General features: G+C 36.6%; 48 protein-coding genes (2 of these 48 cut by a window edge). 20 read left to right on the top strand and 28 right to left on the bottom strand.

Annotation, left to right across the window (positions count from 1 at the left end; translation table 11 throughout):
- The 3 genes from CA834_RS00550 to CA834_RS00560 form a co-directional block, all read left to right on the top strand.
- Positions 1–369: the end of an exodeoxyribonuclease III gene (locus CA834_RS00550; protein ID WP_094966714.1), read on the top strand. The gene continues 393 nt to the left of window position 1, outside the view; 369 of the gene's 762 nt are visible here — the last part of the coding sequence; its start codon lies beyond the left edge, outside the window; its stop codon occupies positions 367–369.
- A gap of 53 nt (positions 370–422) precedes the next feature.
- Positions 423–1,382 (top strand): OmpA/MotB family protein, encoded by a 960-nt coding sequence (locus tag CA834_RS00555; protein WP_094966715.1) that lies wholly within the window; start codon positions 423–425, stop codon positions 1,380–1,382.
- A 199-nt stretch (positions 1,383–1,581) separates the two neighbouring features.
- Positions 1,582–2,619, top strand: coding sequence for an aldo/keto reductase (locus CA834_RS00560; protein ID WP_094966716.1), 1,038 nt, complete (start codon positions 1,582–1,584; stop codon positions 2,617–2,619).
- A 55-nt stretch (positions 2,620–2,674) separates the two neighbouring features.
- Here the strand turns inward: CA834_RS00560 and CA834_RS00565 are convergent, their stop codons facing one another.
- Both CA834_RS00565 and CA834_RS00570 read right to left on the bottom strand, forming a co-directional pair.
- On the bottom strand, positions 2,675–4,219 hold the full coding sequence (locus CA834_RS00565) for an Rne/Rng family ribonuclease (protein WP_094966717.1): 1,545 nt from the start codon (positions 4,217–4,219) through the stop codon (positions 2,675–2,677).
- Positions 4,220–4,528: 309 nt separating this feature from the next.
- The gene (locus CA834_RS00570) at positions 4,529–4,819 is read right to left on the bottom strand and encodes an HU family DNA-binding protein (RefSeq protein WP_094967224.1); all 291 of its coding nucleotides are present in this window, start codon (positions 4,817–4,819) and stop codon (positions 4,529–4,531) included.
- Positions 4,820–4,952: 133 nt separating this feature from the next.
- On the opposite strand from CA834_RS00570, the gene mutY reads away from it, so the two are divergent.
- The 4 genes from mutY (at position 4,953) to gldD (ending at position 8,432) form a co-directional block, all read left to right on the top strand.
- Entirely contained in the window at positions 4,953–6,002 is a 1,050-nt protein-coding gene (gene mutY / locus CA834_RS00575; protein ID WP_094966718.1) for an A/G-specific adenine glycosylase, read from the top strand.
- Positions 6,003–6,073: 71 nt separating this feature from the next.
- Positions 6,074–6,526 (top strand): single-stranded DNA-binding protein, encoded by a 453-nt coding sequence (locus CA834_RS00580; protein WP_094966719.1) that lies wholly within the window; start codon positions 6,074–6,076, stop codon positions 6,524–6,526.
- Between the two features lie 20 nt (positions 6,527–6,546).
- Positions 6,547–7,866 (top strand): gliding motility-associated protein GldE, encoded by a 1,320-nt coding sequence (locus CA834_RS00585; protein ID WP_094966720.1) that lies wholly within the window; start codon positions 6,547–6,549, stop codon positions 7,864–7,866.
- Positions 7,863–8,432: a gliding motility lipoprotein GldD gene (gene gldD, locus CA834_RS00590; protein ID WP_094966721.1), complete on the top strand. Its 570-nt coding sequence runs from the start codon at positions 7,863–7,865 to the stop codon at positions 8,430–8,432. Before CA834_RS00585 ends, gldD begins: the two co-directional genes overlap by 4 nt.
- 73 nt (positions 8,433–8,505) lie before the next feature.
- Here the strand turns inward: gldD and CA834_RS00595 are convergent, their stop codons facing one another.
- From CA834_RS00595 to uvrC, 9 genes are all read right to left on the bottom strand, one after another.
- Positions 8,506–11,106 (bottom strand): TonB-dependent receptor, encoded by a 2,601-nt coding sequence (locus CA834_RS00595; RefSeq protein WP_094966722.1) that lies wholly within the window; start codon positions 11,104–11,106, stop codon positions 8,506–8,508.
- Between the two features lie 163 nt (positions 11,107–11,269).
- Positions 11,270–12,916: a glucose-6-phosphate isomerase gene (gene pgi / locus CA834_RS00600; protein ID WP_094966723.1), complete on the bottom strand. Its 1,647-nt coding sequence runs from the start codon at positions 12,914–12,916 to the stop codon at positions 11,270–11,272.
- Between the two features lie 7 nt (positions 12,917–12,923).
- Entirely contained in the window at positions 12,924–14,219 is a 1,296-nt protein-coding gene (locus CA834_RS00605; protein ID WP_094966724.1) for a M23 family metallopeptidase, read from the bottom strand.
- Positions 14,220–14,233: 14 nt separating this feature from the next.
- On the bottom strand, positions 14,234–15,166 hold the full coding sequence (locus tag CA834_RS00610) for a tryptophan 2,3-dioxygenase family protein (RefSeq protein ID WP_094966725.1): 933 nt from the start codon (positions 15,164–15,166) through the stop codon (positions 14,234–14,236).
- Between the two features lie 3 nt (positions 15,167–15,169).
- Positions 15,170–15,946, bottom strand: coding sequence for a DUF3108 domain-containing protein (locus CA834_RS00615; RefSeq protein ID WP_094966726.1), 777 nt, complete (start codon positions 15,944–15,946; stop codon positions 15,170–15,172).
- Positions 15,947–16,224: 278 nt separating this feature from the next.
- A complete protein-coding gene (gene hppD, locus CA834_RS00620; protein WP_094966727.1) occupies positions 16,225–17,385 on the bottom strand; it encodes a 4-hydroxyphenylpyruvate dioxygenase in 1,161 nt (386 codons plus the stop codon).
- A 55-nt stretch (positions 17,386–17,440) separates the two neighbouring features.
- Positions 17,441–18,598 (bottom strand): homogentisate 1,2-dioxygenase, encoded by a 1,158-nt coding sequence (locus CA834_RS00625; protein WP_094966728.1) that lies wholly within the window; start codon positions 18,596–18,598, stop codon positions 17,441–17,443.
- 235 nt (positions 18,599–18,833) lie between these two features.
- Complete coding sequence (locus tag CA834_RS00630; RefSeq protein ID WP_317042061.1) at positions 18,834–21,098, bottom strand: patatin-like phospholipase family protein; 2,265 nt, start codon at positions 21,096–21,098, stop codon at positions 18,834–18,836.
- 1 nt (position 21,099) lies between these two features.
- The gene (uvrC, locus tag CA834_RS00635) at positions 21,100–22,893 is read right to left on the bottom strand and encodes an excinuclease ABC subunit UvrC (RefSeq protein ID WP_094966729.1); all 1,794 of its coding nucleotides are present in this window, start codon (positions 22,891–22,893) and stop codon (positions 21,100–21,102) included.
- An 89-nt stretch (positions 22,894–22,982) separates the two neighbouring features.
- Here uvrC and CA834_RS00640 point away from each other — a divergent pair, with 89 nt between their 5' ends.
- The 4 genes from CA834_RS00640 to CA834_RS00655 are packed head-to-tail and all read left to right on the top strand — an operon-like array spanning position 22,983 to position 25,808.
- Entirely contained in the window at positions 22,983–23,426 is a 444-nt protein-coding gene (locus tag CA834_RS00640; protein WP_094966730.1) for an ATP-dependent zinc protease family protein, read from the top strand.
- A complete protein-coding gene (rimK, locus tag CA834_RS00645; RefSeq protein ID WP_094966731.1) occupies positions 23,401–24,276 on the top strand; it encodes a 30S ribosomal protein S6--L-glutamate ligase in 876 nt (291 codons plus the stop codon). The genes CA834_RS00640 and rimK overlap by 26 nt, the downstream gene beginning before the upstream one ends.
- Positions 24,277–25,245: a succinylglutamate desuccinylase/aspartoacylase family protein gene (locus CA834_RS00650; protein ID WP_094966732.1), complete on the top strand. Its 969-nt coding sequence runs from the start codon at positions 24,277–24,279 to the stop codon at positions 25,243–25,245.
- Positions 25,242–25,808, top strand: coding sequence for a 5-formyltetrahydrofolate cyclo-ligase (locus tag CA834_RS00655; protein ID WP_094966733.1), 567 nt, complete (start codon positions 25,242–25,244; stop codon positions 25,806–25,808). The genes CA834_RS00650 and CA834_RS00655 overlap by 4 nt, the downstream gene beginning before the upstream one ends.
- Positions 25,809–25,812: 4 nt before the next feature.
- Here CA834_RS00655 and CA834_RS00660 read toward each other — a convergent pair whose 3' ends face one another.
- The 15 genes from CA834_RS00660 to panC all read right to left on the bottom strand — a co-directional run bounded on the left by CA834_RS00660 (position 25,813) and on the right by panC (position 41,389).
- A complete protein-coding gene (locus tag CA834_RS00660; protein ID WP_165764731.1) occupies positions 25,813–26,412 on the bottom strand; it encodes a response regulator transcription factor in 600 nt (199 codons plus the stop codon).
- Positions 26,413–26,425: 13 nt separating this feature from the next.
- On the bottom strand, positions 26,426–28,387 hold the full coding sequence (locus CA834_RS00665; protein WP_094966735.1) for a tetratricopeptide repeat-containing sensor histidine kinase: 1,962 nt from the start codon (positions 28,385–28,387) through the stop codon (positions 26,426–26,428).
- 18 nt (positions 28,388–28,405) lie between these two features.
- Entirely contained in the window at positions 28,406–28,594 is a 189-nt protein-coding gene (locus CA834_RS00670; RefSeq protein WP_094966736.1) for a hypothetical protein, read from the bottom strand.
- 52 nt (positions 28,595–28,646) lie between these two features.
- A complete protein-coding gene (locus CA834_RS00675) occupies positions 28,647–28,955 on the bottom strand; it encodes a hypothetical protein (RefSeq protein ID WP_094966737.1) in 309 nt (102 codons plus the stop codon).
- A 137-nt stretch (positions 28,956–29,092) separates the two neighbouring features.
- A complete protein-coding gene (locus CA834_RS00680) occupies positions 29,093–29,707 on the bottom strand; it encodes a lipoprotein signal peptidase (protein ID WP_094966738.1) in 615 nt (204 codons plus the stop codon).
- A 27-nt stretch (positions 29,708–29,734) separates the two neighbouring features.
- Entirely contained in the window at positions 29,735–30,403 is a 669-nt protein-coding gene (locus tag CA834_RS00685; protein WP_094966739.1) for a DUF4097 family beta strand repeat-containing protein, read from the bottom strand.
- A gap of 92 nt (positions 30,404–30,495) precedes the next feature.
- Entirely contained in the window at positions 30,496–30,879 is a 384-nt protein-coding gene (locus tag CA834_RS00690) for a TraR/DksA family transcriptional regulator (RefSeq protein ID WP_094966740.1), read from the bottom strand.
- A gap of 4 nt (positions 30,880–30,883) precedes the next feature.
- Positions 30,884–34,288, bottom strand: coding sequence for an isoleucine--tRNA ligase (gene ileS, locus CA834_RS00695; protein ID WP_094966741.1), 3,405 nt, complete (start codon positions 34,286–34,288; stop codon positions 30,884–30,886).
- A gap of 196 nt (positions 34,289–34,484) precedes the next feature.
- Positions 34,485–35,057, bottom strand: coding sequence for a Crp/Fnr family transcriptional regulator (locus CA834_RS00700; protein WP_094966742.1), 573 nt, complete (start codon positions 35,055–35,057; stop codon positions 34,485–34,487).
- A gap of 148 nt (positions 35,058–35,205) precedes the next feature.
- A complete protein-coding gene (gene radA, locus CA834_RS00705; protein WP_094966743.1) occupies positions 35,206–36,564 on the bottom strand; it encodes a DNA repair protein RadA in 1,359 nt (452 codons plus the stop codon).
- A gap of 190 nt (positions 36,565–36,754) precedes the next feature.
- On the bottom strand, positions 36,755–37,939 hold the full coding sequence (locus CA834_RS00710; RefSeq protein WP_110476915.1) for an alpha/beta hydrolase: 1,185 nt from the start codon (positions 37,937–37,939) through the stop codon (positions 36,755–36,757).
- Between the two features lie 78 nt (positions 37,940–38,017).
- Positions 38,018–39,166: an alpha/beta hydrolase gene (locus tag CA834_RS00715; protein ID WP_094966745.1), complete on the bottom strand. Its 1,149-nt coding sequence runs from the start codon at positions 39,164–39,166 to the stop codon at positions 38,018–38,020.
- Positions 39,167–39,209: 43 nt separating this feature from the next.
- Positions 39,210–40,169, bottom strand: coding sequence for a lysylphosphatidylglycerol synthase transmembrane domain-containing protein (locus CA834_RS00720; RefSeq protein WP_094966746.1), 960 nt, complete (start codon positions 40,167–40,169; stop codon positions 39,210–39,212).
- A gap of 4 nt (positions 40,170–40,173) precedes the next feature.
- Positions 40,174–40,524 carry an aspartate 1-decarboxylase gene (panD, locus tag CA834_RS00725; RefSeq protein ID WP_094966747.1) on the bottom strand — a complete coding sequence of 117 codons (351 nt, stop codon included), beginning with the start codon at positions 40,522–40,524 and terminating at the stop codon, positions 40,174–40,176.
- 13 nt (positions 40,525–40,537) lie between these two features.
- Positions 40,538–41,389: a pantoate--beta-alanine ligase gene (gene panC / locus CA834_RS00730; protein ID WP_094967226.1), complete on the bottom strand. Its 852-nt coding sequence runs from the start codon at positions 41,387–41,389 to the stop codon at positions 40,538–40,540.
- A 107-nt stretch (positions 41,390–41,496) separates the two neighbouring features.
- Here panC and CA834_RS00735 point away from each other — a divergent pair, with 107 nt between their 5' ends.
- From CA834_RS00735 to CA834_RS00765, 7 genes are all read left to right on the top strand, one after another.
- Positions 41,497–42,309 carry a glycogen/starch synthase gene (locus CA834_RS00735; protein ID WP_094967227.1) on the top strand — a complete coding sequence of 271 codons (813 nt, stop codon included), beginning with the start codon at positions 41,497–41,499 and terminating at the stop codon, positions 42,307–42,309.
- Between the two features lie 7 nt (positions 42,310–42,316).
- A complete protein-coding gene (locus tag CA834_RS00740) occupies positions 42,317–44,017 on the top strand; it encodes a DUF4270 domain-containing protein (protein ID WP_094966748.1) in 1,701 nt (566 codons plus the stop codon).
- A 26-nt stretch (positions 44,018–44,043) separates the two neighbouring features.
- Positions 44,044–45,891, top strand: a complete 1,848-nt coding sequence (glmS, locus tag CA834_RS00745; RefSeq protein ID WP_094966749.1) for a glutamine--fructose-6-phosphate transaminase (isomerizing) — start codon at positions 44,044–44,046, stop codon at positions 45,889–45,891.
- Between the two features lie 169 nt (positions 45,892–46,060).
- Positions 46,061–48,889: a TonB-dependent receptor gene (locus tag CA834_RS00750; protein ID WP_094966750.1), complete on the top strand. Its 2,829-nt coding sequence runs from the start codon at positions 46,061–46,063 to the stop codon at positions 48,887–48,889.
- Positions 48,890–48,912: 23 nt separating this feature from the next.
- Positions 48,913–50,559 carry an SGNH/GDSL hydrolase family protein gene (locus CA834_RS00755; RefSeq protein ID WP_094966751.1) on the top strand — a complete coding sequence of 549 codons (1,647 nt, stop codon included), beginning with the start codon at positions 48,913–48,915 and terminating at the stop codon, positions 50,557–50,559.
- A gap of 167 nt (positions 50,560–50,726) precedes the next feature.
- Positions 50,727–52,235: a F0F1 ATP synthase subunit beta gene (atpD, locus tag CA834_RS00760; protein ID WP_094966752.1), complete on the top strand. Its 1,509-nt coding sequence runs from the start codon at positions 50,727–50,729 to the stop codon at positions 52,233–52,235.
- A 77-nt stretch (positions 52,236–52,312) separates the two neighbouring features.
- Positions 52,313–52,588 (top strand): F0F1 ATP synthase subunit epsilon, encoded by a 276-nt coding sequence (locus CA834_RS00765; RefSeq protein ID WP_094966753.1) that lies wholly within the window; start codon positions 52,313–52,315, stop codon positions 52,586–52,588.
- A 59-nt stretch (positions 52,589–52,647) separates the two neighbouring features.
- On the opposite strand, the gene CA834_RS14595 is transcribed toward CA834_RS00765, so the two are convergent.
- Positions 52,648–52,824: a hypothetical protein gene (locus CA834_RS14595; protein WP_165764732.1), complete on the bottom strand. Its 177-nt coding sequence runs from the start codon at positions 52,822–52,824 to the stop codon at positions 52,648–52,650.
- Between the two features lie 95 nt (positions 52,825–52,919).
- Positions 52,920–53,687 (bottom strand): XRE family transcriptional regulator, encoded by a 768-nt coding sequence (locus CA834_RS00770; protein ID WP_094966754.1) that lies wholly within the window; start codon positions 53,685–53,687, stop codon positions 52,920–52,922.
- A 77-nt stretch (positions 53,688–53,764) separates the two neighbouring features.
- On the opposite strand from CA834_RS00770, the gene CA834_RS00775 reads away from it, so the two are divergent.
- Positions 53,765–56,737, top strand: a complete 2,973-nt coding sequence (locus tag CA834_RS00775; RefSeq protein ID WP_094966755.1) for a DNA polymerase III subunit alpha — start codon at positions 53,765–53,767, stop codon at positions 56,735–56,737.
- On the top strand, positions 56,734–57,671 hold the 5' portion of the coding sequence (gene dinB / locus CA834_RS00780) for a DNA polymerase IV (protein WP_094966756.1). The gene runs 280 nt beyond the window's last position; 938 of the gene's 1,218 nt are visible here — the first part of the coding sequence; the start codon lies at positions 56,734–56,736; its stop codon lies off the right edge, out of view. Before CA834_RS00775 ends, dinB begins: the two co-directional genes overlap by 4 nt.

Consider the following 57,671-nt stretch of genomic DNA (forward strand, 5'->3'; position numbering starts at 1 on the left):
TATTTAACCAAACTTCAGAGGAAAATACCAAATTTAGTAGTCTGTGGTGACTATAATATATGCCATGAGGAAATCGATATACACAACCCTAAAATGAAAGGTGTTTCAGGATTTTTACCCGAAGAGCGTGAGTGGCTTGGCAACTTTATTGACAGTGGTTTTATTGACAGCTTTAGATATTTACATCCTGAGCGACAAGAGTATTCATGGTGGAGTTACCGCGCAAATGCGAGAGCTAATAACAAAGGTTGGCGAATAGATTATGCCATGGCAAGCAAACCTTTACAAGAAAAAATAAAACGCAGCGTTATACTAACTGAAGCTGTTCATAGTGATCACTGTCCAATTTTACTTGAATTGGATTTGTAAGCTTTGAATTGAAGCCATATCAATAAAAAACAAACATTAAATTAACGACTTACATGGTAAAACGAATTTCATTAATCACCCTATCGCTAGTTTTATTTTCATCTTGTGTATCTAAAAAAATATATACAGAACTTGAAGATAAGTACGGCAATCTTAAAAAGGAAAATAGAAGTTTGTTAGAGGAGGTCGAGTCCCTTTCTACGGAAAATACCAAACTCTCTAACCAATTGGACCAACTACAATCAGCATATGACGATGCCGCTTCAGAACGTGACAGGTTACGTGCAGACTACACATCGGCTAAAACTAATCTTGAAAATCTGAAAGCCTCCTATGAAGCCCTAGAAAAGAACAGTTCTGCCGAAATAGCTAAAAATTCCCAAAAAAACAGGGAATTATTAGCACAACTTGAAGCTAAGGAACAAGCACTTGTTGCAGAGAGCGAGCGCCTAAACAACTTAAAAAAAGAATTGGAAAATCGCTCAAAACGAGTCGCGGAATTAGAAAATGTTATTGCAGCTAAAGACGCTAATATGCGCGCTTTAAAAGATGCCATCTCCAAAGCCTTGACTAATTTTGAAGGAAAAGGCTTAACCGTAGAGCAACGCGATGGTAAAGTATACATTTCCATGGAGAATAAATTATTATTCCAATCTGGAAGCTGGTCTGTAGGCACTGAGGGGCGCAGAGCAGTTCAGCAATTGGGAAGTGTGTTAGCTGAAAATCCAGATATAGCAATCTTAATAGAAGGTCATACAGATAATGTCCCTTATAAAGGCAGTGCTCAATTAAGCGGTAATTGGGACCTATCTACCAAACGTGCCACGGCTATTGTAAATATTTTAAGGGAAAACAATGCCATCAATCCAGAAAACCTTACAGCCGCCGGACGTGGTGAATATGCCCCAATAGCAACTAATGATACCGCAGAAGGCAAAGCAAAAAACAGACGAATTGAAGTGATTTTAACCCCTAAGCTCGATGAGATTTCTAAGTTGTTGAATGAAATCTGATGGCATCCACGTTAAAAGGTTTAAATCATTTAAAATACTAAAAGCCTAAACCTTAACATTCTTTTAGACCTTTCAGGTTATTATAACCTGAAGGGTCTTTTTATCTTTGACAATCTCATCTAAACTATGGGATTGGCGAATAAATTTCAAAGTTACATACTAGGTTTAATTTAAAGATACCCGATTTACGGGTCATATTATGAAATACACAACACTGCCCAACACCGGAATTAAGGTGAGTAAAATTTGCCTTGGCACCATGACCTGGGGAAACCAAAACACCCAAGAAGAAGGATTTGCCCAAATGGATTTAGCCCTAGATCATGGTGTTAATTTTTTTGACTGCGCAGAGCTTTATCCAGTGCCAGCAACAGCAGAGCGGTACGCAGATACCGAAAAAATTATTGGGAATTGGTTTAAAAAAACAGGTCATAGAGATAAAGTAATCTTAGCTACTAAGATTGCAGGGCCTGGTGATTATACAGCCCACATCAGAACGACTGGTTTTAGCAAAAAAGCCCTTAATGAGGCTGTGGATAATAGCTTAAAGCGATTACAAACCGACTATATTGATTTATATCAATTGCACTGGCCAGAACGTCAAACCAATACTTTCGGGATAAGAGACTATCAGCATAACCCTAAAGATTCATGGGAAGACAATTTCAATGCTATTCTCCACAGTTTGGATGAGATAATGAAGTCAGGTAAAATAAGACACGTAGGTATTTCCAATGAAAAAGCTTGGGGAACCATGCGCTATCTGGAAGAATCTAGACGACAAAATTTACCTAGAATGATTACAATTCAAAACGCCTATTCCTTACTGAATAGAACTTTTGAAGGGGATTTGGCAGAAATATCACTCAGGGAAAATATTGGATTATTAGCCTATTCACCAATGGCCTTTGGGGTACTCTCAGGAAAATATATTAAAGGGACAGCCGGTGATAATGCCCGATTAAAATTATTCCCCAGATTTGCGCGGTATAGTGGTATACAAGCTACAGAAGCCACAAAGCACTATTTGAAAATCGCTGAGGATAATGGAATGACGCTTGCCCAAATGTCCTTGGCCTTTGTTAATGAAAGACCTTTTGTAACCAGTAATATTATTGGTGCAACCAACCTAAGACAATTGGAAGAGAATATTAGCAGTATTAATGTCTCATTATCCAAGGATATTATGAATGCCATTGACAAAGTACATGCAGAAATTCCAAATCCTGCACCTTAATTATAGAATAAAAAAAAGCCCTTCCAAGTTTGGAAGGGCTTTTTGCTAATAGATATTATTTGATTTTGTTACCATTTTTGTCAAAAAAATGATATTCAAGATAAGTGTAAGCATCTCTAGGTAAAACTTTTACCCATTTTTTGTGTTCAAAAAACCACTTTGAACGTACCGATGGGAACCCTTTGGTTAGAAAGGCTGCTATAAAAGGATGCGCATTTAAGGTCACCTTGGTATAGTCTTTTTTGAAAATCCGTTCTAGGTCTTGGTTAATACGTTCCACCACTTTAATTGGTGCCTCGATTTCGTCTCCTCCTATAAAATTAGGGTTTTCTTCTTTTGTTTTAATATTGCGTTCTGGCCTTACGCGCTGTCTGGTTATTTGCACTAATCCAAACTTACTCGGCGGCAATATTTTGTGTTTTGCTTTGTCGTCTTTCATCTCATCTCTAAGATGATTGTATAGTTTCTTTCTGTTCTCTGCTCTTCCCATATCGATAAAATCGATAACAATAATACCACCCATATCGCGCAATCTCAATTGTCGTGCGATTTCGGTTGCAGATATAAGATTAACTTCCAGAGCCGTATCTTCTTGGTTTTTTTCCTTGTTAGAACGATTTCCGCTATTGACATCAATAACATGCATCGCTTCAGTATGTTCAATAACCAAATAAGCTCCTCTTGCCATAGAAACAGTTCTTCCAAATGATGTCTTTATTTGACGTTCAATACCAAATTTTTCAAAAACTGGCACACCATTCTTATAAAACTTTACAATAGACTCTTTTTTCGGTGCAATTTGTTGCACGTAGTCTTTCACCTGTATGTACAATTCTTCATCATCTACAACAATACCAGAAAATGAATCATCAAATATATCTCTCAAAATAGAGGACGCTTTATTCATTTCTCCCAGTACTTTCGTAGGGTGATGGGCTTTGTACAATTTTTTACACATTGCTGTCCATCGCGTCAGCAAATTCTGTAAATCACTGTCGAGCTCGGCAACTTTCTTGCCTTCAGCTACAGTACGAATAATAACGCCAAATCCTTTGGGGGCTATACTTCTTACAAGTCTTTTTAGTCGGTCTTTTTCTTCTTGCGATTCAATTTTCTGTGAAATTGAAATACGGTTAGAAAACGGCACCAAGACAATGTAACGACCCGCAATAGACAATTCTGAACTAATGCGAGGCCCTTTAGTGGAAATGGGCTCTTTTACTACTTGTACTAAAATGGATTGGTTAGATTTAATGGCATCTGCAATTTTGCCATGTTTGTCTAAATCCTTTTCAAATGGAAAGTCTTTGAGTTTGTAATCTCTTAATTTCCCTGTGCTTACACGTTTAATGAATTTTAAAAGCGAAGGTAATTGCGGCCCAAGATCATGATAGTGTAAAAATCCATCTTTCTCGTACCCTACGTTAACAAACGCAGCGTTTAGACCAGGCATAACCTTACGTATTTTGGCAATAAAAATATCACCAACCGCAAAGTTATTATCCTCTTCATCTTTATGTAATTCAATAAGTTTTCCATCTTTTAATAAGGCAAAATCAACAATATCTGAACTCGATCTTACGATTAATTCCTTGTTCATAATGTTAATTTATATCTAGCTCATAATTGAGTTAGATGGATTTTACTAAATTATTTGACACAGGATGTAATATCCCAACAAACTTAAGAGCACTCTATTAATGCCACTTAAATTCTATATCAAAGAACGTTTTTCGTTAAAACTGAAAAAAGTAGTTGTACAACTACTTTTTGCAATTTATTTCTTTTTGTGACGATTAGCGCGTCTACGTTTTTTACGCTTATGCGTCGCTACCTTGTGTCTTTTTCTCTTTTTACCACTTGGCATAATTAATAATGCTTTTTAATTAATATTTTTTGTTTAATGTTTTTAGTTGACCTCAACATTTGATTTTACTCCCTCTAAAAATACTTTAGCAGGTTTAAAAGCAGGTATGTTGTGTGCTGGTATTTTAATCGTGGTATTTTTAGAAATGTTACGACCGGTTTTCTCAGCTCTTGTTTTAATTATAAAACTTCCGAAACCTCTTAAATATACGTTATCTCCACCTTCTAAAGATGCTTTTACTTCTTCCATAAAGGTTTCTACTGTAGCTTGCACATCTCCTTTTTCCATGCCTAACTTATCAGATATTTTAGCTACTAAATCGGCTTTTGTCATTGTTATTAGTTTTAGGGTTACTATTAATTCTAAGGGATGCAAATATAGGTAATTTAATTTCAATATTTCAAGCGTAATTAATTAAAATTTAACACTATAAAGATTTAAATTTGCCAATCTTTCAGAAAGGCATATGAATTTTACAAAGGAAATAATTAACTGGTATTCAATCCATAAGCGCAATTTGCCCTGGAGGACGTCGAAGAATCCCTATTTTATTTGGCTCTCTGAAATCATTTTGCAGCAAACACAGGTTAAACAAGGATTGCCTTATTATGATGCGTTTGTTAAACAATTTCCTACCGTTTTTGACCTTGCCAATGCCTCCGAAGAAACCGTGTTAAAATTGTGGCAAGGCCTAGGTTATTATTCACGCGCAAGGAATCTTCACGCTGCGGCTAGGTATATTGTCTTTGAATTGAAAGGAGAATTCCCCGACAATTACAAAGACCTTATTCAATTAAAGGGAGTAGGCGACTACACAGCAAGCGCAATCGCATCAATAGCATTTGACGAGGCCACTGCTGTAGTAGATGGTAACGTTTACCGTTTACTGTCGCGATACTTCGGTATTGAAACGCCAATCAATTCCACAAAAGGTATTAAGGAGTTTAAACAGCTCGCTTCTGTTTTATTAGATAAGGATAAACCCGGAAATTATAACCAGGCGGTTATGGAATTTGGAGCTCTTCAGTGCAGACCTAAAAATCCAAATTGCAATGGCTGTCGGCTAAAAGAAAGCTGTGTAGCCTTGCAAAAAAATTGTGTAGACAATCTTCCTGTAAAACTGAGGAAAACAAAAGTTAGCACTAAATATTTTAATTATCTCGTTTGCTTAGACACTAAGAAAAGAACTGTTTTTGAAAAGCGAACCGGAAAAGGTATTTGGCGCAACTTATACCAATTCCCATTGATCGAAACTGAAAAGAGCCTTTCTATTGATGAGTTTGCCTTGCTTAATTTAAATGACACCTTCCTCAAGGATATGCCTTTTGATTATACGCTATATAACGAGGTTGATAAAGTGCACAAATTGTCCCATCAGCACTTACATACCAAATTTTGGATTATTGAGGTAAAGGATTCCCTGAATAATGCAACACCTCTGCACAAACTTAAAAAATATCCAACGCCTGTTCTTATTACCGATTTTATAAATGAATTCAATTTTGAGGTCCTATAGGAATGACAAATTTTTATTACTTTTAATCATGTGAATTAAAAGACTATTTTTAACAACTAAAACAACAAATTATGTCAGGAACGTTAAACAAAGTAATGCTTATTGGGCATTTGGGAGATGAAGTGAAAATGCATTATTTCGACGATAAAAATTGCGTCGGTCGTTTCCCATTGGCAACAAACGAAACTTACACCAATAAATCTACCAATGAACGTGTAACCAATACCGAATGGCACAATATTGTAGTTCGGAATAAGGCCGCAGAAATTTGTGAAAAATACCTTACAAAAGGAGACAAGGTCTATATTGAAGGCCGTATAAAAACTAGAAAATGGACAGATGATAAAGGTATGGAAAGGTATTCTACTGAAATACAGTGTACAGACTTTACATTTTTAACTAATAAAAATGAACAGCCACAAGAAGCCCAGACAACACCTAAACCGAATACTGTTTCACAGCCAAAACAAGCAACATCGAACAGTGTTGTGCCAGATGGGGATGATGATGATTTACCATTCTAGTTAACTAAAAAAAACGCATTTTGGACCCAGAACCCGCGGTTTTACTTTTAAATCTTTTACTTACTGATACGTCCTTTATAACGAGTATTGTTTTGCTTGTGGTGTTACTTGTATGTTCAGGGTTAATCTCCGGTGCTGAAGTCGCAGTTTTTTCCTTGAGCAAATCTAATATAGATGAAGGCTTAGAACATAAATCGGCCGCAATGCAGATTATTGCGTCGCTATTGGAAAGGCCCAAAAAGTTGTTAGCCACCATCTTGGTTGCCAATAATTTTATCAATATCGCTATTGTTCTGTTATTCGCTTTTATTGGTGAGACCTTATTTATAAGTGTTAGTAATACTATAGCGAGGTTTCTGGTGGAAGTAGTCACGGCCACTTTTTTAATATTGCTTTTTGGTGAGATTATCCCAAAAATCTACGCAAGCCGCAATAGCGTTAAATTTTCTACGTTTATGGCACGGCCTTTAAAGGTATTAGATGTTGTCTTCTCTCCCATAAGTCTACCCATGCGCTATTTTACGCTTAAGATTCAAGATACCCTAGGTAAAAAACGGTCTAATTTGAGCGTTGACCAATTATCACAAGCCTTAGAACTCACTAATCAGGAATATACCACTAAAGAAGAACAAAAACTATTAAAAGGAATTGTATCCTTTGGAAATACCGACACTAAACAAGTTATGCGTCCACGTATGGATTTGTTTGCCTTGAATATTGACACACCCTTTAAAACTATTATTGAAGATATTATTGATAATGGTTACTCGAGAATTCCAGTTTTTGAAGAAAATATCGATTCCATTAAAGGCGTATTATATGTGAAAGATCTATTACCCCACCTAAATAAAAAAGAATTTGATTGGACGACACTGTTGCGCGAACCTTTTTTCGTTCCAGAGAACAAAAAATTAGACGATTTAATGGTAGAATTTCAAGATAAAAAAGTACACTTAGCAGTAGTTGTTGACGAATATGGCGGTACTTCTGGATTGGTTTCCCTTGAAGATATCATTGAAGAAATCGTTGGCGATATCAGTGATGAATACGATGATGAAGATTTGATTTTTACAAAGATTGACAATAACAATTATAGTTTTGAAGGTAAAACACCGTTAAAAGATGTTTATAAAATAGTTGGTCTTGATGAGGACGTTGAAGATTTTGAGTCTAAAAAAGGTGAAGCCGAAACCCTCGCCGGATTTGTTTTGGAAATCTCAGGAGGCTTTCCTAGAATTGGCAGTAAAATAAATTTTAAGAATTACGTTTTTACTATTGAAGCTTTAGAACGAAAACGTATAAAACAAATTAAACTAACTTTACTTAATTCAACTGAATGAAATATGTAAGCCTTGTTGCTTTAGCCCTACTTATATGTAGCTGCGGAGATGATCCAATACCAAAGCCTAAAGCGTTTTTAAGGTTAGAGTATCCTAATCCGGTTTATGAAAAGGTTAATAGCCCTTTACCCTTTACCTTTGAGAAAAACAAGATTGCTGCTCCGATAGACTCTATCAAAATTGCAGGTGACCTCAAAGGTATAGATGTTAAGTATCCCTCATTAAAAGCTACCATATATCTAACCTATAAATCGGTTACAGAGGATAATCTCGAATCTTTATTAAGGGATGCTCAAAACCTAACACAAAAACACACTATAAAAGCTGATGAAATAAGTAGTGTTGTTTTTGAAAACAAAGATGCAAATGTCTTTGGAATGTTGTACGACATTGGTGGTGATGCCGCCTCCCAATCTCAGTTTTATGCTACCGATAGTACGCGTCACTTCTTAAGTGGTTCCTTATATTTTTATGCTAAACCTAATTACGACTCTATATACCCGGCCGCAGAATATTTAAAAAAGGACATTAGACACCTCATGGAGTCTATTCGATGGAAGAATTAAAATAATATAATTTTGAGATAAAAAAAAGCAGCCAGAGTTGGCTGCTTTTTTATCTTTTATTTATTATTTACAACTAGAAGTTGTAACGTAAACTTGCATTAAATGTTCTTCCAATACCTAAGAAGGTACCGAAATTGTCTGTTTGGTTAATGTAAGCTGTGTTAAATAAGTTATTTACGTTAGCTCTAAATGTTAATGGATTATCTCCTAAAGAAAATCTATAGGTTAATCCAGCATCCGCTAAAGTATAGGCAGGTAGTTTTTGAGATTCGTAAACTCGTCCTGCAAGCGCATCCGCTACAGCTTCTTCTACATCTACAAATTCATATAAATCCGTATAGATATTATAATCCATATCTACTGATAATCCTTGGGTGATGTCAAGAACAAATCCTACACCAAAAGAGGTTTGAGGTGCATTACCTACTTTAACATCAGTTAAATTAACTTCTCCAGCTTCATCATCCAGGAACTCACCAGTATCGTCATTTTGTAAGGTAAATGGTGTAGTACCTTCATATTTCCAATTTCCTAAAGAACCATAACCTCTTAAAGAGAATTTACCGCCAAGTGGTCTGTATTCAAAATCAAATTCAACACCTTGGTGTACTTGTGTAACATCGGTAAATCTGTAAATTCCGAATTCTTCGTTCTCTAATTCAGTGCCAAAACTTAAGAACCTATTACCCCATTCAGTTCTGTAAACATCTACATTTAATCTAAACACATCATTTTTAAAACGATAACCCGCTTCAAGACCAACAATTTCTTCATTATCAATTTCTGGTTCAACCAAATCATTAGAGTTTCTAATGTCTCTGAAGATGTTATCCAAGAAAGGTTGTCTTGAGAAGGTACCCACATTTGCAAAAACAGAGTGACTCTCATCTAAATTATATGATGCACCACCTTTTACTTGGTATCCCACTTTATTAACTTTTTCAGACTTTCCTAAACCATTACCTGTACCAACAAAACGTCCCGTTCTTTGAAAGGATTGAGTTGATAAAGCACCCTGTACAAATACAGAGAATTTTTCAGTAGCATATTCAGCTTGACCAAAACCACCGATATAGTTGATATTCTCTGAATAATCAAATTGTGTTCTTTGATCTTCGTCGGCAAAGTCAAATAATGCCGACCATGGATTAGCTTCAAATGTTTCTGTAAACACATAGTCATCTGGCCTGTCAGTTCTAAAGTTATCTACAAAACCATTTAGCCCCATCAAATCATTGATTTGTCTCCAGTGGTCACCTTTGTATAAACGTCCATCGAAACCAACATTAAATGTCCAGTTTTCACCAGACTCTATATTTAAGTTAGATAAAAGACCATACCAGTTATGATTGTTAACAGAAGATCTTCTAACAAAACCATCACTAAAGCCGGCAAAACCATTAGAGTCTGCAGCAGCGATGTTGTTCTGCACAATTTGATCAAAATCAATTTCACCATTTGATTCTAACCTTACTCTGTTACCACTGCTACCTAACATTCCTGTTCCACCACCACGGCCCCAAGAGGCGTACAACACAGTAGAGAGGTCTAATTTTTCATTGATATCAAAATCCCAGTTTAAGTTAGCTACTGGTTTGTGATAATAGTTTCGTCGTTCTGTAAAACGCTCGCCATCTCTAAAGCCAGTATTCGGATTATATTTATCACTGTACAATTCATAATCCTCAATATCAGTTGAAAAGTTTTGGTCATGCCATTGTGGTGCTCCAGTAATTAAAAAGTTGAAGGTATTTTTTTCATCTGGCTTATATCCCACTGAGAATAAATAGTTTTGGCCTTGACCTGCCGTACCAAAAGAATACTTTCTGTGGGCTTGCCAATGATCTACTAATACAGAGAATGCCCAGCCTTTGTCATTAACGCCAGTGTTATAAGAAAGTGTTGCCTTCATAAAACTATCATTACCTCCCATGAATCTAACAAATCCTCCCTGTCTTTGCTCAGTTGTTTTCGATACAATATTTACTGTTCCACCAACAGATGAGATAGCCAGCTTAGAAGATCCTAGACCTCTCTGTACCTGAACCGCATTGGCAACATCTGCCATACCAGCCCAGTTAGACCAAAATAAACGACCGTCTTCAACACTATTGATAGGCTGTCCATTTAAAAGGAATGCTGTATTTGTGTCATTAAAACCACGCAAAAATAATTGGCTATCACCAAAACCTCCCGCTTGGTTAGATACATAAATGGAAGGAGTATTCTTCATGGACTCTGTAAACTCCACGTTACCAGCAATCTTTAGTTGAATATCCTTTCCTTTAATTGTAGATACTGCAACAGGTGTTTTTCTTGCTTCTGCGATATCGATTACCCCAGTACCAACAACGATTACCTCCTCCAAAGAGTTATCTAGGTTTAAGATTATCCTACCAAAGTCAGTGTCACCATTAAATTTCAATACTTTAGTAGCAAAACCAACGTAGGAAATTACAATTTCTCCTGATGACGCTTTTGTTGTTAAGGTAAAATTACCTTCAAAGTCAGTTATAACGCCGTTGGTTGTGCCTTTTTCTAGAACATTAGCTCCTGGTAGAGGAGAGTTCATTTCAGCATCAATTATAATACCTTTAATTGTGCTTTGAGCGAATGTCACTGCAGAGCATAAGAATAATGCAGCGATAAAAAATAATTGAGTAGTTTTTTTCATATAGAATAACGATTAATTAATTTCTAATATTGACGCAAAATTACATAATGCTATAAGTATAACATTACGTAATTGTTAAAAGTTGGGGGTGGGCTAATATAATTGTTATATCCTGAAAATCTTTATCTTCTAAATAATATTATTTGCATTTTTTTAACAAAAATTATCGATTATTCCTATAAAATCGAATCAAACCTTGAGTTGAGGCATCATTATTTGAGGTAGAAGAATCATTCTTTAATTCAGTTAATATAGATTTTGCCAATTGTTTGCCTAGTTCCACACCAAATTGGTCATAGCTAAATATATTCCATATAATACCTTGAACAAAAATTTTATGCTCGTACATGGCTATGAGTTTACCTAGACTCTTAGGTGTAAGTTTCTTAATCAATATGGAGGTTGTAGGCCTATTACCATCAAATACCTTAAAAGGAAGAAGAGTTTCGATCTGTTCTTCTGAATACGATTGTTCCTTTAACTCTATAATGACCTGCTCTCTTGTTTTTCCATTCATCAAAGCTTCGGTTTGCGCAAAATAATTGGACATCAACTTGTCTTGATGATCTTTGTTCCCATATAAGGACTCCGCAAACCCAATGAAATCAGTCGGAATCAGTTTTGTGCCTTGATGGATTAATTGAAAAAACGCGTGCTGCGCATTGGTTCCTGGCTCACCCCATATTAAAGTTCCCGTTTGGTAATTAACCGGATGACCATCTCTATCTACGCTTTTTCCGTTACTTTCCATAATACCTTGTTGAAGGTATGTCGTAAACTGGTTAAGATATTGCGTGTAGGGTATGACGGCCTCACTTTCAGAATTAAAAAAGTTGTTATACCACACCGTTAGTAATGCCGCTACGACTGGGATGTTTTCATCAAAATTAGCGGATTTAAAGTGCTCGTCCATATGATGTGCACCATCGAGCAGACTTTCAAAATTATTGTATCCTAATGCCAGGCTGATAGACAAACCAACGGCACTCCATAAAGAAAACCGTCCTCCTACCCAGTCTTTCATAGGAAAGATGTTGTCTTCATCGATACCAAAGGCTTTAACACTTTCAATATTTGTCGACACGGCTACAAAATGCTTGGAAATAGCTTGTTGAGGCAATGATTCTAAAAACCAAGCCCTAACAGATTTTGCGTTAGATAAGGTTTCTTGAGTTGTAAAGGTCTTTGAAACAATTACAAACATGGTGGTCTCCGGGTTAAGGTCTTTTATGACTTCTTGGAAATGATCACCGTCTACATTACTTATAAAATGAGCTTGAAGATGGTTCTTATAGAATTGTAAAGCTTCTACTACCATCGCCGGACCGAGGTCAGACCCACCTATTCCAATATTCACAATATCAGTAATAGGCTTACCTGTAAATCCCTTGTGCGTGCCAAAAACTACTGACTCGGTGAACTCCTTTATTTTCTGCTTTACCTTAAATATTCCAGGGACAATATTTTCTCCCTTTACAAAAATTTCTGATGATTTCGGAGCTCTTAATGCTGTATGCAATACGGCTCTTCCCTCTGTTGCATTTATAATATCTCCACTAAAATACTTAGAAATGGCATCGGTTAAATTGACCTCTTCAGCCAATTCAACTAATAATTCCATCGTTTTAGGGGTGATTCTGTTTTTTGAAAAATCGACATAAAAATCCTCCCATTCAACGGTTAATTTTTCTGCTCTGCTAGAATCGGCAGCGAACAAATCCTTTAGGTGTTTTGATTTTAAACTCTCAAAGTGGGATTGTAATTTTTTCCAAGAATGAGTTGTTGTGGGATTTGTTGCTTTTAATGCCATTATCTAATTATGAAATTGGGTCTTCAGTGATTGTGTTTTCTTTGGTCTTAGGTTCGGCTTCTATGAAATAGATGTTGTCCAAACGTTCTTTAATGGGTTTTATAAAGTCTAAATACCTAGCTTTTAAGCTTTCTGAGATTGGTTCTGCTTCTGGCAGTTTCTCCCTAAATGGATCTACTTGTCTACCATTTTTCCAGAATCTGTAACAGACATGTGGTCCTCCAGTATTACCTGTCATACCCACATAGCCAATTATGTCGCCTTGCTTAACAAATTGGCCTTTTTTAACGGCACGCCTACTCATGTGCAAATACTGTGTGCTATAGGTTGCATTATGCCTTATTTTTACATACTTACCATTTCCTCCTCTTCTTGTAGATTCCACAACCGTACCATTGGCAGTGGCCATAATCGGTGTTCCTACAGCTGCAGCAAAATCAGTTCCTTTGTGAGGACGTACCTTGTACCCGTAGTAAGCTATACGGCGCTTCAAGTTATAGCGTGAAGAAATTCTGCTATATTGCACGGGTGCTTTTAAAAAGGCCCGTCTTAGGTTTTTTGCGGTTTCACTGAAATAATCCTTAATTCCTTTTATGGAATCTGTTTCAAACTGAAAGGCGTAAAGGGAATCGCCGTTGTGCTCAAAATAGGAGGCTTTTACATCGTGCACTCCCGCGTATAAGGTGTCATCAATATATTTATCCGTATAAATTACTTTAAAACGATCTCCTTTTTGCAAACGTCTAAAGTCTATGGTCCACGCATAGATATCATCAGCCAATTTATTAACCAAAACCTGACTGAGACCCATTTCTTCAATAGTTTCCGATATTGAGCTTTCAATTATTCCGGTTGCGGTTTTTTCCACATATTTTATGGGCTTTTTACTTGTGTAAGCATGAATAGAATCCTTAAAATTTATAACCACATAATCTTCTAAGCTCTGTTGATAAATAAAACAGGTAGGCAACTCCAAACTATCCTTTGAACACAACAAGGTATAGGGTTTCCCTATTTGCAATCGTCTAATATCAAACGTGTCCTTGGCCTTCTCGGCAATTTGGTAGATTTTTGGATAATCTAGTTTATTGCGCTCTAGAATTTCCCCAAAGCTATCTCCATTTTTAATGGTATCGCGCTTAACAATATAGTCGCTGAGGTTAAATCCGAATTCTAAAATTTTCTCTTTCTCTACTTTTTCAGCAAGCTCTTGTTTTAATACCTTTTCTTCCGGATAATCCTCTTTACAGGCATAAAAGCTTACTGCAATTACGGCTATTGCTACTAATCGTTTTAATTGCATTAATCTAAAGCTAATTATAAATTATTTCCCCAATTTTTCAATTCATCCTCAGTCCATAAATCCGGAAAAAAAATACGTCTTTGATATTTTGGATGCATATATTTTTTCCAGTCACTTCCTCCCGTTGCCTCACCATCGCCAATACCACTTTCAATATAATGTTTTGCAGTATTATAATGTGCCATTACCCATGTGACATTAACTGTATAATCATAATGTCTCATGGCTTTTATTAAATCCTCGTCCTTTTGATCATCAAAGGGCAACTCTTTAAACCGTGTCCAAAGGTTTTTAGTGTTATAGGTTTCCATAAAACTTAAAAACTCATCTTTATAACGGTTTTCAAAATTAACCAAAAGTGTAGATTTTTTGCCTGTTTTGTGATTTTTTCCTGCAGCCTGCCAATACAAGTGCTCAAAGGCATGGGTAAAAGGCGTATTCCTGTCAATATTTGATCTAAACCTGTAATCTATTAGATTGATAAGTTCTGTTGAAGCGAACTCAATGAGTCGGTATTGAGCACTCTGAAATCCACTTGCCGGCGTTAAGGTATACCGAAACTTCATATACTGTTCAACATCCATGCCCTCCCTCATGATATTGAATGAGGTTGTCAACATATCAAAATAACGACTGATTCGCATTATTTTACCCTCAAAAAAAGTAGCGTCCAGTTCCGTTTTTTCCGCTACTTGGGAAATTTCCCATAAAATCATCTTAAAAATCAACTCATTTATTTGATGATAGGCTATAAAAACCATCTCATCTGGTAAGGTTGTCCGCTGTATTTGAAGGTTTAGTAAGGCATCTGTTTGAATATAATCCCAATATGTAATAGGCTTACTATAAAGAAGACCATATAAATGGTCGTCTGTTTGTTGGTCTATTTTTTGGTACTTCTCTTGAAGTGCATTGATGATGTCATCGAAATTTTGTTGGTCAGGCATAAATTAAAATTCTACTTTAAAAGAATGTTTTAGTCCTTTGAAAGCCACAAGATCGGCCCGTAATGACCCTACCGCTAAATCTGCTTTTATCTTTAAAGGTAATTTATTTTTATCTGCGCTTACCCAAAGGGTTAAACTTTCTTCTTCCTTAAAGACGCGACCCGCCATTACATAAGGTCTAAATTTAAGGGTTTTTATCCTTCCAAACTCGGTTTTAATGGTTTGTCGTCCCAAATATTTTAATTTAAATCCATAATTCTCTTCATCAAAAAACATATTTAACGAGACTATATCTCCCCTTTTTATTTTTTCAGTATCGTAATTATTTCTCAAGTAATAGAAAGCAGAGACCATGTCCTGCACATCTTGTTCGGTGCGCACCGTACTGACTTTATCGTGTTTTTTGTTGTAGACTGTGGCCTTTCTTTCCTTATGGTTGAAATCTATTTCAATGTCTTTTGTATGACCTCCCTCATCCGTTTTTCTGATAAACCTGTAAGGCACAACCGATTCCTTATCAAAATAACTTTCATAGCGGTCTTCAACCTTAAAAAACCAACTGATGGCACCAGTCGTCCAGCCCTTACCCACTACATGATATACCGGTTTTCCGTTTAAAATAGTATCTGCTACCGTTAATGTGGCATTACCTGCTTTTAGGAAACCGCTATAGCTCATTTCAAATTTAAACCATTCCCCATCTTGAAATGCAGATTCTTTGTTTACATCTGCAAGTTGAAGACCAATTAAAAGGCATACCGCTGTTAAAATACTTTTCATAATTCTTTGCATTATATAGGCAAACCATAAGTTGTCTTATTTCATTTACCTCAATCTTTAACGCATTTACCACGTTATTGATTGTGCATATACAATTACTATTCCAAATGTATTAAAACATTGAAGCACAAACCAAAATGATTTGATAATTTTAATACTTTTTACCATCTATGCCCTCAATTTGATTTTTATGAGATATTATAGCAGCGGCAAGCTTTACAACCTTAAAAACACTTTGTGATTTTGTAAATCTTTGGTTTTTACTCTAGTACTTTTCCCTAGAGTGTACCTCTTTTGGCTTGCTCACGCTCAATAGATTCAAAAAGAGCTTTAAAATTACCTGCCCCAAAGCCTTGTGCTCCCATTCGCTGGATAATTTCAAAAAATAATGTAGGCCTATCCTCAACGGGTTTTGTAAATATTTGAAGTAAATACCCTTCTTCATCCGCATCGACTAAAATAGACAATTTTTGAAGCTCATTAATATCTTCTTTCATCATTTCCATATGCACTCCTAGACGTTCTGGAATCATATCGTAATAGGATTGTGGTGGTGGTGGAAGAAACTCAACACCCCTAGCTTTAAGCTGAGCAACTGTTTTTATTATATCATCAGTAGCAACCGCTAAATGCTGTACCCCTGAGCCCTCATAAAAATCGAGATATTCTTCAATCTGCGATTTCTTAGCAGCTTCTGCTGGTTCGTTTATTGGGAATTTTATGCGGCCGTTTCCATTACTCATTACTTTACTCATAAGCGCAGAGTACTCAGTGTGTATTTGTTTGTCGTCAAACGACAAAAAGTTCACGAACCCCATCACATCCTCATACCATTTTACCCATTGGTTCATTTCACCCCAACCCACATTACCAACCATGTGGTCAATATATTTTAAACCTACAGGCTCAGGATTGTAGTCACTTTCCCAGGCTACAAATCCTGGCATAAAAACACCCTTGTAATTTTTTCGTTCGACAAACATGTGTACTGTTTCACCATACGTATAAATTCCTGCCCGTACCACTTCTCCAAATTCGTCTTTTTCAACCACAGGTTCCATGTAAGACTTAGCACCTCTTTTTGTCGTTTCTTCAAAAGACTTTCGCGCGTCGTCCACCCATAGGGCAATAACCTTTACACCATCCCCATGCTTTACAATATGGTCGTTTATTGGTGATTTACTAGTTAGAGGCGTTGTTAGCACTAACCTTATTTTGTCTTGTTTCAGCACGTAACTGACAGAGTCCCTAGAGCCTGTTTCTAGCCCTCTATAAGCATAGGATTGAAATCCGAATGCTGTCTTATAAAAGTGAGCAGACTGCTTTGCATTACCCACATAAAACTCCACATAATCCGTACCTAAAAGCGGCAGAAAATCTTGAGCTCCTTCGAATATTTTTTCTAGACCATAGTCTACACTTTTTACCTCTTTTGCCATAATTTATTGACTTATTTTGTTATTGTTGATTGATTAATTTATTGTCTTTGAGAATTTACTCCAACCAAGATTTAAAATAATCTTCGTCAGCGATTTTCAAAGCTTCTTCGGTTACTTTTAAAGGTTTAAATGTATCTACCATAACCGCCAATTCATCGGTTTTCACTTTGCCAATACTGCGCTCCATTGCTCCAGGGTGTGGACCATGAGGAATCCCTGCTGGGTGTAATGAAATGTGGCCCGCTGCAATATCGTTTCTGCTCATAAAATCACCATCCACATAATACAATACCTCATCACTATCAATATTACTATGGTTGTACGGTGCCGGAACAGCGAGCGGATGATAATCATATAACCGTGGCACAAAACTGCACACCACGAAAGCATCCGTCTCAAAGGTTTGATGAACTGGTGGTGGTTGGTGAATACGACCTGTTATAGGTTCAAAATCGTGAATGGAGAAGGCATACGGATAGTTGTAACCGTCATAGCCCACAACATCAAAAGGATGTGAGGCATAAACCATATCAAAAATCTCATCTTGTTTTTTTATTTTTATTAAAAATTCACCAGACTCGTTATAAGTCTCTAGTTCTTGTGGTTGGCGCAAATCGCGCTCACAAAACGGAGAATGTTCTAATAATTGTCCAAACCAATTGCGGTAACGTTTTGGTGTGTATATTGGCCGATAGGATTCTACAATAAACAAGCGATTGTCCTCATTATCAAAATCGAGCTTGTAAATGGTTCCTCTAGGTACTAATAGATAATCTCCATATTTAAAATCGAGATTGCCTAGCATGGTTCTCAATTTTCCGGTGCCTTTATGAACAAAAATCAATTCGTCGGCATCGGTATTTTTATAAAAATAATCTTTGGTTGCGTGTTTTGGAGCGGCTAAGATGATATTACAATCGCTATTGGTGAGTACTACCTTTCGGCTTTCTAAATAATCGTTTTCTGGTTTTACTTGAAAACCTCTAAATCGATAGGATTGCATATTATTAGCTTTGGCCACTTTTGGCGCTACGCTGTATTGCTTTCTAATCTCTTTGACCTGTGTTGGGCGTTGCTCGTGATAACTATTGGTAGACATCCCATCGAAACCAATGGTACCGAACAATTGCTCGTAATAAAAGCTGCCATCAGGCTTTTTAAACTGCGTATGGCGCTTTGGTGGAATTTTTCCTAATTTATGATAAAATGGCATGGTATTAGAATTTATTATTATGACAATATCCCCTTGATATTGAATTATATGAGGGGCTTAATAAATTATCTTAAAGGTACAAAAAATGCGCAGTTATTCCGGGTTCCTTTTTATAAGGAAATGCAAATGAAGTTTGAGATTTTCCCAGAATAGTTTCATAAAAATACAAATATCTAAAATTTAAATGAGATACTGAAATGCAGAAATAATCTCAGTTTATAATCGTCTTGATTTATCAGAACCAAAAACCAAGATTAAAAAACCAATAGCTATTGCCTGTTTCTGGTGAGTAGGTATATTTCCCTTCCAAAGGTCCTAAAAAAGTCTCTAAGGAATAGCCTATAGCGTAGCCCGTAAAATCTGGTGAAGACAGCCAATTACCAGTATCGAATAAACGGTCTTCTACATTGGCATAATTTGCTGCAAAAATGATATGATGATTATTCAACCACTCATAATCTAAAGTAAATACCGCCTTCACAAAACTATCTCCTGTTATATCAATAAAATCATAGCCATAAAAGGAACTAAAATTATTGATGAAGTTATTTGCATAACCTCCAAGTGCAAATCCAAGGGTCGTAGTAGAATTATCGCCAAGTTTAAAACCGCCACTGGTTTCTGTTCTAAAGGCTAACTTATCATTAAAGCTAAAGGCATAGCCTATATCTGCCTTTGCAATAGAAAACGGCCGAAAAGTCTCATTAAAGCCTGATGCCCCAAGATACCAATGAAAATCACCACTAAAGTAAGCTCCACGTTTAGGAAAGTAGGGATCACTAAACGAGTCAAAATCAAGACTCCCAAAAACACTGTAGTAATCCGTATTCTCAAAAATAAAGTCATCCTCTTGGTTAGGGTCAATTAATGTTTCTGAGGTGATTTTTAAAAGCTTATGCTCACCTCCCAACCTTAGGGCAAAATCTTTTCTAAATAAGGTTTGGATATAAACCTGATTGGTAAAATCTTGAAGCTGAACTTCAACTTTGTTCAAATTAGCTAAAAGTGGTGATGTATCCTCTAAAATTAAATCGGGATTGATATTTTTACTGAACTGGTTGTAACGCGAATTAAAACCCAAACTGATGTAAAACCCTTTGTCAATGAAATAATCAAAATTATACCTAGAATTATCTCCCAAAATTAAATCCAATGAAGCAATATCATTATTAAATAAAAGTCGTTTTTTAGTGATGTTGGCCAAAACAGCACTTTTATAAAGATCATCATAATGTAAGCCCAATTTTAGGAAGGTACTTGTCCTAGACTCCCTAATTTGACCTCTTAAATGATATTCTCCTTGCGTCTCTGAAGGCTGTAATTCATATCTAAATGTGTCGAAATTATTAGTAGCAATTAGGTTGTTAATGCCGCGTCTAAACCTTTCATACGTAATATTCTCTCCTCCCCGCAATTTCAATTTCCCTAAGAGATAGGACCTTGTATACTTTTCATTTCCGGTGAGTTCAATGGACGCAATTTTAATACTATCTGGTGGCGTAATGGTTGCCTCACTGAATTCTTCAGGCTGTTTTTTCACTAAGCCTCTTAGTTCCTGGACTTTTGCTCGTGCCGCAGTCTCTCCATTTGCAATGATATCCTGACCTTCGCTAAATGAAACGACTGAATAATCCATGATATCGGGTTTGATATAGATATCCGTTAAGGGCGCTTTATCCTTCATGGCATAGACCGTACGGAAATTATTGATTTGTGCTAGAATATCGATAGCTGACTCTAGAGATTCCCTGTCTCGTAAATCATCCTGTACATCTACACCTATAATAATATCCATTCCTTTGTCGCGGAGTTCTTCAACAGGGAAATTATTAGTTACACCTCCATCAACTAATATCCTATCGCCTATAACCACAGGCTGAAACAATGATGGTAATGCACCACTAGCGGTTACAGCTTCCGCCAAATTGCCTTTATCCATTACTAAAGATTCTCCTGTTTCTATATCGGTGGCTATACAAAAGAAGGGGATGGGCAAATTTTCAAAATTATCTATATGGTTAACGGGAAGCATTAGTTGGTACAATAGATTATAGACGTTCTGACCTCTAGAAAGTGCTGATGGTAAGGAAATTCTAAATTTCTCAAAAGGTAAAGAAACAGCATATTTTGCGGCGCCTTCGCGCTCAAAAAAAGACTGCGCCGAACGCTCAAATTTATCGTTTATGAGTAAATCAAAATCTTGACTGTTGAATAACTCCTCTAATTGTTTCCCAGAATAGCCCGAAGCATATAAGGAGCCTATTATTGCTCCCATACTCGTACCTGCGATATAATCTATTTTAACACCTAGGCTATCTATAATCTTTAGGGCACCAATATGTGCAAAACCTTTGGCCCCACCACCGCTTAAAACAAGTCCGATTTTTGGTTCATTGGAATCTTGTGAAAAACAGCCACAAGAAATCAAAAATACCGCAATCAAAGTCATTAAAAGCTGTAAGCCTTTTACGGATATAGAATATTTTTTATACGTTTTCAAGTTATTCTTTATGATAGTAATTGTAAATTTTATTTGCTCTAGAAGCACCTATAATAGGCTCTAGCTCATCTAATTTAGCATTGGCAATACGCTTTACGGTTTTAAAGTGCTTCATTAAATCAACGATGGTTTGCTCGCCTACACCATTAATGTTTTCTAGTTCTGTTTTCAGCGCACTCTTACTGCGTTTGTTTCGGTGATGTTCAATTCCAAATCTATGTGCTTCGTTACGTAATTGTTGAATAATCTTTAAGGTTTCACTTTTCTTGTCTAAATATAAAGGAATTGGATCATCTGGGTAAAACAATTCCTCTAATCTTTTTGCAATTCCGATAATCGCTATTTTTCCGCGTAAGCCTAACAGGTCTAGACTTTTTAACGCTGACGATAACTGCCCTTTTCCCCCATCAATGATGACTAATTGTGGTAAAGGCTGGTCTTCCTCCAATAATCTTTTATAACGTCGATAAACAACTTCTTCCATAGAAGCAAAATCATCTGGTCCTTCTACTGTTTTTATATTAAAATGCCTATAGTCTTTTTTACTTGGCTTTCCGTTTTTAAAGACCACGCAAGCCGCCACCGGATTAGTCCCTTGGATGTTGGAATTATCGAAACATTCTATATGCCTTGGCTCTTCACTTAAGCGTAAATCGGCCTTCATTTGCGCCATAATACGATTGGCATGCCTATCTGGATCGACTATTTTTATTTGCTTTAGTTTATCCATTCGGTAGTACTTCGCATTTCGTTCAGACAGATCCACTATGCTTTTTTTATCGCCTAACTTGGGGACGCTAACCTTTACTTCCTCTCCCAAGTCTACTTTAAATGGGACATAAATCTCTTTCGAGTTAGAGTTGAAGCGCTGCCGTATTTCGGTTATGGCCAATTCTAGCAGTTGTTTATCTGATTCTTGTAGCTTCTTTTTTAGTTCAAGGGTATGCGATCTAATTATTGAACCATAACTCAATTGCAAAAAATTAACATAGGCATATGTTTCATCACTTACAATAGAAAAGACATCGACATTACTGATTTTAGGGTTGACTATAGTTGATTTAGATTGATAATTCTCAAGGATTTCAAGCTTTTCCTTAATTTTCTGTGCATCTTCAAACTGCATATTTGCAGCAAAGGTTTTCATTTGCTTTCTAAACTGTTGGAGGGAATCTTTAAAATTGCCTTTTAATATTTCCCGGATTGCCTCAATATTGGAATGGTATTCTTCTTCGGTCTCTTTGCCTTCACAAGCGCCCTTGCAATTACCTAAATGATATTCTAAACAGACTCTATATTTACCGGCTTCAATTTTAGCTTCAGATAAATCATAATTACACGTTCGCAATTGATACAATCCTTTTATCAGTCCTAAAAGTGTTTTAACGGTTTTCATACTGGTGTATGGGCCAAAATACTCAGACCCATCCTTAATGACCCTGCGTGTAGGGAACACTCTAGGAAAACGTTCGTTTTTGACGCATATCCAAGGATAAGATTTATCATCCTTGAGCATTACATTATACTTGGGCTGATACTTCTTTATAAAATTATTTTCAAGCAGTAAGGCATCATTTTCGGTATCGACAACAATATGTTTTATGGAGGCAATATTTTTTACTAAAACCCTGGTCTTACCATAGTCGTGATGTTTTGTAAAATAACTGCTTACCCGCTTTTTGATATCCTTTGCCTTCCCCACATAAATCAACCTGTCATCAACATCAAAATATTGATAAACCCCAGGTTGGTGGGGTAATGTTCTAATCTGAATATCCAAGGCTGTTTCTGGCATAAGACCAAAGGTAAGTAATCATAAAAAAATAGTGAATTTTGATTGAAGTTTATCACTATCTTGCGCCACTTTTTATAATTCGAATCTTTATGAAAAAAATATTGGGGCGTACGGATATTATTGACTTTCCAAAGCTTAAGCTATATAATGTTAATGTAAAAATTGATACGGGTGCTTACACTTCGGCTATTCATTGTTCAAGTATTATGGAACGCGATGGAAAATTGCACTGCATCTTTGATCCCATGGATGATAAATCACACAAAGAACAAAGCATAGTATTTGACAATTATTCCCTTACCGATGTTAAAAGCAGCAATGGTCACAGGGAAAACCGATTTAAAATCAAAACTGAGGTCATTTTCTTTGGGAAACAGTACAATATTAACTTAACTTTAAGCACCAGAGACGATATGAAATATCCTGTACTTATCGGAAGGCAGTTTCTAAGTAAAAAATTTTTAGTCGACGTTGATTTAGTCAATCAATCCTTTAATCATACCATTAATGAATATAGTAATTCTCTCACGTAATTCTCATTTATACTCCACAAAGCGTCTAATTGAAGAGGCAGAAAATAGAGGCCATGACGTAGAGGTTATTGACCCACTTAAGTGTGATATTATTATAGAGAAAGAAAAACCAACCATTTATTATAAGGATCGGTACCTTGACTATGTGGATGCCATTATACCGCGTATTGGTGCGTCCGTAACCTTTTTTGGTTGTGCCGTGGTCCGTCAGTTTGAAATGATGAACGTCTTTACAACCGTTACCTCAGACGCCATAATACGAAGTAGGGATAAATTACGAAGTTTTCAAAGACTGTCTAAGGCCGGTGTGGGTATGCCCAAAACTGTTTTTACCAACTATTCGCGAGATGTTGAAGAAGTCTTAGCCCATGTTGGTGGCCCTCCTGTTATTATAAAACTACTTGAAGGTACACAAGGACTGGGTGTGGTTTTGGCAGAATCAAAAAATGCGGCAGAATCTGTTCTTGAAGCCTTTAATGGTTTACAGGCAAGAGCATTGGTTCAAGAATATATTCAAGAAGCTAAAGGGGCAGATCTAAGAGCCCTTATTGTCGATGGTCAAGTGGTTGGCGCTATGAAACGTCAGGGCCGAGACGGAGAGTTCCGCTCTAATCTGCATAGAGGCGGAAGTGCACAATATATTAAACTCTCTGAAGACGAACTTAAATTAGCCATTAAGGCTGCACGGGCACTGAAGTTGCCGGTTTGTGGTGTGGATATGTTGCAATCTAGCCGAGGGCCTTTGATAATGGAAATTAACTCTACCCCAGGGCTAGAAGGCATAGAAGGCGCAACCCAAAAAAATATAGCACGCGCTATCATTACTTTTATAGAACGTAATAGAAGTTAGATGAGTGAAAGGGAAGTATTACATATTTTAGGTGAAAAAGTTGGGCTTGGTAAAAGTGCTAGGGTCAGTTTTAATGTCGCTAAACTACATACCCAGAATAGCATAGATGTCCCGGTGATTATTGAACGGTCAAAAAAGCCAGGTCCAACCGTACTGATTACTGCAGGTATTCATGGTGACGAAGTCAATGGTGTAGAAATTGTGCGTCAAATTATTGCGAAAGGCATTAATAAACCTAAGAAAGGAACTGTGATCTGCATTCCGGTTATCAATGTGTTTGGCTTTATTCATATGGATAGGGAATTTCCGGATGGACGAGATCTAAACCGTGTGTTCCCAGGAAGCAAAACCGGATCTTTAGCCGGTAGGGTAGCCCATAAGCTAATGACAGAAATCGTGCCGCATGCCGACCTAGTTTTAGATTTTCACACAGGAGGATCTGATCGTTTTAACGCTGCACAAATCCGAATTGCTAAAAATCAGATTATTCTAAATGAGCTAGCAGAGGTTTTTGGAGCACCATTGATATATTATTCTAAAAACTTAAATAAATCATTTCGTAATTCATGCTACAAACAAGGATTACCTATGTTATTATTTGAAGGTGGAAAATCCTTCCACATCGATAAAACCATAACCAACACAGGCGTCAACGGTACTAAACGTATCCTTCACCATCTCGGTATGCTGGGCAGTAAATTTAAAGTGTCTAGACCTAAAAAGAGCTGCATACGGATTTTAGATAGCAAGTGGGTCAGAGCCAACCATTCTGGAATGTTCAAAGCCACGGTAAGCGTAAATACACAAGTAAAAAAAGGTAAGGTGTTAGGACACATCACCGATCCCTACGGAAGTTTTAACCATTTTGTAAAAGCCCCTAACGATGGCTATATTTTTAACGTAAACGAATCGCCCATAATCTATCAAGGCGATGCTATATTTCATATTTCTACAAAAGTTGAATCTTGAAAAAACAAGAACTCAGAAAGACCTATAAAACCCTGCGCAAATCCTTAAATGCAGAACAGATTGAGGAGTATAGCTTGGCCATTGCCAATCAACTCTTACGATTAGATATTTGGGATTTTGAGTTTTATCATTTGTTCTTACCAATTAAAGAACAGCATGAAATTAATACCGAGTATATCCTCAATATTTTGGCGGGGAAGGACAAAAATGTGGTCATTTCTAAAAGTAATTTTGAAGACCGTAGTATGAAGCATTACCTATTAACGGATACTACTACAATAAGAAAAAACAGCTACAATATTCCAGAACCCGTTGGTGGTATCGAAATAGCAACATCTCAGTTAGAGGTGGTTTTTATTCCGCTATTAGCTTTTGATAAAACCGGAAATCGTATTGGGTATGGCAAAGGCTTTTATGATCGCTTTTTAGCCAGTTGTAAACCTGAAACGCTTAAAATTGGCCTATCTTTTTTTGACGCTGAAACTGAAGTCTTTGACGTTTCAGACGAAGATATTGGTCTAGATTATTGTGTGACGCCTGAAAAAATTTACAGATTCAATTAAATGACTATCCCAGTTTTTTGATGAGTTCTACTTTTGAACTTACCTCAAATAACTGATAAATGCGTTTCTGATAGCTTTTAACGGTATTAACGCTGATATGCAGTGTTTCGGCTGCTTCTTTATAAGAGGACCCTGTTACAAATGCCTTGAGCAGATCAAATTCGCGATCTGAGAGGAGAACATTAAAATGGTCTGAAATATAAGTACGGCTTAGCGTTAGTTTTTCATTTTCGGAATTGAATTTGTGCAAGGCGAAGTCTACATTAACCTTTAAATCAAGCTCATTAAAAGGTTTTACAATATACCCATAGGGCAAGGTCGCTTTTGCTTTGTTTAAGGTATAATCATCCGTAGAGGCGGTGAGAAAAATATATGGTAAACGGTATTTTGTTCTGATAATCTCTGCCAAATCTATACCCGATAAACTTCCCTTAATATTAATATCCAATAGCACTAAATCAATATCTGGATTGGCAATAGCATCTAAAGCCCGGTCGCCATTCATCACAATACCACTGACCACATGGCCTAACTTTTCTAAGTTAAATTTAATGTCTTCAGCAATAAGACCTTCATCTTCAACGATTAAAATAGTTGCCTTCATAGCAGTAAGATATTTAGTTTTTACTTTCTCTTGATATTTTATAGTCCTTAAACGCCATGGAAATTTTAGTACCATGGTCAATTTTGGTCTCTAAACTACCGTCTAATTGTTGAATTAGCGATCTGATTAGTTTGTTTCCGAAGGATTTTGTATTGAGCTGATTTAAATCGTATCCTACGCCATTGTCATTAACATTTAACTTTAAGACATTCTTTTCTTCTTTTAAGCTAATCTCAATGGTTCCTTTTTCAATTCCTTTAAAAGCATATTTCAGAGCGTTAGTAATGAGCTCATTAATAATTAATCCAATAGGGATTAACGTATCTACATCTAAATACAGTGGCTCTATATGCGTTATAAGTTTAATTTGATCTTTTTTAATGTTATAGGTGTCAAAAAGTTCATTACATAATTTAAGAAAATACGTCTGCGCACTCACCGAGGTAATATTATCTGTTTGATATAAATCTTGGTGGATTAAAGCCATTGAGCGCACACGACTCTTACCTTCATTTATGGCCTTAAGCGCTATATCATCTGTAATTGATTGGCCTTGCAAGGTCAATAAGCTCGACACCAGTTGTAAATTGTTTTTAACACGGTGATGGATTTCCTTTAAGAGTAAGCTTTTTTCGTCTAAAGCTTTGGCCAATACTTTTTGTTGTTTCAAATATTTTCTGATAATAACATATAAAATCACACTCAAAAGCGTGATTAAAACTAAAGCAATACTTACAATGATAATGGTTCTATTTTTTCGGCTAATTTGTAGTTGGGCGTTTTGATTTTCAAGATCTAATAATGCAATTTGCTTTTCTTTCTTTTTTGTCTCATAGATAATGTCAAGTTCGGTCTGATAGGCAATGTCTAGCTCATTGATTTTATTTCTGGCATTTTCCCCTGTTAGACTATCGTTATACTTCTTTAAAAGTTCTAAACTCTCAAAGGCTTCTTTATAATTTCCACTTTGCTTATAAACCTTAACTGCGACCTTATAATTTTCAATCTTGTTCTTTAAACCAAGGGTTGCTATTTCTTCATCTGTAATACTTCTAACTACTTTTAATGCTTGATTAATTCTACCTTGGTCGGCTTGAAGGTCTGACATTAGATTTTTTGCAACAATAGAAATTGATGGAACATCGATTACTTTTGAAATCTCAATCATTTTTTGCCCATAATATAGTGCTGAATCCAAATTCTTTCGTTTTTGATGAATAGTTGCCATGTTGTAGCGATTATTAAACTTTGAGTAATCGTCTGTTAGGCTTTCACCAATTTTGTAGGCCTTCCTGTAATAGTTTAATGCTAAATTGAAGTTTTTTTGTTTTTCATGCACTATGGCGATGTTGGTATATGCATTAGCTTCGTCTCTTTTTTCCGCTATCAATTCCGCCAATTCCGCCGATGAATTTAGATACTTTAAGGCCTCATCGAATCGATCAATCTCTGATAGTAAATAACCTAATTTATTACCTGCAATTACGATACCTGAGGTGTCGGGTATTTCTTCATACATTTTTAACGCAAGTGCGGCAGCCTCTGAACTTTTTTCATAATTCCCTAAATCTGAAAACATATTGGCTTTCGCCATATTAACAGAGGCTACCCTGCCCTTGTGATTATACTTTTCATGTAATTCTTGATACTTATTAAAATTTTGTTCGCTTAACTCAAATTGATTACTGTTTTTATAAAAAACACCGTAATAATACCAAACAACGTCTTCTTTAAACTTGGGGTCAAGCCCACTGTTAATTGAATCTATTCTACCTAAAATTTGTAAGCTTTTTTCTGGATTAGTACGTCCGAGCTTCCATGCATTTTTCAATAATTTATTAATCGTGTCTTTGCTAGATTGGTTTTGGTCTTGAATAGCATCTTGAGCGTTTAGACTAGCCGTAAGCAACAGACAAATCAACAAGCCGTAGATACCATTAGAATTAATAAATATGACATTAGAAATAGACTTCATTCAAGTGACTGATGTTGTTTAACTTGTAAAAGCTAAGAATTTTATGATTACCTTAAGTAGTTTTGATTTGATTTTTAACGAATTATGAGATTCCAAAGCATAAATTTTATTCATCTTTCTGTCTATCTCCAAGAGATCACTTCCTATCTGGCTCAATACCAATTGTTGATTTACGGATAATTCTATAAAGCTATTATTACTGTTCATACAAAATATTTTAGATCTGGGAATGGTCTTTAATTTTTAAGGCCCTTAGGTGTTAGTCAAATAAATCTTCTTTAATTATTTGTTCTAAATTATCGACTTCAGTGAACTTGATTTCGACATCATAAGCATATTTAAAATACGCTAACACATAAAATAAAACGGACGCTATAATAATGACACTAACCCCTATAATCGTAAGGTTAAATAAGATACATAAGGTACCTATTAGACAGAGCAAAGCGTAAATTAGACCGCGTTTGGTTATTTTTAATTTTAAACTTTTGCTAATTGCTTTTTTTGAAGGAACTGAAGATTGGAGAGAGAAAAGGTTTAAATCCTCGAAGATAATAGTGACTTGCATGATTAATAGATTTTGTAATTATATAGTCCAAAATTCTACCAATCAAAACTTATATCATACGCCCATATGGGTGATTTTTATGTATTTACCAAAAAAAACGGAATGGCAACCAATATTTAAGCAAAAAAAGCTGATATTTAATTGAACGCCCTCTTATTAAATACAAGCAGCACGCTTATGCCAGATGTAATAGCGACATCGGCAATATTAAATACAGGGTCAAAAAAGGAAAAGTATTTTCCGCCAATAAAAGGTATGCCTTCTGGTAGGACACCACTCCATATAGGAAAATGTAGCATATCTACAACCTTACCATAAAATAGTGGGGCGTAACCGCCCTCTGGCGGAAACAATGTAGCCGCATTATATTCACTATCTTCAAATAAAACGCCGTAAAAAACAGAATCAATAATATTGCCTAAAGCGCCTGCAAAAATTATAGCAATAGCAAATATCAAGGTCTTGGACTTCTTAGTTTTAGTTGCCTTAAACAGCCAAATGGCAATTCCAGTAACTGCTAAAATCCTAAATAAGGTCAAGGCCAGTTTAGCATATTCTTCTGAAATAAAAGGAATAACATCATTCAGTTTGGTACCCCAGGCCATACCATCGTTTTCAACAAAGGCAATTTTAAACCATGAAAATACCTCAACATCCTCGTTCAGAGCAAAGTGCGTCTTTATATATATTTTACTCACTTGATCAAGCAAGAGAATAATAAAAATGAGTAATGTGGCTTTTCTAAGGGACATAACTAAAAAACGCTGTAAATGTAATTTTTATTCTTGCTTTTTTACAGATATGTTTCCATAAATTGATTTTAATCGCCAAACTGCTTGCTTTAGCGGAATTATTTCGGTTTCCACGCTCCCATATGTACTATTTGCAATAACCTCAGCATTTGAAGTTTTAATATCAATATCACCGTCAACAGTATTAACAAGGGCTGCCTTTGCTTGTCCCTGTACTTTACAAAACCCTGTAAACAATTGGACCGTAACATCCTTGAAATAACCCGTAAGATCTACAGAGCCTATATCACTTTTGATATCTATATCTAAATTTACAGGAATAACTAAATTTAAACTAGCAGCTACCACCTTATGTGCATTACGCTTATCATCTGGTATAGTCATTAACGGGTTTTGTTCTAGTTTTAAATATAGTGTTTGATTGTGTTTTGTATTGGTAATTTGAAACTGTTCTTGATATTCACCGTCGATGGTAGACCGCATTGTAATATTCTTAGATTTATGGGTCGACACTGAAATGTTGAATATCTGATTGCCATTGACTACAATTCTTTCTATATCTGAAGCCTCAATACGTCTCTCAAAACTATTCTGCGCACCTATTGAACGGGTACCGCAAAACGCAAGGATAAAAAAAACCTTGAACGGCAAAATCCAAGGCTTTATATAATTGAGTGTAATCAAAATAAAACTCATTATTCTCAACCTAATTCAAAATAGTTAGTTATAAAACTGTCCGTTGAGAATTTGAAAGAGATTGGTTTAATTCAAAATTAGCAATGCTTCTATTACTTCTGCATATTTTTAGCTTCAATACTTAAAGTAGCATGAGGCACTAACTTTAATCGCTCTTTATTAATGAGCTTACCTGTTACGCGGCATATGCCATAGGTTTTGTTCTCAATGCGGATTAACGCATTTTTCAAGTCGCGAATAAATTTTTCTTGACGTATCGCCAGAGCCGAATTAGCTTCCTTGCTCATAGTGGCACTTCCTTCCTCAAAAGCCTTGAATGTCGGCGATGTATCATCAGTTCCGTTATCGTGATCATTCATGTAAGCGCTTTTAATGAGCTCTAAGTCGTGCTCAGCTTTATCAATTTTTTCTTGAATTAAAACCCTGAATTCTTCTAAATCTTTATCAGAGTATCTGTTTTTTGATTCTGTAGCCATAAGTTTAGTGTTTTTGAATAAACAATTTAGTATTGACCTCATCAAAAGAAATCTCTATACCATTGTTTACGTTGTCCATAATTTTTAAATCTTCGGTTAAGGTTTCAGACTTAATGTAAGCCTCATTTGAAGCAATAGCTGCTGCCACGTAAGTATCCTTTTGTAACTGCACATCAATTCTATCTGTAACCTCAAAACCAGAATCTTTACGTAAGTTTTGAATACGATTTACAAGTTCGCGTGCAATACCTTCTTTACGCAGGTCATCTGTTATAGTTACATCAAGAGCCACAGTCAAGGAACCTTCATTAGCAACCAACCAACCCTCAATATCTTGGGATGTTATCTCTATATCTTCCAATCCTAAAATAATCTTTTTTCCATTAATTTCCAGCTCTAACGTACCGTTTTGCTCAATATTTTTAATGTCATCCGTATTTAAAGCATTTATCTTATTAGAAATCAACTTCATATCCCTACCAAATCGTGGACCCAACACCTTAAAGTTTGGTTTAATTTGTTTAACCAAAATGTCAGAGGCATCTTCAAGCAATTCAATTGATTTAATATTTACTTCGTGCTTTATTAAATCTGCAACAGCTTCAATTTCTTCTTTTTGTTGATGATTATCTACCGGTATCATTATCTTCTGTAGAGGTTGTCTCACCTTTATTTTCTCTTTGGCCCTCAAGGATAATACCAGTGATGAAATCGTTTGGGCATTTTCCATTTTGCGCTCCAGTACCTTGTCAATAAACCTATCTTCAGCTTCCGGGAATTTTGCTAAATGTACGCTCTCAAAAGATTCCTTATTGGTAACCACATTTAAATCTAAATACAATTTATCCATGTAAAACGGTGCTATTGGAGCTCCAAGCTTGGCCAAGGTTACCATACAAGTATAAAGTGTTTGATAAGCAGATATCTTATCATTTTGATAATCCCCTTTCCAAAAACGTCTTCGACTCAACCTTACGTACCAATTACTCAAATAATCCTGTGTGAAGTTAGAAATTGCCCTTGCTGCCTTTGTTGGTTCATAATCGGCATAATACGCATCAACACTTTTAATTAATGTATGTAACTCTGAGAGAATCCATCGGTCTATTTCAGGACGCTCATTTAAGGGTATATCTTCTTCGCTATAGGTAAAGGAATCAATATTTGTATATAAACTGAAAAACGAGTAGGTATTATAAAGTGTCCCAAAGAATTTTCTACTGACTTCCTCAATGCCATCGCTATCAAATTTAAGATTGTCCCATGGATTTGCATTCATTATCATATACCAGCGTGTGGCATCAGCCCCGTATTTAGATAAGGTATCGAAGGGATCAACGGCATTACCTAAACGCTTAGACATTTTCTGTCCGTTTTTATCTAAAACCAATCCGTTTGATACCACATTTTTGTACGCTACCGAATCAAAAACCATTGTTGCTATGGCGTGAAGCGTATAAAACCAACCGCGCGTTTGATCAACACCTTCTGCAATAAAATCTGCCGGAAAAGCTTCATGCTTATCTATTAAGTCCTTGTTTTCAAATGGGTAGTGCCATTGCGCATACGGCATGGAGCCAGAATCAAACCAAACATCAATTAAATCGCTTTCGCGCTTCATAGGTTGGCCGGATGGTGATACTAGTGTGATCCTATCAACTACATTTTTATGTAGGTCAATCTTTTCATAATTCTCTTCAGTCATATCGCCAACTTCAAAATCCGAAAAAATAGCCTTAGACATGAAGCCCGCATTAACAGCCTTTTGCATTTCCGATTTTAATTCTTCAACGGAACCAATACACAATTGTTCCTTTCCATCTTCTGTTCTCCAAATGGGTAAGGGTATTCCCCAAAACCGACTTCTCGACAAGTTCCAATCATTGGCATTTGCCAACCAATTGCCAAAACGGCCTTCGCCCGTAGATTTTGGTTTCCAATTAATGGTTTGGTTAAGTTGATACATTCTGTCTTTAACATCAGTTATCTTTATAAACCAAGAATCTAATGGGTAGTATAGAATAGGCTTATCCGTTCGCCAACAATTCGGATAGCTGTGTTTGTATTTTTCTACTTTAAAGGCTTTATTTTCTGTCTTAAGTTTAATGGCCAACTCTACATCAACTGACTTTTCTGGGGCTTCGCCTTCAGGATAGTATTCATTCTTCACATACTTCCCTGCAAATTCACCAAGTTCTGGTCTAAAGCGGCCTTGTAAATCAACTAAGGGTACTAAATTACCATTATCATCTTTTACTAAAAGTGGCGGTATTTCTGGTGTCGCTTGTTTAGCTACCAATGCATCGTCTGCACCAAATGTGGGTGCCGTATGCACGATTCCTGTACCATCCTCTGTTGTAACGAAGTCTCCTGAAATGACCCTAAAGGCATTTTCTGGATTATTATAAGGTAATATGTATGGTAAAAGTTGCTCGTAACGAATACTAACCAGATCTTTTCCTATAAAATCCTTAACAATACGGTACGGTATTTTTTTATCGTTTGGTGTATATGCATCAAGTTCATCATGGGATTCCACTTGAACAAATTTTCCTTCGAATTGTTTGTTCACTAAACTCTTGGCCAAAACTACTTTTATAGGCTCAAACGTGTATTGATTGAAGGACTCTACTAAGACATAATCAATCTTTGGCCCTACGGTCAAGGCTGTGTTACTGGGCAAGGTCCAGGGCGTGGTCGTCCAAGCTAAAAAGTAAATATCACCTTCATTTTGTAAAAAGTCTGGTAATGAATCTTGCTTGGCCTTAAACTGGGCTACTACAGTTGTATCCGTAACATCTTGATAGGTTCCTGGTTGATTGAGCTCGTGAGAACTTAACCCTGTACCTGCCTTTGGCGAATACGGCTGAATGGTATAGCCTTTGTATATTAAATTTTTATCGTAAATCTGTTTGAGCAACCACCAAACACTTTCCATATATTTGGATTTGTAGGTGATATAAGGATTATCCATATCTACCCAATAGCCCATTTTCTGGGTGAGGTCATTCCAGATATCCGTATAACGCATTACTGCTTTTTTACAGGCTTCGTTATACTCTTCTACCGTAATTTTGGTACCGATATCCTCTTTGGTAATACCAAGCTCTTTTTCTACACCAAGTTCTACAGGTAATCCATGAGTATCCCATCCTGCTTTGCGCTTTACTTGATAGCCCTTCATGGTTTTATACCGCGGGAATATGTCCTTTATTGCCCGTGCTAAGACATGATGTACCCCTGGTAATCCGTTTGCCGATGGTGGCCCCTCAAAAAAGACATAAGGCGTTCTACCCTCTCGCGTGGTAACGCTTTTATGAAAAATATCGTTTTCCTGCCAATACGCCTGAATTTCTTCAGAAACTTTTGACAAGTCAAGTCCTTTGTATTCAGGGAACTTTGTGCTCATATCGTTAAAATTCGATTTGAGTCGCGAAATTAAGAATTTAAGTTTAAAGGATTGATTATTAAATAAAAAAAAGCAAACGACTCACGTTTGCTTTTCTTGTTAGTTAGGGTCAACAGATTAATCTTGGTTAGTAGAATATTAATCTCTATCCAAAATTATATTGAATTGACTTAAAATAAATTAACATATGTTAAAATCAATTAAGCACCTTCCTAATTCTGCTCAATTGCACAGGAGAAATATTTAAATAGGAAGCTATCTGGTACTGAGGTATTAAATTATCTATATGAGGTATGCCTTGTTTTAATGCCAAATATCTTTGTGTAGCATTTAATGATGCGGTTTGGAGTTGTTTTCTTTCATAAATAATAAAAATGTATTCCAAAACCCTGTTGTATAAATTGCTCATCGCAATATTGGAATTTGCTATTTCTATAAACTGATTAAAATCTACCTCGTAGATTACAGAATCTGTAAGCGATTCATAGCAGAAAATTGAAGGTTCATCATTAATTATTGATGAAAACGCCCCAACAAAAGCAATAGGTGTAAAAATATTCTTTGTAATTTCTTTTCCTGTCTCTAAAGTCGTGTAAGCACGCATTAATCCTGAGGTTAAAAAAGCAATTTTATTACTTTTTGCACCTTGCTTTACAATGTCTTCGCCGGTTCTTAACTTGCGCCTGTAAGAGAGTCTCTTTAAGATGACATATGTTTCTTTAGATATATGAAATTTTGATTTTAGAAAATCAAAGCTAGGGTCTGCCATGCCACACGGGATATTTGTTCGGTATAATTACATATTTAATTTTAATATTTCCTAATTAAATCTACCAACGATAAAGGAACAAAGTTGATTTGCTTCTTTAGGCAAGATAGATACCATTTAGTTTGTCTTTTTGAAGTAGCCCCTTTTACTATACCAAGTGGCCCACTAAATCCTCAATCCTAGAAATTAATTGAACTTTTATAGCCGTATTTTTTAATGCGATTTTATTGTACTTGGAAACAAAAATAGTAGAGAATCCTAATTTTTCGGCTTCTGAAATCCGCTGCTCTACACGTTGTACGGGTCTAATCTCCCCAGATAATCCAACCTCAGCAGCGAAACAAAAATCGCTTGGTATAGCTACATCTTCATTAGATGATAAAATTGAAGCTGCCACTGCCAAATCAATAGCGGGGTCATCCACTGTTATGCCACCTGTAATATTAAGAAAAACATCTTTTGCTCCTAATCGGAAACCTGCACGCTTTTCTAAAACAGCCAAGAGCATATTTAAACGTTTAGCGTTGAAACCTGTAGCAGAACGTTGTGGTGTACCGTAAACTGCGGTGCTCACGAGTGCCTGAACTTCTATCATTAATGGTCTTAGACCCTCAAGGGTAGCAGCGATAGCATTACCTGATAATTCACCGTCCTTTTCAGAGATTAAAATCTCAGACGGGTTGGACACTTCCCTTAAACCAGAGCCTTGCATTTCATAAATTCCCATTTCGTTCGTAGAACCGAAACGGTTTTTGTGTGCTCTAAGGATTCTAAAAACATGATTGCGGTCACCTTCAAACTGAAGAACCGTATCTACCATATGCTCTAGTATCTTCGGCCCTGCTATATTGCCATCTTTGGTAATATGCCCTATTAACAATACTGGTGTTGCGGTTTCCTTAGCAAATTTTATAAGTTCAGTAGTACATTCCTTGATTTGTGATATACTACCAGCAGAAGATTCTATATAGTCACTATGCAATGTCTGGATAGAATCGATTATTACAATTTCGGGCTCAAGAGCCTCTATTTGCTTAAAAATGTTTTGGGTCTTGGTTTCGGTAAGTATATAGCAATTATTACTTTCTGGATTTATACGCTCTGCACGCATTTTTATTTGCTTTTGGCTTTCTTCTCCAGAAACATATAAGGTTTTGTAAGGTAATTGCAGTGCTATTTGCAGTAAAAGTGTACTTTTTCCTATGCCTGGTTCGCCTCCTAATAAAGTTAGGGCTCCATGCACCATACCCCCACCGAGAACCCTGTTAAATTCTTCATCCCTAAGATTAAGGCGAGTCTCTTGTGACAGGTCAATTTCATTAATTTTAAGTGGTTTGGAAATACGTTTTACGGCTTGGTTTTGAGATTTCCAATCGCTTTTCTCCGGTTTTTGGACAACTTCTTCTACAATAGTATTCCATTGCTTACAAGAATTACACTGGCCTTGCCATTTCGCATACTGACTACCGCAATTCTGACAATAAAAGGTAGTTTTTACTTTAGCCATATTTAGCTCTATGAATTCTGAAATTGAATAAAAAGCTAAATTAAGACAATTTTAGTTGATGTCTTTAAACCAGTGAAAAATAGCCAGAAACTTAAATACCGTATACCTTTAAGGTTCCCCAGACGACAAAAACAGCTTTATTCTCGCGTACAAGGCCTCAAAGAAATAGTCTGTGGATGGTATTCTCTTTTTAGTTCTCTTCATTATCTTCACCTTGTTCTTCATCTTCATCAGTATCCACTATCGTTAACTCATCAATTTTGGAAAAAATATACTCTCTGTTTATATAACTTACATCATTTAACTCAAGCGCAGATTCGTAAAGTTTTTTTGCCTTTTTGGTTTTACCCATTTTTTCTGCATGTTGTGCCAGGTAATAAGTGCCCAACAATGATTCTGGCTTCATCTTTTTAACCAACTTACCAATCTTCTCAAGTGATTTTAAATCATCTCGTTTCTCAGCTATTTTAACGAGATCCTCAAATTCTTGATCTGATATCGGTTTATGAATACCGAAATAGTCTTCAATTCTATCGTACCGCCCTATTAGATATTCGTCTAAAGTGCCTTCATAAGGCAATACTTTTTCTTCCAGTTCTTTTTCCCTTAGTGGCTGGTACAATTCAAAAATCTTATCAAATGATTTTGAAATTGCCGTACTTACCATGGTAAAGTGGTTATAGATTTGAAACTCATCAAAATAATAGGTTAAGTTTTGATTTTCAACCGTTGCGATTTTAGAATTTACATTTAAAACAGCTTCTCTAATATGAGATACATCTTTGGTTGATGTGGACATGTAATAAAAAATAGGCTCATTAACGAAGTTGAGTTGATTGCCAAGATTGTTTTTAATGTCTCCTGTTAAATCTGGACTAATACATACGTAAGCCTGAAAAAACGGTTTGTCATTATACAGGAAAGAATTGATGAAATTACCCATCAGGTCATGACCAACGGCCACTTTAAATTTACTTTCACCATAGGAATTTTCAATGTATGGCACTAGTTCATTTACAATAAAATTATAAAAACGAAAACCTGATTCAACAGGCAAACCCGAATACTCATCAGAATAACCGTCATAACCTCTTTCGTTACCTTGTATTACACCCACTACGATAGAAGCTGGCATGTCGTCAAAATAGGTTTGAAAATCCACTTGGCCTGCTACAGGCTCAAACATGTAGTCCCCATCAAAAACGATTATCAATGGGTGTTTTAAGTCTGATAAAGGGTCGTAATTCTTTGGGAGTTTTATTTTTAATTGACGCTCAGTATTTAGGTGCACTGAACGAATCTTTTCATATATAATCTGGGCAGATAAATGAATGCAAATAAAACAAGTAAAAACTATAAGAATAGTCTTTCTCATAACTTAGTAGGTTTAGAGTTGGTATTTCAAACATACTAAATTATCGTTAACAAGCTAATTATTTTCGATGAAATGCAATCAATTTTTCATTGCATCTCTGGTTTCGTACATTTTTTCAAGTATAATTTCCTTATCTATAAATTGTGATGGCTCTAGTAATAGCCCAGATTTGTAGCGTTGGAGTGCTCGTTTCAAATTACCTTCCTTTTCGTAATACATACCCATATAGTATGCACTAAGCATTGAGTCTGGAAATTCGTTTTTTACGAGTTTTGCGAGCTTCTCAAGTGATTCCAAATCGTCTTTTTTGTTGCAAGCGGCGGCTATGGCCCTAATATCATTCTCAATTAATTTTTTTTCAAAACCGTAAAAATATTCAATGTCCTTATATTTTTCTATTAAATAATCATAGGGCGAGCCTTCAAACGGTAAAATCTTCTCATTATACTCCTTACCACTAATTGGTTTGTACAGTGCAAAGATTTCATTCAATGCTTTTGGAATTCCACGGCCCACCAAAGAATAGTGATTAGCATCCTCAAAATTATCGAACTTATAACGCAATGCTTTATTTTCTATGGCTTTCAATTGGGCGTCACACTCAATAATGGCATTTCTCAATACTTTAACATCAGCATCTGCCGTTGCCATATAATAAAATGTTTCTTGCTCTATTATGGCCAAGCGCTCTTTTAATCGTATGGACATCATAGGGGCCAAGTCAGGACTAAGCGCTATATACGCTCTAAAAAGAGGGTTGTCCTTGAAGAGGAAGAAATTCATAAAGTTAGCACTCAAATCATGACCAACTATTATTCTAAAATCAGAGGCATTATATTTCTCTTCGATATAAGGCACTAATTCAGCAGCAACAAACTCATAAAAGGCGGCACCGTCATGAGCAGGAAAATAGGTGTCCTCGTCATAAAAAAAATCATCTGTCCTTGTAGTGCTCTGATTGACCCCAACAATAATGCAGTCTGGGATATCTTCCCAATAGGCTTGATAATCGATATTTCCAGCAACAGGTTCAAACAAATAGTCCCCGTCAAGAACGATTACCAAAGGATAAAGTCGCTTAGCACTACTATCGTAATTACGCGGTAATTGAATTTTCAGCTCCCTTTTGCCTTCAAGCTTGTACGAATCTATTGTCTCGAGTAAGGCCTGGGACTGAAGATTATAACTAGCTAAAAAACAAAAGAGTACAACTAAGAAATACTTCATACGGACCATTAGCTTAAATGTTTAAGCAAGTTAAAAAATATTTCTAAACCTTGAGTCGCTTTCTATTATATATTGGAAGATAAATAAGTGATAAGCCCCCAATTATGATAATTACCAAGGTTTGGGTAGACCACATAATCCAACCAAATGCCCTACTTGCATCCTCGGGTAAGTTAAAAATTAAAAATGCAATAACGACGGCCTCAGGAAAAGATCCAATACCACCATTGGTAGCGGCTATACTAAAACTTGCTAGTATAAAACCAATAAGAGCTGCTGCTATGGAAATATGACCTAATTCTGGCAAAGCAAATGTCGTAACATAGAACATAAGCACATACATTGTCCAGATAAAGAAGGTATGGAAAATAAACGCCCATTTATGCTCCATTTTGAAAATACTTAATAAGCCTTCTACAAGACCACTGAGAAAGCTTTTTAGCTTTAAAACCAATTTGTTAGTGCTTTTTTTGAGAAATAAAATGGTCACTATAGCTGCAATTACCAGCCCTAAGCCACCTAGAATGAGTGTCCCTAAGTTAAACTTATCGGTAAAGAACTCATAAATAAACTCAAACTCCAAAAACAACGCTACAGTTATAACCAATAAGAGCATTAAGGTATCAGCAATTCGCTCTGCTACAATGGTACCAATACCCTTATCAAAAGGCACCTTTTCGTAATTAGTAAGAATGGAGGCCCTTGCCAATTCACCTGCCCTTGGAATGGTAAAGTTTATAAGATATGCTGAATAAACAGCCATGAAGCTATTGGCAAACTTTGGCTTAAAGCCTAATGGTTGCACCATATACAACCATCTGTAAGCCCTTGAGGAATGACTTAAAATCCCTAATAAGGCTCCCAACAGAATCCAAACGTAATCTGCATCCTTGAAATATTGAACCAAGGTTGGAATAGAAATTTTTGATAACGAATACCAAACCAAAGCTATACCAAGTAGCAATGGCAGTATAACTTTGAGAATAAATTTAGGCTTATTCAATCGGTTATTTTAAGAGATTTGTAGCCTCATCAGGAAACACTAAAGAGGGCTTGAAAACTTTAGCCTTTTCAATTTCCATAAAGGCGTAGGTAATTAAAATTAAAGTATCCCCAACAGAAACCTTTCTGGCAGCTGCACCATTTAAGGTAATTTCTCCACTGTTTCTTGGTCCAGGAATACAATAAGTCTCTAAACGTTCTCCATTATCGTTGTTTACGATTTGTACTTTCTCTCCCTGAATAATATTTGCTGCATCCATCAAATCTTCATCAATGGTGATACTGCCGATATAGTTTAAATCAGCACCTGTGCATTTGACACGGTGTATTTTAGATTTTACAACTTGAATTTGCATGAGGCAAAGATAATTAATTTAATGCGATATTATCTATGAGTCTAATATCACTAGCATAAACAGCTATAAAGGCCCTGTATGCTTTTTGTCTTGATTTTCGTTTTATCGGTTTTAAGGTTTTAGAGTCTGCAATTACAAAATATTCCAATTCCAAAAGTGGCTGTATTTCAAATTGCTTCTTCACCCATTCCGTAATTTCCTTAGCACTTTTTATGCCAAACTGTTCTCTAACGTCTTTTAAGGTTTTATAAATAAAAGGTGCTGCTTCTCTGTGCTCCTTGGACAATCTCTTATTCCTAGAGCTCATGGCCAAACCATCTGCGTGCCTATAGATAGGGCAGCCCACTATTTTAACTGGTAAACTATGTTGCTCTACCAATTTTCTGACAATTTGTAATTGCTGGTAGTCCTTTTCTCCAAAAAAGGCAAAGTCAGGTTGTACAATTTCAAATAGTCTTTTGACTATTGTACCAACACCGTCAAAATGTCCGCTCCTAAATGCACCTTCCATTTCGTGTTCTAACCCGGCAAAGTGAAACGTTTCCGAAGTTATGTTGTCATCGTAAATATCTTCGGTTAGTGGTGCATAAACCATAATTTTTTTATCGTTTAAACTTTTTAATAGCTCCAAGTCTGCCTCTAGGGTTCTAGGGTACTTTAACAGGTCTTGTTGGTTGTCAAATTGAGTAGGATTAACAAAAATACTAACCACCACAAGGTCTGTATGTTTTAATGCCGTTTCTATTAAAGATAAATGACCTTGATGCAAAGCACCCATGGTAGGCACAAATCCAATAGAATTGCCACTATTTTTTAATTCATTGATGTGATGAATTAATTTCGTTTTAAGGTAAAATACATCCAAGACTTTTCGAAAAATAAATGCGTGCAAACATAATATTTACTCGCAATCTGCACAAATTTTTGTACTTTTGCATGTTTTTACTTTTAATTTTCAAAAGCAGCAGATTTATGAAAGATAAACGAATATTGTACGTGTCCTCAGAAGTTGTTCCCTATTTACCAGAGACGGAGATTTCTTCAATGTCATTTGAAGCACCGCGCATGGTAAATAAGCAAGGAGGACAAATACGAATATTTATGCCGCGTTTTGGTAATATAAATGAAAGACGACATCAATTACATGAAGTAATTCGTTTATCAGGTATAAATCTAGTCATAAATGATCTGGATATGCCATTGATAATTAAGGTGGCATCCATCCCTAAAGAACGTATTCAAGTCTATTTTATAGATAATGAAGACTACTTTAAACGTAAGGCTACATTAACAGATGAAGACGGAAATCTATTTCCTGATAATGATGAGCGCGCCATATTTTTTGCAAAGGGTGTTATTGAAACTGTCAAAAAACTAAACTGGGCACCAGATATCATTCATGTTAATGGTTGGTTAGCCTCGTTATTGCCACTATACCTTAAAGAGTTTTACAAAACCGAACCTCTTTTCACTGAGAGTAAAATTGTGACCTCTGTGTACAATCAAAGCTTCGAAGGAACGTTAGATATGAAGATGTTAGAAAAAGTAAAATTTGATGGACTGGATACTGAGGCGATAAAACCTTTGAAAAATCCAGACTATATAAACTTAATGAAAATTGCGATGGATAATTCTGATGCTGTTATACGGGGATCGGAAGAATTGCAAAAAGATTTAGATGATTATATAAATAACTTGTCTAAACCTGTTTTGGAGTACCATTCCATTGAAGAATTTGCAGACCCATACACTGAATTTTATACCACCCAGGTATTAAACAGCTAAATGTCCTATGAAAAAATATAAATTTGCCCCAGAACTTATATGCCTCTGCTTGATTGTGCTAAGTTTTGTCGGTTGCAATACAGATTTCGTGACCCTAGAATCCGATGTCTTAAATAGCGACGACATCAATAATTTTAATATCCAAGACATTAGTTATGATGTTGTTTCCTATAATAAAGTTCTTGGCCCAGTACAAACAGAAGATATGTCCCTTGGAACTTTGGGAATTTACAACGATAATTTCGGGACCACTGCTTCATCTTTTGTTAGCCAATTAACGCTATCAGACTTTAACCCGCAGTTCGGTGAAGGAGTAATAATAGACTCTGTGGTTTTAACCATACCTTACTTTATAAAATCTACTCAATTTGACAATGAAAATAATTTAATTTTTGATATTGATTCTGTCATTGGAAGAGACCCAATTATTCTAAGAATTTTTGAAAATCAATATTTTATAAGAGACTTTGACCCCAATGGTGACTTTGATGCCAAACAACCTTACTTCTCTAACAAATCAGCTTCTGAATCTGAGCCTATTCCATTATCGCTTTTAGAAGGTGGGGAGTTAGGCTTTGTTGAATATAATGCTGAGACAGAACAACTAGAGCCCATTGATAATATTATTGATATTAATGAAAATGGATATATTCTAACAGAAGTGGATAATGAGGATGAGGATGAAGATCCACAATTTATCTCCATACAGCCCCCTGGACTAAGAATATTATTAGACCCAACTTTTTGGGAGGATAAAATTATAGAGAAAGAAGGAGAGCCCGAATTAGCTAGCCCAAACAATTTCAATGACTACTTCAGAGGCCTATACTTTAAGGCTGAACCAGTCAATGGCAGTGGCAGCCATTTAATGTTAAATTTAACCAATACCAATCCAAATATAACTATTTTTTATTCCCGACTCACCGAAGATCCTGATGACGACCCCGATACTCGGGAAAATGATAGCTATATCCTCAATTTTGGACCAAATAGGATCAACTTTATGGATAACGATTTCTCGGTGGAGTTAAGCGATGGAGATGAAACTAACGGAGACGCAAGGCTTTTATTGAAAGGTGGTGAAGGTTCTGTTGCAAAAATCAAGTTATTTAATGGTGAGGATATCGATGATGATGATGACAATATAAATAGTTTTGAATTTTGGAAGAGTCAATATGTTGAAACTGACGACAACGGCAACTTCCAAGGTATAAAACGCTTAGTCAATGAGGCTAACCTGGTATTTTTTGTTGATCAAGATCTTGTTGGAAGCAGGGAGCCTAACAGAATTTACTTGTATAACACAGAGAATAAAACACCTTTGATAGATTATTTTTTAGATATACAAAACAATGGACTACCTTCTGCCTCTATTATTAATCATCTCGGGCCGCTACAACGTGAGGGAGATGAGTCTAACGGGCAAGGCATAAAGTATAAAATTAAAATTACAGAACATATCAAAAATCTTTTGGTCAGAGACTCTACCAATGTAGAATTAGGTTTAGCCGTTTCCTTAAATGTGAATTTAGAAAATCCAGCCACGAACCCACCTCAACGTATCATGCAGCAACCGAGTACTGAAAATTTTACAGTCCCTATTAGCTCAGTGCTATCGCCGAGAGGAACCGTATTGCACGGAAACAATTCAGAAGATGAAAGCAAAAGGGTTTATCTTGAGATTTATTATACTGAACCAAATAACTAAAAGTATAAACCAAAAAGTATTAACCTATGTGTGGAATTGTAGGATATATAGGTCATAGAGAGGCTTATCCAATTATAATCAAAGGACTCCAAAGACTGGAGTATAGAGGCTATGACAGTGCTGGAATCGCTCTATATGATGGCACACAAATAAAACTTTCCAAAACAAAAGGGAAAGTATCAGATTTAAAAAACAAACTTGAAGCTGACATCACAACTAATGGCACGCTTGGTATTGGCCATACACGATGGGCAACCCATGGTGTACCCAATGACGTAAATTCGCATCCGCACTATTCCAATTCTGGAGATTTGGTAATTATTCACAATGGAATTATTGAAAATTACGAGTCTTTAAAAAAAGAACTTGTAAAAAGAGGATATACGTTTAAGTCTGATACTGATACCGAAGTTCTTGTCAACTTAATTGAAGATGTTAAAAAACACGAGAATATAAAATTAGGAAAAGCTGTTCAAATTGCTTTAAATCAGGTAGTCGGTGCGTATGCCATTGCTGTATTTGACAAGAATAAACCCAATGAAATAGTTGTTGCCAGATTAGGTAGTCCTTTAGCTATTGGCATAGGTGACGATGAGTTTTTTATAGCAAGTGATGCCTCACCCTTCATTGAGTATACCAAAAATGCCATTTATCTTGAAGATGAAGAGATGGCAATTATTAGAAGAGGTAAGAATGTTAAGGTTCGAAAAATAAAAGATGACAGTTTGGTTGATCCTTATGTACAAGAACTTCAACTTAACCTTGAACAAATAGAAAAAGGTGGTTTCGACCATTTTATGCTTAAAGAGATTTATGAGCAACCTAGTGCTATATTAGACACTTTTAGAGGTCGCTTGTTGACAAATGAAGCTATAATTAAAATGGTAGGTGTTGAAGATAACATGAAAAAGTTTCTTGCGGCCAATCGTATTATCATTGTGGCCTGTGGCACCTCTTGGCATGCGGGATTGGTTGCAGAATATATTTTCGAAGACCTTGCCAGAATTCCTGTTGAGGTGGAATATGCCTCTGAGTTTAGATATAGAAATCCTGTTATTACTGAAAATGATGTTGTAATTGCTATTTCCCAATCTGGTGAAACGGCAGATACCTTAGCAGCCATAAAACTAGCTAAGTCTAAAGGTGCCTTTGTATTTGGAGTTTGTAATGTTGTAGGATCTTCTATCGCAAGAGAATCTCATGCTGGTGCGTATACACATGCAGGACCTGAAATTGGGGTGGCGTCAACCAAAGCCTTTACTACTCAAATTACAGTATTGACTTTAATGGCTCTTCGATTGGCCAGAGCAAAGGGTACTATTTCCAGTTCGGAGTTCAGACATCATCTCATTGAGCTTGAAACTATTCCAAGAAAAGTTGAGGAAGCGCTGTCTTCTGATGCATACGTTCAAACTGTTGCAGATATTTATAAAAACGCTACCAACTTTTTATACCTTGGTCGCGGTTATAATTTCCCTGTAGCACTAGAGGGTGCATTGAAGTTAAAAGAGATTTCATATATTCATGCCGAAGGTTATCCTGCTGCCGAAATGAAACATGGCCCCATTGCTCTAATTGACGAGCACATGCCAGTTGTTGTTATAGCAACCAAAAAAGGGCACTATGAAAAAGTGGTGAGTAATATCCAAGAGATTAAATCAAGAAAAGGCAAAATAATCGGTATCGTCACAAAAGGTGACGAGAGCGTTAAGGCCTTGGCAGACCATGTTATTGAAGTGCCAGAAACCTTAGAGTGTTTAACACCATTATTGACGACTATTCCTTTACAATTATTGTCTTATCATATTGCCGTGATGCTTGGCAAGAATGTGGACCAACCGAGAAACTTGGCAAAATCTGTAACAGTGGAGTAAGTATATTCTTATGAATCACTATCTCATAGGCCTTAAAATTAGGGATTAACTAATTTTAAGGCCTTCTCGTTTAACAGATAGACTATTTCAATATCATTTTTTGAGAATTTCTTATTTAATTTATGATATTTATTTATATTGCTAGCTATATAAAAATTAATTCTCTAAAATGAAGACAATATTAAAGCTTTTGACACTACTCTTTTGTGTGGGATCGTTTGCACAATCCACGGTGAAGGGTAAAGTTACAGATGAGTCTGGGTTACCCTTACCTGGAGCTAACATCGTTGTAGTTGGTACCACCTCTGGTACCGTTTCGGATTTCGATGGTAATTATACCATTACCACAGATTTAAATCCACCTTTCTCAATACGAGTTAGTTATACAGGGTTTGAAGATCAAACCTTAGAGGTAACCAGCAACAATCAAACCTTAAACATTACATTAAAAGAGGGGAATCAGCTTGATGAGGTGGTCATCTCTGCCTCTAGAACGCCCGAACGTATATTTGAATCGCCTGTAACCGTTGAACGTTTTGGTTTAAAGGAAATTAAAAATACAGCTTCTGTTGACTTCTACGACGGTTTGGAAAATCTAAAAGGAGTTGATATTAACACGAATAGTTTAACATTTAAGTCTATCAACACAAGAGGTTTTGCAACGTTTGCAAATACGCGTTTTATGCAATTGGTTGATGGTATGGACAACTCGGCACCAGCGCTTAACTTCCCATTAGGAAATTTATTAGGAATGACCGAGACGGATGTTCAGAGCGTTGAATTGTTACCTGGAGCAGCATCGGCGTTGTACGGTGCAAACGCCTTTAACGGAATATTATTTATGCGCAGTAAAAGCCCTTTCGATCACCAAGGTATTAGTGGTTATGTAAAACGAGGTATTACTTCCCAAGAAGCTGCTGGGGACAACGATTACACGGATTTAGGTATCCGAATGGCTTATAAGTTCAGTGAAAAATTTGCTGTAAAAGTTAACTTCGGCTACTTAAAAGGAACAGATTGGGCAGCCACAAGCGAAGAAGATAAATTAAATAGAGGTCTTACCCGAGCAGACATCGATTATGACGGAATCAATGTCTATGGTGACGAGGTAAGTACAAACATCAATGGCGTTGCTGAAACCCTTGAAGGCCTTGGTATAATTCCATCTGGCTCAAGTGCTTTAATTCCATCAGTCAATGTCAGTAGAACGGGTTATAACGAACAGGACTTAACCAATTACAATGCCGAAAGTATCAAAGCAGATTGGGGGCTCTATTTCAGACCTTGGGAAAACGATTTTGAAATTCAATATGTTGGAAAAATTGGTTCTGGAAACACTATTTATCAAGGGGCCAATCGCTATAACATAAAGAACTTTTTTCTTCAGCAACACAAACTCGAGATTAGAAACGATAATTTCTTTGTTAGAGGTTACATAACTGAAGATAAAGCTGGTGATTCTTATGATATGGTCTTTACAGGTATCAATATAAACAGAGCTTGGAAAGATGATAGCACATGGTTTGGACAATACGTAGGGGCTTATCTTCAAGGAACTTTAGGGGGGCTCACAAGTGATCAAGCACACAATGTTGCTCGCCAAACAGCAGACACAGGTCGCTTATTACCAGGGACCCAAGAATTCCAGGATACATTTAATCAAATCATTAACGATCCAGATTTAACAACAGGTTCGCGTTTCCAAGATAACTCGCAAATTTATCATGCTGATGCCAATTACAATTTTGGAGATATGGTGGATTTTGCAGAAATCCAAGTTGGTGGGTCTTTTAGAACATACAGATTAAATTCATTCGGAACAATATATACGGATGTTGACGGCCCAATTACTTATTCTGAAGTTGGATTCTATACACAATTACAGCGATCCTTAGAATTATCTGAGAGCGTAGAGTTAAAATTAACAGGATCCCTACGCTATGATAAGTCAGAGCTGTTCGATGGCTTCTTCTCTCCGAGACTTTCAGCTGGATTTACGGTTAACGAAAATCATAATTTTAGGGCGTCATTCCAAACGGGCTTTAGAAATCCTACCACTCAAGATTTGTACATAGGATTAGATGTAGGTCGCGCAATATTGGTTGGTGGTGCTTCAGACAACCCAGCACGAGATCTGAGAACCTACAATGTTGACGACGGAACGTTAAGTTCTTTTGCAGCAAATAATATTTTTGGAGGTCAGCAGTCAATTACAAGAGATGCTACTGGCGCATATAATAACTCCTTCTTTGCAAGTTCGGTGCTCAACGGTTTTGCTCAATCCGGTAATCCTGCTGATTTAGAAATTGCAAATTCTAACCTTGCACAGCCAGAACAGGTAAGTTCATTTGAGGTCGGATATAGAGGTAAATTAAACGACATTATTATAGACGCTTCTGCCTATTACAATTCTTATCAGGATTTCCTAGCAAATGAAACGGTTATAGCACCTTTTTATGGTGATGTTCAATTAACTGAAACTATCCCAGGAACAAGTACACCTCTAGCTGTTGCTGCAATAGCTAACGGTGATTTCCAAGCCTACCAAACCTATACCAATTCTGATGCAGAGGTTAATTCTTATGGCGCTGCGATTCAAGTTTCTGCCAAAGTCTTCGACGAATTTGATTTGAGCGCTAATTACACTTATGCAAAACTTGATTTTGATGTTGCAGCAAATCCAGATTTCAGAACCAATTTCAATACGCCAGAGCACAAAGTAAAAGTGTCTTTTGGTAAGACTGAGTTGTTTAAGAATTTTGGTTTTAACACTTCATGGCGTTGGAGCGATAATTTCTTCTGGGAATCCTCTTTCGGTGATGGCGAAATTCCAGCATATAATGTTTTGGATGCCCAAATCAATTATAGAATTCCAAGTTTAAAAGCCACTATAAAATTAGGAGCGACCAATTTATTACAAGATGAATACTTCACCGCCTTCGGAACTGGTTTTATTGGATCGATGTATTACGCTTCCCTTACCATAAATAATTTATAATAACCCCTTAAGACGAATAAAACATGAAACGAATTAGATATATAGGACTGTCATTACTCCTTTTGGGACTATTCTCTTGCGAGAATGATACACTAGACGATTTAAGAAATAGAGTTAATCAAGAGACGGAACCCTTACCGGAACTAACGGCTGGTGAAGCCGATTTTTCTAACTACGTAGCACTTGGAGCTTCATTTACGGCAGGTTTTACTGATGGAGGTCTATTTATTGCAACACAGGAAAACTCCTTTCCTAATATCATGGCGAACAAGTTTGCAAATGCAGGAGGAGGTGCCTTTACCCAACCTTTTATGAATGATAACATTGGAGGTCTTGCCTTAGGGGGTAATAGAATTGCAGACCCAAGGTTAGTTTTTGGTGGTGCAGGTCCTGTACCATTGGAATCGATAATTGGCCCTGTAACGGTTACTACGGACATAGCAACCAACAATCCTGTTGGCCCTTTCAATAATCTAGGTATCCCTGGGTCAAAAAGTTTTCACTTATTGGCACCAGGATATGGCAATATTCAAAACTTACCTAGTGCCGCAAATCCATACGCTGTTCGTGTTACGGGTAATGCCCCCAATGCCACAATTCTAGAATTGGCTATAGCCCAAGACCCAACTTTTTTCTCACTTTCTGAAATAGGCGGAAATGATGTCCTTGGCTATGCGTTATCTGGTGGTGACGGAAGTAATCCTATCACACCTGTAGGCACTTTTGATGCCTCAATAAATGCTATTGTTGCGGGTTTAACTGCAAATGGCGCCAAAGGCGTTATAGGTAACATTCCAAATATTACAAGTTTATCTCATTTTACGTCAGTTCCGTTTAATCCATTGGACCCATCAAATGAAGATTTTGGACCATTAATTCCAACATTGAATAACCTCTTTGGTGCATTGAACGGAGTATATGCCTTTTTAGAGTCACAAGGCGCTATTAATGATGCGGCACAGAGATCGATTATTTTTTCAGACACAGCAGCGAATGCGGTTGTAGTTTTTGATGAGAACTTAGCAGATATTTCGCCTCTAATTACACAAACTCTTTTGGCTAATCCTAGCTTTCCTGCGTTCTTAGCACAATTTGGACTTCCTCCAGAAGCAGCACAACCAGTAGCAGGTTTATTAGGTCTTATCTATGGCCAATCTAGACAAGCGACGGCAGATGATTTATTCGTGTTACCAAGTTCTTCGGTTATAGGTACCGTAAACCAAGATTTTGCTGCTTTTCTTCAAACTCAAGGCCTTTCTAGTGCTGTTGCAGCTCAATTCGCAACCGAAGGTGTTACCTTACCTTTAGAAGACAAATGGGTATTGCTGCCGTCAGAACAAGATGAAATAGCCAGTGCAACACAAGGTTACAATGCCACAATTTCCACAGTAGCTAGTTCAAATGGTCTTGCACTAGTGGATTTAAACTCTATTCTAGAGCAGGCTTCTTCTACAGGTATTGTATTTGATGACTATACTTTGACTACAGATTTAGTCGTCGGTGGTCTGGTAAGTTTAGATGGAGTTCATCTAACCTCTAGAGGCTATGCCTTAATGGCCAATGCCTTTCTAGAAGCAATAGATGAGACCTATGGCTCAAATTTTGAAGCTTCTGGGAACTTTGCTCAAGCAGGAGATTTCCCGACAAATTATTCACCATTATTACAATAAATTTCAGTATAATAAAATTAAAACCACGTGCCAAAACACGTGGTTTTTTTATTTAAAAAAGCAATTAAAAAAGCCTTTATTATTTTAAATAAAACTCTATCTTTGCAGCGCGAAAAACAGCTCGCAATTTCGTATTTAAATTATTGCAAAACAAAAACATATAACTAATGTCAAAAGTTACAGGTAAAGTTGCACAAATCGTAGGTCCGGTTATTGACGTAGAATTCGGAACTGATGCAGAACTTCCAAGAATTTATGATTCTTTAGAGATAAGCAGACCCGATGGTTCTATTTTAGTTTTAGAGGTACAATCTCACATTGGTGAAGACACCGTGCGTACTATTGCTATGGACTCTTCTGATGGCTTAAGCAGGGGCACAGAAGTTGTGGCTACTGGAGCTCCAATTCAAATGCCAATTGGTGAGGATGTTTACGGACGTCTTTTCAATGTCATTGGAGATGCAATTGATGGATTGGGGAATTTACCCAAGGCTGGAAAAGATGGGCTTCCAATTCACAGAGAAGCGCCTAAATTTGAAGATTTATCAACCTCTACTGAAGTTTTATTTACAGGTATTAAAGTAATCGACTTAATTGAGCCTTATGCAAAAGGTGGTAAAATTGGGTTGTTTGGTGGTGCCGGCGTTGGTAAAACAGTACTGATTCAAGAGCTGATTAACAATATCGCCAAAGGACATGGTGGACTTTCTGTATTTGCTGGTGTTGGTGAGCGTACTCGTGAAGGAAACGATTTACTTCGTGAGATGTTAGAATCAGGCATTATTAAATATGGTCACGACTTTATGCACTCTATGGAAGAAGGCGGATGGGATTTACAGAAGGTAGATAAAGAGGCTATGAAAGACTCTAAAGCAACCTTCGTTTTTGGTCAGATGAATGAGCCTCCAGGAGCCCGTGCACGTGTTGCACTTTCGGGTTTGACTATTGCTGAGTTCTTCCGCGATGGGGCTGGTGATGCTCAAGGAAAAGACGTATTATTCTTCGTTGACAATATATTCCGTTTCACACAAGCTGGTTCAGAGGTATCTGCTTTATTAGGTCGTATGCCTTCTGCGGTAGGTTATCAACCAACCTTAGCAACTGAAATGGGGGCCATGCAAGAACGTATTACCTCTACAAAAAAAGGTTCTATTACATCTGTACAAGCCGTTTACGTGCCTGCGGATGATTTAACAGATCCTGCTCCTGCAACGACTTTTGCCCACTTGGATGCCACAACAGTTTTATCTCGTAAAATTGCTGAGCTTGGTATATACCCTGCGGTAGACCCATTAGACTCTACGTCGCGTATCTTAACAGCTGATATTTTAGGAGATGAGCACTATAATTGTGCGCAACGTGTAAAGGAGTTATTACAGCGTTACAAAGAATTACAAGACATTATTGCCATTCTTGGTATGGAAGAACTATCTGAAGAAGATAAAATGGCCGTTGGTAGAGCAAGACGTGTACAGCGTTTCTTATCACAACCATTCCACGTAGCAGAGCAATTTACAGGAATTCCTGGTGTTTTGGTTGACATTAAAGAAACCATTAAAGGCTTTAACATGATTATGGATGGTGAGTTAGACCACCTACCTGAAGCTGCGTTTAACCTCAAGGGTTCTATAGAAGAGGCTATTGAAGCTGGTGAGAAAATGTTAGCCGAAGCTTAAAACAGTATAAAGGGACTTTGAGTAGTGTTAAAATAGAAGATGCTACCTCAAATACACACAACTCAATACTATAAAATATGTATTTAGAAATCGTATCACCCGAAGCAACATTATTTAATGGCGAAGTAGATTCTGTCACGGTACCTGGTGTTAATGGTGAATTTGAAATGCTGAAAGATCACGCTCCCGTAGTGTCCATTTTAAAGGAAGGTTATGTGAAAATAGCTGGTAGTATTGAGCTAGATGAAGAGGTTGAAGCTAAGTTCAAAAAATCTGACAAAGGTTTTTGGCTTTCAATTAACTCTGGTACTATTGAAATGAAAGACAATAGAGTTATCGTCTTAGCCGACTAAATTATTAAAATAAAATACTTTTCTAAAGCGTATGGTTTTTATTAAATCTTACGCTTTTTTTATGGAGTAGTGAAGCCTCCTAATTGGGCAATAGTGTTAGAATATACTTCCGTTTCAAAAGCACCCATTACTGTAATGATTGACTTAGCAAAGAATGCTAGGAAAAGTAAAAACACCAATAACGCAATAAAGTCGAAGGCTCTGTGATAGTGAAAATCTTGATTAAGCTTTCCCATTTTAATTCATTGTTTTGGTTAGTTAGGGACGAATATAACTAATTTTTTAACAAAGTCTTAACTTTTTTAAAATTATTTTGTTGACTTTCAATAAATTAAAATTTTCCTACAGCTTCCAATTCTACTTTCAGCTCTTGAAACATGGTCATAATACTGCTTAGTTTAAGCTCTTTTTCATCATACTCTTGAGTATTGATGCAACATGTAAATTCCCAGAGCTCCAAAATATCATCTTTATCTGTCAAATAAGGTTTATACGCTTTATTGTCTGAACTTAACAGCAAATTTTGGGGGTCGTTTTCTGGGGTATAAACGCGCTTATAGACCAACCCATCATGCTTTGTGAGTACCACATAGGTTCTTCCATTTTTAATATCATTAATATCCTCAATAAATTTTGCAACTATAAAAGACCCATCTTTTACAGGTAACATAGAGTCACCTTTTATAGGGAAAGCTCTATGTGTCCCCGTAGGCAAAAAAGGCAATTTAATCTTTTGTAATTGCTCAATATATTCCGGGTCGTCATAGCCCGATAAATACCCTGCTGTTGCTTTTGCTGGAATGATTTCTATTAAATCCTGATTATCCTCATTTACCGTTATTGGAAATAAGATACGCTTATTGCCTACCTCAATAAAGGAGGTGTCTTTGGCTTTTCGCAAATCTTTTTTTACCAAAATATCTATAGGAATATCAAAATAATTAGAGAGCTCTATCAAACGGTCTATCGGTGGTTCCGAACGGCCTTCCTCATAAGCCCCAACAATTGAGCGCGTCCAATTAAGCTCATCTGCAAAACGCTCTTGCGATAGTTTTCGTAAGGTCCTGAGATGCTTTATGTTAGTTTGAACGGGTTTCATGCTGGAGTAACTTTAACACTATTTGCTACAAATATAAGCAATACTTACTACAAATAGTAGCTAATTTTGTTAATCATATGTATTTAAACTGTCACACATATTACAGCTTGCGCTACGGTACTATAAAACCTGAGCAATTACTCGCTATTGCTTCAGAAAATGGTGTACAAACCTTGGCGCTGACTGATATCAATAGTACTTCAGCGTGTTTAGATGTGATGCGCTTATCAAAAAAGTACAAGATAAAACCTGTGCTTGGTGTTGATTTTAGAAACGGAGTACAACAGCAATTTATCCTTATTGCCAAAAGTAATCTGGGGTTTCAGCATATGAATGTTTATTTATCGCAATTTTTGCATAACCAAGATTTGGACATCCCTGAACGACCTGATACGATTTTAGACGATTGTTTTGTGATTTATCCCTATAAAAAAGGGAAACGCTTCAACCTAAAATCCAATGAATTTTTAGGTATTGCCCCTGAAGACCTCAACCATTTAAAATTTTCAAAATGGAACCAGTTCCGCGAAAAGTTGGTTGTCCTTAAAACAGTATCCTTTCAAAATAAAAAGGGATTCAACACACACCGTTTGTTAAGGGCTATAGATAATAATACCTTATTGAGTAAACTCCCAAAGTCTGAAGAAGGTCAACCTCAGCATACCATGTTGCCTTACGATAGTTTATGCAATATCTACGATGATTATCCTGAACTTATTGACAATACCAATACGCTTTTAAAACACTGCAGCATACATTTTGATTTTTCTAGTAAAGCACCAAAAAATCAACATTCTTATACTAACAATGCTGAGTTAGATTTTAAACTGCTTAAAAAGCTGAGTTATGATGGTTTGTACTATCGTTATAAAAAACCTGGGGAACGCATTTTTAAGCGTATTGAAAAAGAATTAACTATCATAAAAGAAAAGGGCTTTGTATCGTACTTTCTCATCAACTGGAAAATTCTAAAATACGCACGTAGCAAAGGCTATTTTTATGTGGGTCGTGGTAGTGGCGCCAACAGTATCATCGCCTATTTATTGCGAATTACAGATGTTGACCCTGTAGAGTTGGATTTGTATTTTGAGCGTTTTATAAACCTGTTTCGTACCAATCCACCAGACTTTGATATTGATTTCTCTTGGCGCGACCGTGAGGATATTACACAGTTCATTTTTAAGCGTTTTAAGCATACCGCATTATTGGCCGTTTATAACACCTTTAAGTTTAGAGCTTCGGTACGGGAATTAGGAAAAGTATTTGGTTTGCCAAAAGCCGAAATAGACGGTCTTACAGGGGGTAAATATCAGATAGCTAAACTAGATAGACTATCACAGCTAGTTATTAAATACAGCATATATATTGAAGGGTTTCCCAACTACCTCGGGATACATGCTGGTGGTATTTTAATCTCAGAGAAGCCTATACACTACTACACCGCAACCTTTATGCCTCCTAAAGGCTTTGCAACCACTCAATTTGATATGGTTGTGGCCGAAGATATTGGTCTGTACAAGTTTGATATTTTAAGTCAACGTGGCTTAGGTAAAATTAAAGAAGCAACAGAAATCATTGCCTACAATCACCCTAAACAACCTCCCATAGACATTCACGATATTAAGCGCTTTAAGCAAGACCAGCGTATTAAATATTTGTTGCGCAATGCTAAGGCCATTGGTTGTTTTTATGTAGAATCGCCTGCCATGCGTATGCTATTAAAGAAATTGCAGGTTGATAATTATTTAGGCTTGGTAGCCGCAAGTTCAGTCATTAGACCTGGTGTCTCTAAATCTGGTATGATGCGCCAGTACATCTTACGCTACCGCTATCCTGAAAAACGAAAAGAAGCCCATCCCATATTGCGCGAAATAATGCCAGAGACCTACGGTGTTATGGTTTATCAGGAAGATGTTATTAAAGTAGCGCATCATTTTGGTGGTCTTACACTTGGTGAAGCGGATATGTTACGTCGTGGTATGTCTGGCAAGTTTCGCTCTAGAGATGAGTTTTTAAAAGTAAAACAGCAATTTTTTAACAACTGCCTAAACGATGGAAAACCCGAAGATATCACAGCCGAAATTTGGCGACAGATTGAAAGTTTTGCAGGTTACGCATTTGCTAAAGGCCACTCAGCATCTTATGCCGTAGAAAGTTATCAAAGTCTATTTTTAAAGGCCTATTACCCATTAGAATATATGGTAGCCACCATTAATAATTTTGGCGGTTTTTACAGTACCGAATTCTATGTGCACGAGGCACGCATGCATGGCGGCAGCATTGAAGCACCTTGCATCAACAACTCACAGAACCAAGCTGTAATTAAGGATAACGTCATTTATCTAGGCTTTATGTTTTTACAGTCCTTAGAGTCTAAGACCATTTCTCGTATTCTTAAAGTACGTGAGACTGGAGGTGGTTTTAAGTCTCTTGATGATTTTATTGAACGTGTTCCTATTTCCATAGAACAAATCACCATCTTAATTAAGATTAATGCCTTTAGGTTTACTGACGCTAATAAACGTGAATTGCTCTGGGAAGCTCACTTAAAAATTAATAAAACCTCTATTCAGGAAGAAGTTGTAACCTTATTCAAAACTGAGCGCATCAATTACAGCACACCCGAATTGCCGAGCACAACACTAGAAAATGCGTTTGATGAAATTGAATTGTTGGGCTTCCCCTTATGCAATCCGTTTGATTTATTGGAAAAACCATCCACAAACAGCTTACGAGCCAAAGATTTAGAGCAGTTGGAAGGTAAGACCGTTAGTATTGAAGGCTATCTGGTAACTACAAAACAAACCAAAACGTCTAACAGAAAACTGATGCACTTTGGTACATTCTTAGACCGTGATGGCGATTTTATAGATACGGTTCACTTTCCACCAGTAGCTGCTAAGTATCCGTTTAGAGGTAAAGGTGTTTATGAAATTATCGGTAAGGTTATGATAGAATTTGATTGTGTAACAGTTGAAGTTTCAAAATTAGAACGCTTGGCGATTATTGAAGACCCTAGGTATTCCGATAAAAAACTAAAAGCCTCATGAACCAAAACCGGTCTATTGTACATATGGATTTAGATACTTTTTTCGTGTCCTGTGAACGACGTTTAGACAGTCGTTTGGAAGGTCGGCCAATACTTATTGGTGGTACTAGCGATAGAGGTGTTGTAGCGTCATGTAGTTATGAAGCCCGAAAATTTGGTGTGCATTCTGCCATGCCCATGCGTATGGCAAAACAACTTTGTCCAGAAGCTATTGTACTTCGAGGAAATACAGGAACCTACACTAAGTTTTCAAATGAGGTTACAGATATCATTAAAGAAAACGTTCCTATGTATGAAAAGTCTTCTGTTGATGAATTTTATATCGATCTTACAGGTATGGACAAGTTTTTTGGCTGTCACAAATTAGCCTCAGAACTGCGCCAAAAAATCATACATGAAACAGGCTTACCTATTTCCTTTGGCTTATCTATTAACAAAACCGTATCTAAAATCGCTACTGGTGAGGCCAAGCCCAATAATGAAATTAGAATTCTTAACGGCACAGAAAAACCATTCTTGGCTCCACTATCCGTTAAAAAAATACCTATGGTTGGGAAAGTGACCTATAAATCACTCTGCGACTTAGGTGTAAAACGCATTAAGACCATACAAGATATGCCCATGGAGCTCATGCACAAAGTTCTAGGTAAAAATGGTTTGGTTATCTGGAAAAAAGCCAATGGTATAGACAACTCTCCTGTGATACAGTATCATGAACGTAAGTCTATTTCTACCGAGCGCACCTTTGGGCAAGACACCACCAATATCTACAAGCTGAAAGGTTTGGTCATTGCTATGGCAGAAAATTTAGCCTATCAATTGCGGCGCGGTAATAAACTTACGGCTTGTATTACCTTTAAGATTCGGTATTCCGATTTTCAAACCTATACCCAGCAACAGCGTATTCCATATACTGCAATGGACCATAATATCAT

The sequence above is a fragment of the Winogradskyella aurantia genome, from assembly GCF_002266855.1.
GTDB lineage: Bacteria > Bacteroidota > Bacteroidia > Flavobacteriales > Flavobacteriaceae > Winogradskyella > Winogradskyella aurantia.

Excerpts from the sequence above, each read along its gene's own strand:
- CA834_RS00560 (WP_094966716.1), top strand. The coding sequence starts at position 1,582 with ATGAAATACACAACACTGCCCAACACCGGAATTAAGGTGAGTAAAATT.
- CA834_RS00595 (WP_094966722.1), bottom strand. The coding sequence starts at position 11,106 with ATGAAAAAAACTACTCAATTATTTTTTATCGCTGCATTATTCTTATGC.
- CA834_RS00570 (WP_094967224.1), bottom strand. The coding sequence starts at position 4,819 with ATGACAAAAGCCGATTTAGTAGCTAAAATATCTGATAAGTTAGGCATG.
- CA834_RS00680 (WP_094966738.1), bottom strand. The coding sequence starts at position 29,707 with ATGTCCCTTAGAAAAGCCACATTACTCATTTTTATTATTCTCTTGCTT.
- glmS (WP_094966749.1), top strand. The coding sequence starts at position 44,044 with ATGTGTGGAATTGTAGGATATATAGGTCATAGAGAGGCTTATCCAATT.
- CA834_RS00665 (WP_094966735.1), bottom strand. The coding sequence starts at position 28,387 with ATGAAGTCTATTTCTAATGTCATATTTATTAATTCTAATGGTATCTAC.
- CA834_RS00770 (WP_094966754.1), bottom strand. The coding sequence starts at position 53,687 with ATGAAACCCGTTCAAACTAACATAAAGCATCTCAGGACCTTACGAAAA.
- radA (WP_094966743.1), bottom strand. The coding sequence starts at position 36,564 with ATGGCTAAAGTAAAAACTACCTTTTATTGTCAGAATTGCGGTAGTCAG.
- CA834_RS00710 (WP_110476915.1), bottom strand. The coding sequence starts at position 37,939 with ATGAGAAAGACTATTCTTATAGTTTTTACTTGTTTTATTTGCATTCAT.
- CA834_RS00660 (WP_165764731.1), bottom strand. The coding sequence starts at position 26,412 with ATGAAGGCAACTATTTTAATCGTTGAAGATGAAGGTCTTATTGCTGAA.
- CA834_RS00610 (WP_094966725.1), bottom strand. The coding sequence starts at position 15,166 with ATGCCTGACCAACAAAATTTCGATGACATCATCAATGCACTTCAAGAG.
- CA834_RS00625 (WP_094966728.1), bottom strand. The coding sequence starts at position 18,598 with ATGCCATTTTATCATAAATTAGGAAAAATTCCACCAAAGCGCCATACG.
- CA834_RS00555 (WP_094966715.1), top strand. The coding sequence starts at position 423 with ATGGTAAAACGAATTTCATTAATCACCCTATCGCTAGTTTTATTTTCA.
- atpD (WP_094966752.1), top strand. The coding sequence starts at position 50,727 with ATGTCAAAAGTTACAGGTAAAGTTGCACAAATCGTAGGTCCGGTTATT.
- CA834_RS00615 (WP_094966726.1), bottom strand. The coding sequence starts at position 15,946 with ATGAAAAGTATTTTAACAGCGGTATGCCTTTTAATTGGTCTTCAACTT.
- CA834_RS14595 (WP_165764732.1), bottom strand. The coding sequence starts at position 52,824 with ATGGGAAAGCTTAATCAAGATTTTCACTATCACAGAGCCTTCGACTTT.
- CA834_RS00715 (WP_094966745.1), bottom strand. The coding sequence starts at position 39,166 with ATGAAGTATTTCTTAGTTGTACTCTTTTGTTTTTTAGCTAGTTATAAT.
- CA834_RS00775 (WP_094966755.1), top strand. The coding sequence starts at position 53,765 with ATGTATTTAAACTGTCACACATATTACAGCTTGCGCTACGGTACTATA.
- CA834_RS00650 (WP_094966732.1), top strand. The coding sequence starts at position 24,277 with ATGAGTGAAAGGGAAGTATTACATATTTTAGGTGAAAAAGTTGGGCTT.
- CA834_RS00565 (WP_094966717.1), bottom strand. The coding sequence starts at position 4,219 with ATGAACAAGGAATTAATCGTAAGATCGAGTTCAGATATTGTTGATTTT.
- gldD (WP_094966721.1), top strand. The coding sequence starts at position 7,863 with ATGAAATATGTAAGCCTTGTTGCTTTAGCCCTACTTATATGTAGCTGC.
- CA834_RS00765 (WP_094966753.1), top strand. The coding sequence starts at position 52,313 with ATGTATTTAGAAATCGTATCACCCGAAGCAACATTATTTAATGGCGAA.
- CA834_RS00640 (WP_094966730.1), top strand. The coding sequence starts at position 22,983 with ATGAAAAAAATATTGGGGCGTACGGATATTATTGACTTTCCAAAGCTT.
- panD (WP_094966747.1), bottom strand. The coding sequence starts at position 40,524 with ATGCAAATTCAAGTTGTAAAATCTAAAATACACCGTGTCAAATGCACA.
- rimK (WP_094966731.1), top strand. The coding sequence starts at position 23,401 with ATGAATATAGTAATTCTCTCACGTAATTCTCATTTATACTCCACAAAG.
- CA834_RS00675 (WP_094966737.1), bottom strand. The coding sequence starts at position 28,955 with ATGCAAGTCACTATTATCTTCGAGGATTTAAACCTTTTCTCTCTCCAA.
- hppD (WP_094966727.1), bottom strand. The coding sequence starts at position 17,385 with ATGGCAAAAGAGGTAAAAAGTGTAGACTATGGTCTAGAAAAAATATTC.
- ileS (WP_094966741.1), bottom strand. The coding sequence starts at position 34,288 with ATGAGCACAAAGTTCCCTGAATACAAAGGACTTGACTTGTCAAAAGTT.
- uvrC (WP_094966729.1), bottom strand. The coding sequence starts at position 22,893 with ATGCCAGAAACAGCCTTGGATATTCAGATTAGAACATTACCCCACCAA.
- CA834_RS00580 (WP_094966719.1), top strand. The coding sequence starts at position 6,074 with ATGTCAGGAACGTTAAACAAAGTAATGCTTATTGGGCATTTGGGAGAT.
- CA834_RS00690 (WP_094966740.1), bottom strand. The coding sequence starts at position 30,879 with ATGGCTACAGAATCAAAAAACAGATACTCTGATAAAGATTTAGAAGAA.
- CA834_RS00605 (WP_094966724.1), bottom strand. The coding sequence starts at position 14,219 with ATGCAATTAAAACGATTAGTAGCAATAGCCGTAATTGCAGTAAGCTTT.
- pgi (WP_094966723.1), bottom strand. The coding sequence starts at position 12,916 with ATGGCATTAAAAGCAACAAATCCCACAACAACTCATTCTTGGAAAAAA.
- CA834_RS00670 (WP_094966736.1), bottom strand. The coding sequence starts at position 28,594 with ATGAACAGTAATAATAGCTTTATAGAATTATCCGTAAATCAACAATTG.
- CA834_RS00685 (WP_094966739.1), bottom strand. The coding sequence starts at position 30,403 with ATGAGTTTTATTTTGATTACACTCAATTATATAAAGCCTTGGATTTTG.
- CA834_RS00700 (WP_094966742.1), bottom strand. The coding sequence starts at position 35,057 with ATGGCAGACCCTAGCTTTGATTTTCTAAAATCAAAATTTCATATATCT.
- mutY (WP_094966718.1), top strand. The coding sequence starts at position 4,953 with ATGAATTTTACAAAGGAAATAATTAACTGGTATTCAATCCATAAGCGC.
- CA834_RS00755 (WP_094966751.1), top strand. The coding sequence starts at position 48,913 with ATGAAACGAATTAGATATATAGGACTGTCATTACTCCTTTTGGGACTA.
- CA834_RS00750 (WP_094966750.1), top strand. The coding sequence starts at position 46,061 with ATGAAGACAATATTAAAGCTTTTGACACTACTCTTTTGTGTGGGATCG.
- CA834_RS00740 (WP_094966748.1), top strand. The coding sequence starts at position 42,317 with ATGAAAAAATATAAATTTGCCCCAGAACTTATATGCCTCTGCTTGATT.
- CA834_RS00735 (WP_094967227.1), top strand. The coding sequence starts at position 41,497 with ATGAAAGATAAACGAATATTGTACGTGTCCTCAGAAGTTGTTCCCTAT.